The organism is Streptomyces sp. NBC_01089 (genome assembly GCF_045162975.1).
Classification (GTDB): domain Bacteria; phylum Actinomycetota; class Actinomycetes; order Streptomycetales; family Streptomycetaceae; genus Streptomyces.
This window is the reverse complement of sequence record NZ_CP108660.1, coordinates 228695-286230: the sequence shown is the minus strand read 5'-3', so window position 1 is coordinate 286230 and position 57536 is coordinate 228695. Positions and strand designations below refer to the sequence as shown.

Annotated in this window: 51 protein-coding genes (2 of these 51 running past the window's edge); 24 read left to right on the top strand and 27 right to left on the bottom strand. The window is 71.0% G+C overall.

The window, feature by feature from the left end; all coding sequences use genetic code 11:
• The 3 genes from OG510_RS01285 to OG510_RS01275 all read left to right on the top strand — a co-directional run.
• Positions 1–214 carry the final stretch of a hypothetical protein gene (locus tag OG510_RS01285; RefSeq protein ID WP_406134761.1) on the top strand. It extends 398 nt beyond the left edge of the window, so the window shows 214 of its 612 coding nt (coding positions 399–612); the start codon falls outside the window, past its left edge; its stop codon occupies positions 212–214.
• Positions 215–336: 122 nt separating this feature from the next.
• The gene (locus OG510_RS01280) at positions 337–1605 is read left to right on the top strand and encodes a VWA domain-containing protein (RefSeq protein ID WP_406134760.1); all 1269 of its coding nucleotides are present in this window, start codon (positions 337–339) and stop codon (positions 1603–1605) included.
• Positions 1605–2492, top strand: coding sequence for a hypothetical protein (locus tag OG510_RS01275; protein WP_406134759.1), 888 nt, complete (start codon positions 1605–1607; stop codon positions 2490–2492). The genes OG510_RS01280 and OG510_RS01275 overlap by 1 nt, the downstream gene beginning before the upstream one ends.
• A gap of 110 nt (positions 2493–2602) precedes the next feature.
• Here OG510_RS01275 and OG510_RS01270 read toward each other — a convergent pair whose 3' ends face one another.
• Positions 2603–3007, bottom strand: a complete 405-nt coding sequence (locus OG510_RS01270) for an ACT domain-containing protein (RefSeq protein WP_406134758.1) — start codon at positions 3005–3007, stop codon at positions 2603–2605.
• 59 nt (positions 3008–3066) lie between these two features.
• Positions 3067–3705: an HD domain-containing protein gene (locus tag OG510_RS01265; protein ID WP_406134757.1), complete on the bottom strand. Its 639-nt coding sequence runs from the start codon at positions 3703–3705 to the stop codon at positions 3067–3069.
• Between the two features lie 128 nt (positions 3706–3833).
• Between OG510_RS01265 and OG510_RS01260 the strand changes: the two genes are divergently transcribed.
• Complete coding sequence (locus OG510_RS01260) at positions 3834–4838, top strand: GlxA family transcriptional regulator (protein WP_406134756.1); 1005 nt, start codon at positions 3834–3836, stop codon at positions 4836–4838.
• A gap of 16 nt (positions 4839–4854) precedes the next feature.
• Here the strand turns inward: OG510_RS01260 and OG510_RS01255 are convergent.
• The 4 genes from OG510_RS01255 to OG510_RS01240 all read right to left on the bottom strand — a co-directional run bounded on the left by OG510_RS01255 (position 4855) and on the right by OG510_RS01240 (position 8809).
• Positions 4855–5714 (bottom strand): IS5 family transposase gene (locus OG510_RS01255; RefSeq protein ID WP_371628189.1). Its coding sequence is split into 2 segments (ribosomal slippage): positions 4855–5354 and positions 5354–5714, totalling 861 coding nucleotides; the frame shifts between segments, so codons are not numbered across the junction.
• A gap of 37 nt (positions 5715–5751) precedes the next feature.
• Positions 5752–6225 carry a VOC family protein gene (locus OG510_RS01250; protein WP_406134755.1) on the bottom strand — a complete coding sequence of 158 codons (474 nt, stop codon included), beginning with the start codon at positions 6223–6225 and terminating at the stop codon, positions 5752–5754.
• Between the two features lie 80 nt (positions 6226–6305).
• Positions 6306–7730 (bottom strand): MFS transporter, encoded by a 1425-nt coding sequence (locus tag OG510_RS01245; RefSeq protein WP_406134754.1) that lies wholly within the window; start codon positions 7728–7730, stop codon positions 6306–6308.
• 305 nt (positions 7731–8035) lie between these two features.
• Positions 8036–8809 (bottom strand): GntR family transcriptional regulator, encoded by a 774-nt coding sequence (locus OG510_RS01240; RefSeq protein WP_406134753.1) that lies wholly within the window; start codon positions 8807–8809, stop codon positions 8036–8038.
• A 548-nt stretch (positions 8810–9357) separates the two neighbouring features.
• Between OG510_RS01240 and OG510_RS01235 the strand changes: the two genes are divergently transcribed.
• From OG510_RS01235 to OG510_RS01220, 4 genes are all read left to right on the top strand, one after another.
• A complete protein-coding gene (locus tag OG510_RS01235) occupies positions 9358–9846 on the top strand; it encodes a hypothetical protein (RefSeq protein WP_164265167.1) in 489 nt (162 codons plus the stop codon).
• A gap of 302 nt (positions 9847–10148) precedes the next feature.
• On the top strand, positions 10149–10817 hold the full coding sequence (locus OG510_RS01230) for an SGNH/GDSL hydrolase family protein (protein ID WP_406134752.1): 669 nt from the start codon (positions 10149–10151) through the stop codon (positions 10815–10817).
• Positions 10818–10972: 155 nt separating this feature from the next.
• Complete coding sequence (locus OG510_RS01225; RefSeq protein ID WP_406134751.1) at positions 10973–12607, top strand: APC family permease; 1635 nt, start codon at positions 10973–10975, stop codon at positions 12605–12607.
• Between the two features lie 86 nt (positions 12608–12693).
• A complete protein-coding gene (locus OG510_RS01220; protein WP_406134750.1) occupies positions 12694–14979 on the top strand; it encodes an FUSC family protein in 2286 nt (761 codons plus the stop codon).
• A gap of 62 nt (positions 14980–15041) precedes the next feature.
• Here OG510_RS01220 and OG510_RS01215 read toward each other — a convergent pair whose 3' ends face one another.
• The 3 genes from OG510_RS01215 to OG510_RS01205 form a co-directional block, all read right to left on the bottom strand.
• Complete coding sequence (locus tag OG510_RS01215; protein WP_406134749.1) at positions 15042–15800, bottom strand: PIG-L family deacetylase; 759 nt, start codon at positions 15798–15800, stop codon at positions 15042–15044.
• Positions 15801–16022: 222 nt separating this feature from the next.
• Entirely contained in the window at positions 16023–17024 is a 1002-nt protein-coding gene (locus OG510_RS01210; RefSeq protein WP_406134748.1) for a formylglycine-generating enzyme family protein, read from the bottom strand.
• On the bottom strand, positions 17021–18319 hold the full coding sequence (locus tag OG510_RS01205) for an ROK family transcriptional regulator (protein ID WP_406134747.1): 1299 nt from the start codon (positions 18317–18319) through the stop codon (positions 17021–17023). Before OG510_RS01205 ends, OG510_RS01210 begins: the two co-directional genes overlap by 4 nt.
• 298 nt (positions 18320–18617) lie before the next feature.
• On the opposite strand from OG510_RS01205, the gene OG510_RS01200 reads away from it, so the two are divergent.
• The 7 genes from OG510_RS01200 to OG510_RS01170 all read left to right on the top strand — a co-directional run bounded on the left by OG510_RS01200 (position 18618) and on the right by OG510_RS01170 (position 25911).
• Entirely contained in the window at positions 18618–20105 is a 1488-nt protein-coding gene (locus tag OG510_RS01200) for a sulfatase-like hydrolase/transferase (protein ID WP_406134746.1), read from the top strand.
• The gene (locus OG510_RS01195) at positions 20102–21034 is read left to right on the top strand and encodes an ABC transporter permease (RefSeq protein WP_406134745.1); all 933 of its coding nucleotides are present in this window, start codon (positions 20102–20104) and stop codon (positions 21032–21034) included. The genes OG510_RS01200 and OG510_RS01195 overlap by 4 nt, the downstream gene beginning before the upstream one ends.
• A gap of 2 nt (positions 21035–21036) precedes the next feature.
• Positions 21037–21819 carry an ABC transporter ATP-binding protein gene (locus tag OG510_RS01190; RefSeq protein WP_406134744.1) on the top strand — a complete coding sequence of 261 codons (783 nt, stop codon included), beginning with the start codon at positions 21037–21039 and terminating at the stop codon, positions 21817–21819.
• Positions 21816–22841, top strand: coding sequence for an aliphatic sulfonate ABC transporter substrate-binding protein (locus OG510_RS01185; RefSeq protein WP_406134743.1), 1026 nt, complete (start codon positions 21816–21818; stop codon positions 22839–22841). The genes OG510_RS01190 and OG510_RS01185 overlap by 4 nt, the downstream gene beginning before the upstream one ends.
• Positions 22842–22891: 50 nt before the next feature.
• Positions 22892–25210 carry a DUF4838 domain-containing protein gene (locus OG510_RS01180; protein ID WP_406134742.1) on the top strand — a complete coding sequence of 773 codons (2319 nt, stop codon included), beginning with the start codon at positions 22892–22894 and terminating at the stop codon, positions 25208–25210.
• Between the two features lie 83 nt (positions 25211–25293).
• Positions 25294–25560 (top strand): hypothetical protein, encoded by a 267-nt coding sequence (locus OG510_RS01175; protein ID WP_406134741.1) that lies wholly within the window; start codon positions 25294–25296, stop codon positions 25558–25560.
• Positions 25561–25635: 75 nt separating this feature from the next.
• A complete protein-coding gene (locus OG510_RS01170; RefSeq protein ID WP_406134740.1) occupies positions 25636–25911 on the top strand; it encodes a DUF2087 domain-containing protein in 276 nt (91 codons plus the stop codon).
• A gap of 19 nt (positions 25912–25930) precedes the next feature.
• Here OG510_RS01170 and OG510_RS01165 read toward each other — a convergent pair whose 3' ends face one another.
• Positions 25931–29158 carry a GH92 family glycosyl hydrolase gene (locus OG510_RS01165; RefSeq protein ID WP_406134739.1) on the bottom strand — a complete coding sequence of 1076 codons (3228 nt, stop codon included), beginning with the start codon at positions 29156–29158 and terminating at the stop codon, positions 25931–25933.
• A 318-nt stretch (positions 29159–29476) separates the two neighbouring features.
• On the opposite strand from OG510_RS01165, the gene OG510_RS01160 reads away from it, so the two are divergent.
• Positions 29477–29686 carry a hypothetical protein gene (locus OG510_RS01160; protein ID WP_406134738.1) on the top strand — a complete coding sequence of 70 codons (210 nt, stop codon included), beginning with the start codon at positions 29477–29479 and terminating at the stop codon, positions 29684–29686.
• A gap of 6 nt (positions 29687–29692) precedes the next feature.
• On the opposite strand, the gene OG510_RS01155 is transcribed toward OG510_RS01160, so the two are convergent.
• Positions 29693–30763, bottom strand: coding sequence for a 3-oxoacyl-[acyl-carrier-protein] synthase III C-terminal domain-containing protein (locus tag OG510_RS01155; RefSeq protein ID WP_406134737.1), 1071 nt, complete (start codon positions 30761–30763; stop codon positions 29693–29695).
• A gap of 136 nt (positions 30764–30899) precedes the next feature.
• The gene (locus OG510_RS01150) at positions 30900–31754 is read right to left on the bottom strand and encodes a helix-turn-helix domain-containing protein (protein ID WP_406134736.1); all 855 of its coding nucleotides are present in this window, start codon (positions 31752–31754) and stop codon (positions 30900–30902) included.
• Positions 31755–31906: 152 nt separating this feature from the next.
• Here OG510_RS01150 and OG510_RS01145 point away from each other — a divergent pair, with 152 nt between their 5' ends.
• On the top strand, positions 31907–32602 hold the full coding sequence (locus tag OG510_RS01145; protein WP_406134735.1) for an SDR family NAD(P)-dependent oxidoreductase: 696 nt from the start codon (positions 31907–31909) through the stop codon (positions 32600–32602).
• A 161-nt stretch (positions 32603–32763) separates the two neighbouring features.
• On the opposite strand, the gene OG510_RS01140 is transcribed toward OG510_RS01145, so the two are convergent.
• Complete coding sequence (locus OG510_RS01140) at positions 32764–33090, bottom strand: (2Fe-2S)-binding protein (RefSeq protein ID WP_406134734.1); 327 nt, start codon at positions 33088–33090, stop codon at positions 32764–32766.
• Between the two features lie 444 nt (positions 33091–33534).
• Here OG510_RS01140 and OG510_RS01135 point away from each other — a divergent pair, with 444 nt between their 5' ends.
• Positions 33535–35664 (top strand): phosphocholine-specific phospholipase C, encoded by a 2130-nt coding sequence (locus OG510_RS01135; protein ID WP_406134733.1) that lies wholly within the window; start codon positions 33535–33537, stop codon positions 35662–35664.
• 59 nt (positions 35665–35723) lie between these two features.
• Here OG510_RS01135 and OG510_RS01130 read toward each other — a convergent pair whose 3' ends face one another.
• The 4 genes from OG510_RS01130 to OG510_RS01115 form a co-directional block, all read right to left on the bottom strand.
• Positions 35724–37763, bottom strand: a complete 2040-nt coding sequence (locus OG510_RS01130; RefSeq protein WP_406142268.1) for an ATP-binding protein — start codon at positions 37761–37763, stop codon at positions 35724–35726.
• Between the two features lie 279 nt (positions 37764–38042).
• Positions 38043–38807 carry a glucose 1-dehydrogenase gene (locus OG510_RS01125; RefSeq protein WP_406134731.1) on the bottom strand — a complete coding sequence of 255 codons (765 nt, stop codon included), beginning with the start codon at positions 38805–38807 and terminating at the stop codon, positions 38043–38045.
• Positions 38804–39469 carry a TetR/AcrR family transcriptional regulator gene (locus tag OG510_RS01120; protein ID WP_406134730.1) on the bottom strand — a complete coding sequence of 222 codons (666 nt, stop codon included), beginning with the start codon at positions 39467–39469 and terminating at the stop codon, positions 38804–38806. The genes OG510_RS01125 and OG510_RS01120 overlap by 4 nt, the downstream gene beginning before the upstream one ends.
• Positions 39470–39570: 101 nt before the next feature.
• Positions 39571–40320 carry a YqjF family protein gene (locus OG510_RS01115; RefSeq protein ID WP_406134729.1) on the bottom strand — a complete coding sequence of 250 codons (750 nt, stop codon included), beginning with the start codon at positions 40318–40320 and terminating at the stop codon, positions 39571–39573.
• Between the two features lie 173 nt (positions 40321–40493).
• Here OG510_RS01115 and OG510_RS01110 point away from each other — a divergent pair, with 173 nt between their 5' ends.
• A complete protein-coding gene (locus OG510_RS01110; RefSeq protein ID WP_406134728.1) occupies positions 40494–41354 on the top strand; it encodes a D-alanyl-D-alanine carboxypeptidase family protein in 861 nt (286 codons plus the stop codon).
• Between the two features lie 110 nt (positions 41355–41464).
• Here OG510_RS01110 and OG510_RS01105 read toward each other — a convergent pair whose 3' ends face one another.
• Complete coding sequence (locus OG510_RS01105) at positions 41465–42610, bottom strand: serine hydrolase domain-containing protein (protein WP_406134727.1); 1146 nt, start codon at positions 42608–42610, stop codon at positions 41465–41467.
• 224 nt (positions 42611–42834) lie between these two features.
• Between OG510_RS01105 and OG510_RS01100 the strand changes: the two genes are divergently transcribed.
• Both OG510_RS01100 and OG510_RS01095 read left to right on the top strand, forming a co-directional pair.
• Entirely contained in the window at positions 42835–43755 is a 921-nt protein-coding gene (locus tag OG510_RS01100; protein ID WP_406134726.1) for a zinc-binding alcohol dehydrogenase family protein, read from the top strand.
• Positions 43752–44594: a GNAT family N-acetyltransferase gene (locus OG510_RS01095; RefSeq protein WP_406134724.1), complete on the top strand. Its 843-nt coding sequence runs from the start codon at positions 43752–43754 to the stop codon at positions 44592–44594. Before OG510_RS01100 ends, OG510_RS01095 begins: the two co-directional genes overlap by 4 nt.
• Positions 44595–44682: 88 nt before the next feature.
• Here OG510_RS01095 and OG510_RS01090 read toward each other — a convergent pair whose 3' ends face one another.
• The 6 genes from OG510_RS01090 to OG510_RS01065 all read right to left on the bottom strand — a co-directional run bounded on the left by OG510_RS01090 (position 44683) and on the right by OG510_RS01065 (position 51222).
• Entirely contained in the window at positions 44683–45993 is a 1311-nt protein-coding gene (locus OG510_RS01090; protein WP_406134723.1) for an alpha-glucosidase/alpha-galactosidase, read from the bottom strand.
• Positions 45990–46949 (bottom strand): carbohydrate kinase family protein, encoded by a 960-nt coding sequence (locus tag OG510_RS01085; protein WP_406134722.1) that lies wholly within the window; start codon positions 46947–46949, stop codon positions 45990–45992. Before OG510_RS01085 ends, OG510_RS01090 begins: the two co-directional genes overlap by 4 nt.
• Positions 46950–47016: 67 nt before the next feature.
• Positions 47017–47913, bottom strand: coding sequence for a carbohydrate ABC transporter permease (locus OG510_RS01080; protein WP_406134721.1), 897 nt, complete (start codon positions 47911–47913; stop codon positions 47017–47019).
• Positions 47910–48863, bottom strand: coding sequence for a carbohydrate ABC transporter permease (locus OG510_RS01075; protein ID WP_406134720.1), 954 nt, complete (start codon positions 48861–48863; stop codon positions 47910–47912). The genes OG510_RS01080 and OG510_RS01075 overlap by 4 nt, the downstream gene beginning before the upstream one ends.
• Positions 48864–48876: 13 nt before the next feature.
• Entirely contained in the window at positions 48877–50208 is a 1332-nt protein-coding gene (locus OG510_RS01070; protein ID WP_406134719.1) for an ABC transporter substrate-binding protein, read from the bottom strand.
• Positions 50209–50379: 171 nt separating this feature from the next.
• Complete coding sequence (locus OG510_RS01065; protein ID WP_406134718.1) at positions 50380–51222, bottom strand: endo alpha-1,4 polygalactosaminidase; 843 nt, start codon at positions 51220–51222, stop codon at positions 50380–50382.
• 254 nt (positions 51223–51476) lie between these two features.
• Between OG510_RS01065 and OG510_RS01060 the strand changes: the two genes are divergently transcribed.
• A complete protein-coding gene (locus OG510_RS01060) occupies positions 51477–52235 on the top strand; it encodes a DeoR/GlpR family DNA-binding transcription regulator (RefSeq protein ID WP_406134717.1) in 759 nt (252 codons plus the stop codon).
• 91 nt (positions 52236–52326) lie between these two features.
• Here the strand turns inward: OG510_RS01060 and OG510_RS01055 are convergent, their stop codons facing one another.
• On the bottom strand, positions 52327–52716 hold the full coding sequence (locus tag OG510_RS01055) for a hypothetical protein (RefSeq protein ID WP_406134716.1): 390 nt from the start codon (positions 52714–52716) through the stop codon (positions 52327–52329).
• 157 nt (positions 52717–52873) lie between these two features.
• The gene (locus tag OG510_RS01050) at positions 52874–53899 is read right to left on the bottom strand and encodes a cytochrome c oxidase assembly protein (RefSeq protein WP_406134715.1); all 1026 of its coding nucleotides are present in this window, start codon (positions 53897–53899) and stop codon (positions 52874–52876) included.
• A 298-nt stretch (positions 53900–54197) separates the two neighbouring features.
• Between OG510_RS01050 and OG510_RS01045 the strand changes: the two genes are divergently transcribed.
• Positions 54198–55427: an FUSC family protein gene (locus tag OG510_RS01045; protein WP_406134714.1), complete on the top strand. Its 1230-nt coding sequence runs from the start codon at positions 54198–54200 to the stop codon at positions 55425–55427.
• A 258-nt stretch (positions 55428–55685) separates the two neighbouring features.
• The gene (locus tag OG510_RS01040) at positions 55686–56126 is read left to right on the top strand and encodes a protein-tyrosine phosphatase family protein (protein WP_406134713.1); all 441 of its coding nucleotides are present in this window, start codon (positions 55686–55688) and stop codon (positions 56124–56126) included.
• Between the two features lie 20 nt (positions 56127–56146).
• Here the strand turns inward: OG510_RS01040 and OG510_RS01035 are convergent, their stop codons facing one another.
• Positions 56147–57536, bottom strand: partial view of an FGGY-family carbohydrate kinase gene (locus OG510_RS01035; RefSeq protein ID WP_406134712.1) — the 3' portion only. It continues 80 nt past the right edge of the window; the window shows 1390 of its 1470 coding nt (coding positions 81–1470); its start codon lies beyond the right edge, outside the window — the gene reads right to left on this strand; its stop codon occupies positions 56147–56149.

The window sequence follows — 57536 nt, the reverse complement described above, 5'->3', positions numbered from 1 at the left end:
CAACACCGTATGGAAGATCAGTGTGGACGCGGCGGTGGCGTCGGCGGTCGTCGCGATGCTGGCCGCCGTCCACGCGCCGTGGTGGACCGCCGGATACGTGCTGGTGGCCGCGGTCTGCTGGTCCCGGGTCGCGCTCGCCTACCACTCCGTCGCGCAGACGCTCGCCGGTGCCTCACTCGGCGCGGCCACGGCCGCCGTGCTCGTCCTGGCTTGACCGCCCCGTACCGGTGTCCCGCGGCCTCGCCCGGACCCGGTTCCGGCCGGTCCGGGCAGCCCGAACTCCCCGCCCCGGGAACCGTTTTGGAGATATGGGGGCAGGCTCCGTACGATCCGGTGATGATCATGAGAAAACGGCTGGCGGCCGGGGTGTGCACCCTCCTGGCTGCCCTGGTCGTCGGAACCTTCCCCACCGGCGCCTCCGCGGCCGATGAACCGTCCGGCAAGCCATCGCCCAAGGTCGAGTTGGTGCTCGACGTCAGTGGCTCGATGCGGACGCGGGACATCGACGGCGGCTCGCGGATGACAGCGGCCAAGCAGGCGTTCAACGAAGTACTCGACGGTGTGCCCGAGCAGGTGCAACTGGGTATACGCACGCTGGGTGCCAACTACCCCGGTGACGACCGCAGGACCGGGTGCAAGGACACCCGTCAGCTCTACCCGGTCGGCCAGCTCGACCGTACCGAGGCGAAGACCGCGGTCGCCACGCTCGCGCCCACCGGCTGGACCCCCATCGGCCCCGCACTCCAGGCGGCGGCCCGGGACCTCAAGGGCGGCGAAGCCACCCGCCGTATCGTCCTCATCAGCGACGGGGAGGACACCTGCGCGCCGCTCGACCCGTGCGTCGTGGCACGCGACATCGCGGCCCAGGGCATCCACCTCGTCATCGACACACTGGGCCTGGTGCCCGACGCCAAGACCCGCAAGCAGCTGACCTGTATCGCCGAGGCCACCGGCGGCACCTACACCTCCGTACGCCACACCAATGAACTCACCGGGCGCGTCACGCAGTTGGTGGACCGCGCCGCCGACCCGGTCACCACACCGGTGGCCACCGAGGGCACGGACAGCTGCACGAACGCCCCGCAGCTCAAGGCCGGTCTCTACAGCGACCGGGAGAAGTTCGCCGAGCACCGCTGGTACCGGGTGGACGTCCGCCCCGGCCAGGAACTGCGCGCATCCGTCAGCGTCGCGGCCGACCGTGCCGTCAACAACGACTACGGCGTGCTGCTGCGGGCACTGACCGTCCACGGGCGGGAGATCGTCCGCGGACAGGAGTCGGGCACCGGGCGCACCGATGCCATCTCCACGGGCCTGCGCTATCCGAAGCCGTCCGTCGACTCGGACGACGCACAGACCGCGGCGGAGACCGTCTGCCTCCAGGTCAGCAACTCCTTCTCGGCGCCGCCCTCGGTCAAGACCACACCCGGTCTGCCCGTCGAACTGAACATCGCCGTGGTGGACGCGCCCGAGGACGCCGCCGACGTGGCCGCCTTCGGGCTCGGCCGCGGCTGGTGGCTGCTCGGCGTCCTCGTCCTCACCGGCCTGGTCTCGGGCGTGCTGTGGGGCTGGATTTCACGCTTGCGCTTCGCCGGGAGGACCAACTGATGCGGATCAACCGGATACTCCCGCTCACCGTCCTGGCCGGCCTGGCCCTCCTCGGCGGGGCCGGCGCCGCCGGAGCCGACACCCGGACACCGTCGCCGTCCGCGTCCGCGTCCTCGTCGGCGGACGGCAGCGGCGCACCGTCCCAGGCCGGCACCGACTTCCGTACGGCGACCGCCGTCAAGCAGGACCAGCACGCCACCGCGAGCGCCTCGACGGGCGACTATCTGTACTGGGTCTTTCCCGCCGACGCGGGCCAGTCGGCCACGGTCGACGCCACGGTGAAACTGCCGGAAGCCTCCGCACGGCACGGCGCATCGACCTGGCAGCTCGACGTCTACGACGGGCTGCGCAGGCGGCAGTCGTGCCGTTACGGAAGCCAGACCCGGGTGGCGGCCGCGGACGCCGCGTCCGTCACCCTGACCTGCCATCTGCGTGCGGTCAGGTCCTGGGCGGAGCCCTGGGCGAACGACCCGCTGCCGGGCAGCTACTACATCAGGCTGACGGTCCTCGACCTTCCGCAGGAGGACCTGGGGCTGCCGGTGCAGGCCGATGTGGTGGCCAAGGCATCCGACAGTGGTGGAGCCCACGCGGTGGACGGCTCGCTGGCGTCCCCGCTGACAGCGGTCACGGCGCCGGACCCCTCGGACACTCCGGACGCTGACGCGTCCGCTTCCGGCTCGGACACCTCGTCCGGCTCGGACACCTCCGACTCCGCGGCGCCCGCCGGTACCGCCGCCGAACCGGAGGACGGCTGGTCGTCGGGCTGGTGGTCCGACCGCTGGATCTGGACCGTGGGCGGCGGAGTCCTGGGCGCGCTCGCAGGCGTCGCCGGCTACTCGATGGCGCGCGGCCCCGGCCGCTCCTACCGGCGCCCGCCGGGCATCTGAGACCAGTTGCCCCCTGCCCGGCGCCGTCTGCGCCGGGCAGGGGAGCGGCCGCGGGTGCGTCAGGCGGAGCGGCTGCGGCGGTCAGGCGGGGGAACGGCTGAAGCGGTGCGTCAGGCGGAGCGCCCGGCCAGCTCCGTGAGCAGCGTGACCGCTTCGTCGGCCAGCTCCAGCGGCACGAAGAGGTGGTCGTGGTGGAAACCGGCCACCACATTGCAGCTCAGCCCGTGCCCGGCGAGCTCCCCGGCCACCGCGGCGGTCAGCCCCACGGCCTCCAGCGCCGAGTGGACACGCAGAGTGATCCACGCCGCCGTGTAGTCGTACGCCAGCCCGGCCGCGTCGGCCTCCTCCCGCGGGACGACCAGGGTGCGGCCCTCCCGCTCGAGGACCGTGACCACGGGGGTCACACCGGGGGGAACCGGCGCCGACGGCGGGACCGTCGCGAAGACGTAGCACCCCGCGTTGAGTTCCGGACGCATCCCGCTCAGCAGTTTCCGCAGGTCTCTCTCACCGCTCATGCGGGCCAGATTACGGGTGGGTGCAGGCCGTGCCGGACGCCGGGACGGCGGGCCAGGCGCTACTCGGGCCAGGCGGAGTTCAGGATGATGTCCACGAAGTCCTCCCGGGTGAAGCCCGGTACGAAATGGGCGAGCACATCGTCGTTCATGGTGCCGAACGTGGTGTCGGGGCGGTCCTTCATCCCGTCCGTGAAGGCCCGCAGGATGCGCTGCTTGAAGTCGGGCCTGTGGTGGGCACCGGTGACCGCCGCGATCTGCCCGGCGGTGATCTCGTCCAGGCCGAGACCGAGCACATCCGTCTCCACACCCGCGGTGACCAGCGCGATCTCCGGTTCGAGATGCTCGGGGATCCCCGGGGTGGTGTGCAGGGCGATGGACAGCCACACCGCACGGGCCTCCGCCTCGCTCCGGCCGTGCTCCAGGAGGAAGTCCCGGGCGAGATCGGCCCCGTCGACCTCGAATCGCTGGTCGGTACGGCGGTAGCGCTCGGTCAGCCCCAGGTCGTGGAACATCGCCCCCACATAGAGCAGTTCCGGATCGGGGGAGAGCCCGCGCCGCATCCCCTTGAGGGAGCCGAAGAGGAACACCCGCCGTGAGTGGTCGAAGAGCAGCGGCCCGGCGGCCTCCCGGACCAGCTCGGTGGCCTCGCGGGCCAGCGCGGTGTCGGGAACGGCGATTCCCGCGATCGTCTCGGTCATGGTGGTCTCCATCGGTCTCGGCCGGTTGCGTCGGTACCTATAGCGTGGGGTCGGCCCGGGGCGCCGCGCTCCCCGTGACCGGCCACACTCCGCACGAATCCGGACGCACACCCTCCCGAGGAGCCCCCATGACCATCGTCGGGAGCCACCGCCCGCACCGGGTGGGCGTCGTCGTCTTCGACGGGGTGAAACTCCTCGACGTCGCCGGGCCCAGCGAGGTCTTCAGCGAGGCGAACCGGCTGGGAGCCGGCTACGCGCTGGAGCTGTGCGCGGTGGGCGGCGCCGAAGTGCTCTCGTCCACGGGGATGCGGATCCCCGTGGACGCCGACGCCGCCCGGAGCGGCCTGGGCTACGACACCCTGCTGGTCATGGGCGGGGACGCGCTCCCGACGTACCCGATCAGCCACCCGCTGCGTGACGCGGTCGCCGCGCTGGCCGCCCGTTCCGGCCGGGTCTGCTCGATCTGTACGGGGGCCTTCATCCTGGCCGAGGCCGGCCTGTTGGACGGACACCGCGCCACCACGCACTGGCGCCACACCGAGCTGCTCCGCAGCGCCTATCCCGCGATCGATGTCGAGCCCGACGCCATCTTCGTCAGGGACGGTACGACGTTCAGCTCGGCCGGTGTCACGGCCGGGATCGATCTGGCGCTGGCGCTGCTGGAGGACGACCACGGGGAGGACATGGCGCGGCAGGTCGCCCGGTCGCTGGTTGTGTTCCTGCAGCGGCCCGGCGACCAGTCGCAGTTCTCACCGGCACTCCAGGGACCCCGGCCGCAGACGTCGGCGCTGCGTGCGGTCTTCGACGCGGTGCTGGCCGATCCGGCCGCCGGACACTCCATCGCGGAACTGGCGGCGCGGGCGGCCCTGAGCCCGCGCCATCTGACCAGGCTCTTCCGCGAGGAACTCGGCACCACGCCCGCGCGCTACGTCGAGTCGGTGCGCTTCGACACCGCGAAACGCGCGCTGGACGCAGGGCACACGGTGGGCGAGGCGGCGGGGCGGGCCGGATACCGCAGTGCGGAGACACTGCGGAGGGCGTTCGTCTCGCGTCTCGGGGTGTCTCCGCGGACCTACCAGCAGCGCTTCAGATCGGCGCAGCGGCGCGACGCGGTGCCGCCGGGCAGCTCCTAGGGTGTGTCTTCAAAGGTCAGATCCATAACAGGATTGAGGCGATGGTGACGGTGGCCTGGAACGACTCGTGGGTCTTGTCGTAGCGGGTGGCCAGGCCGCGCCATTGTTTGAGCCGGTTGAAGCAGCGCTCGACGACGTTGCGGAGTCGGTAGACCTCCCTGTTGAAACGCGGTGGTCGGCCGCCACGTGAGCCTCGGCGTAGGCGGCCGCTGGCCTGGTCGATGCGTTCGGGAATCGTGTGGCGGATGCCGCGCTTTCGCAGGTAGGCGCGGATCTTACGGGAGCTGTAGCCCTTGTCCGCGATGACGTGGTCGGGCCGGGTGCGTGGCCGGCCTGGACCGATGCGGGGAACGCAGATGGCGTCCAGGACCTCCTCGAAGCGAGTGCAGTCGTTGACGTTCCCGCCGGTCAGAACGAAGGCGAGTGGGCGGCCGTGTCCGTCGCAGACCAAGTGGAGCTTGGTGCTCAGTCCGCCTCGGGATCTACCGAGGGCGTGATCACCCGCTTCGTCCCCCTCGGTGACCCCTTTTTGCCGCCGGCGGCGTGCTGATGGGCCCGCACGATCGTGGAATCGACCGACACCAGCCAGTCGATGTCCCCGGCCGCATCTTTCTCCGCCTGCAGAGCCCGCAGCATGCGAGAGAACGTGCCATCCAGTGCCCACCTGCGGAAACGCGTGTAGAGCGTCTGCCAGGAGCCGTAGCGTTCCGGCACATCCCGCCAGGCCGACCCCGTGCGCAACTTCCACACAATCCCGTTCAGCACCACGCGGTCATCCGACCGCGGCCGCCCCGCCGTCCCCGAACTCGGCAACAACCGCGACAGGACAGCCCACTCAGCATCCGACAGCTCATGACGACGCACCACAACCGACATGATCCCTCAACACCTAAAACAGCTTTGAAGACACGGCCTAGGCCCCGTCGGCTGCGGCGCGGATCGCGGCCAGGTCGAGCTTCTTCATCCCGAACACGGCCTTCATCGCCCGCTCGCCGCGGGACGGATCCGGGTCGTTGAGGATTTCCTGCATCCCGCTGGGCGCGACCTGCCAGGACACGCCGTACTTGTCCTTGAGCCAGCCGCACGGGCCTTCCTGGCCGCCCTCGCTCAGCTTGGCCCAGTAGTAGTCGATCTCTTCCTGGTCGGCGCAGTCGACCATCAGCGAGATGGCCTCGTTGAAGGTGAACTGGGGGCCGCCGTTGATGGCGATGTACTCCTGGCCGTCCAGGACGAATTCGACGGTCAGCACCGTGCCGGCGGGCCGGGGTCCGGCCGGTGTGTAGTACGTGACGTTCTTGATCTCCGAGCGGGGGAACACCGACACATAGAACTCGGCGGCCTCCTTGCTCTCGGTGTCGAACCAGAGATTCGGGGTGATCCGGGGCATGAGGTTCTCCTGCGGTCGTCGTCGTACCGGCTTCTGCCTCTGTTCAGACTCTCGCGCGGACCGGAACTCATCGCCGGGTCTCAGACCCGTCCGTGCGACTCCACCGGCAGCCAGATGAGGACGAGAGCGCCCGCGGCGAGGACCAGCCCGGCCAGCACCAGCATGCTGGTGCTGAGCGAGTCGGTGAATGCGGTGATCACGGCCCGGTGCAGCTCGGGCCCGGTCCTGCTCTCGGCGGCGGCCACGGTGGTGGGCGCGTCGGGGCCCCGCAGTACGGCGGGCAGCCGGGCGGTGAAACCCGCGGTGATCAGGGTGCCGGTGAGGGCCACTCCGAGCGCGCTGCCCAGCTCGCGGGTCAGGCTCTGCAACCCCGAGCCGAGCCCCGCCCGGTCCGGCGGCAGGGCCGACATCAGCGTCTCCGAGAGCAGTGGCGTGGCCAGCCCGCACCCGGCCGCGGTCAGCCCCGCCCCCAGCGCGTACACCGGATAGGGGGTGTCGGGGCCGACCTGCGAGACGGTGCACAGGCCGCCCGCCAGGACGAGCAGCCCGAGGCTGATGACCGTACGGCTCTGCAGCAGGCGCCGGAGCGCCGTCGCGCACCGGGGGGCCAGCAGCAGGGCGGCGGCCATGGGCAGCAGGCGGACCCCGGCGCCGAGCGCGGAGTAGCCCTTCACGTACTGGAGGTACTGACCATTCAGATAGAACAGGCCGAACATCCCGAGGAAGACGGCGACCATGCCCACGGCGCCCGCCCGCACGGCCGGGCCCGCCAGCAGCCGCGGATCGAGGAGCGGGTGCTCCTCGTGCAGTTCATGGACGGTCCACAGCGTCAGCAGCAGGACCGCGGCGGCGAAGGCGCCCAGGACCTGAGCGCCGGCCCAGCCCTGTTCGGGTCCGGAGACGATGCCGAAGAGCAGGGCCAGGAAACCGAGGGTCAGCAGCAGAGCGCTGACCGGGCCGACCGGACGGGTGAGCCGGGGCGGTGCGGGGGCGACAAGTGCTGCCAGCAGCAGGGCCACGACGGCCAGCGGGGCGGCGTACAGGAACAGCGACCGCCAGGATCCGCTCTGGATCGCCGCGCCGCCGCCGACGTTCCCGAGCACGGCGGCCAGTCCCGTCATGGCTGCCCACAGGGCGATGAGATGCGAGCGACGGCCGTCGGGAGCGCCGGTGACCATGAGGGCCAGGGTGGTGGGCAGGACGGCGGCGGCCCCCACACCGCTGAGCATCCGTCCGGCGATCAGTACGCCCACGTCGGGTGCCGCCGCGGCCAGGACACAGCCGAGGGTGAACAGGGCCAGGCCGGTGAGGAGCACGCCCTTGCGGCCCATCCGGTCGGCGACCGCGCCCGCGGGCACGACCAGGCAGGCGAAGACCGCCACATAGCCGTCGACCACCCAGAGAACGGCGGCCGCGGACGGGTGCAGTGAGCCGGCCGACAGCGAGGGAATCGCCAGGTTGACCGCCGAGACCATGCCCACCACCAGGGTGACGCACAGGCACATGACGACGACGGTGGCGCGCGATCCGGCCGTGCGACGGCCGGGTGTACGAGTGGCGGGGAGCCGGAACTGGGGCCGGACAGGCTCGGGAACGGCCGGGCGACGGGGCAAAGGACCCTCCTGGTCGGCGGGCGCGACAAGCACCCGCGGCGGAGCGGACAGCTGAGAGCGGGGCTGACAGGGACAGCGGAGCGGACGGCCGGGAGTGGGGCCGGCAGGGGACAGCGGAGCGGGCAGGTGAAAGCGGCAGCCCGGGCGGCGTCCGGGCGGCTGGTACGGAACGGAGGGCGGGGTAGGCGCGGGGCGGGTCAGCCGGTGGCCGGACCCGTGCGGTGCAGATCGGCCTGGAGCGTGAGCCTGTCGCCGCGTACGGAGAGGAACTCCAGGTCCACCGGCCGCCCGTCCGCGAGCCTGCTGAGGCGTTCCACCGCGAACAGGGCGGTCCCCACGGGCGCCCCCAGGATCCGGGCGGTGTGCGGATCGGCGTTCACGGCCTGGACCGTCACCTCGGCGGCGCCCAGCCGCTGCCCGCAGGACTGCTCGATCAGCGCGAACACGTCCTGGTTCTCCAGGTCGAGGTCGAGCAGCGGCAGTCCGATGTCGGCCGGCAGATAGGTGAGGTCCAGGGAGAGTGGCATCCCGTCCAGCCGGCGCAGCCGTTCGAGCCGGACCACCGGTTCGCCGTCCGGCACGGACAGCCGGCGGGCGACCTGCGCCGGCGGGACGACCGTGCCGCGGGCCCTGACCTCGTTGTCGACCGTCCCGTGGGACTTCAGCGTCTCGGCCAGCCCGGCCAGCCGTTCCAGCGGATGGGAGTGCTTGCGGTTGAGCAGGACCGTTCCCACACCCCGCCGGCGCTCGACGAGGCCCTCGTCCCGCAGGATCAGCAGGGCCTGGCGGACCGTGTTGCGTGAGACGGCGAAATCCTTCGACAGCAGGCGCTCGTCGGGCAGGAAACCCGTGGGGTACAGGCCGGCGGCGGCCTGCTGGCGCAGCACCTCGGCGACATTGCGGGCCCGGTCGGCGCGCCGGGCGGGGGAGGGCGCGGAAGAGGCCGCCGGGGTGTCCGTCGTGGGTTCCATGGACGCCGCTCCCGTTCTCCCGTATGCCGTGGCCGGGCCCGGTGGTGCCGTTCACCACCGGTCGCCCAAGCTACGTCCAGAATATTTCGCCCTTGTTACGCCACCTGCTTTGACCTGCGGTGATGCCTGGACCTGGGGGAATGGGCGGCGGCCGTCGGGATCCGCCACCGGACGGCGGTCGCGCGCGGCGCTCCCGGGCCGTTCCGGACCGCCTCGGCCCTCTTTCCCGCCCTCTCCCGACTGCACCGGGCCGCTCCGGGTCGCTGTGGACCGCCCGGCCGGGAAGGTGATCGCTGGTGCCGGCGGAATTGTGGCTTGTTCTGGTTCCACGGAGTGGCAGGGGCCGTTAAGAATCAAGGCCGTGTCTCTTGTAATCACTTGCCGCTCGCGCATCAATGAACAACGGCATCCGACGGACCGTCAGATGAACGCAATTCTCTCCGGTAAATGATCGCGACAGCTGCGGGAAATCGGCGATCACCCGGAGGTGAAAAGGGACGGGTATCGGTGCGCCTGAAAGGCCAACCAATCGGAAGGAAGAAGGACTTATGAGGCACGGAAGCAGAAGCAGCAGAGCCGCCCTGCGCGCGGCGGTCGCTGTGGGAGCGGCGGCGGTGGTGGGCCTCGGCTTCACCTCATCGGCGTCCGCGGTGACGCCGCAGACGGCGACAGCGACCTACGACTGCGGTGTCTGGGGCGGCGGTTCGGCCACGCTGACCGCCACCCAGAGCGGTACGGCGGCGACGATCACGCTGACCTCAGCCGTGACCACCCCCGTCCACGTCGACCAGGACTCCATGGCCGCGACCCTCACCCTCGCGAAGAACGGCAGCGGCACCACCGTGTTCTCCGGCACGAAGAACCCGGACCTCCCGGCCGGGTCATCCGTCACCATCGGCCCGCTGACCGGGACGGTCGCCGCGGGCGACAGCCTCGACTCGTACACCGGCGGTACCGCGCTGTCGATGACCATCTTCGGCGTGGCGGTCAGCTGCAACGCCACGACCGCGCAGTCGCCCGGGCCGTTCGTCTTCTGAGACAGGTGATCAGCGCCTGAGCGTATGAGCAGGCCCATGGGGAGCCCTCCGGATCCCGCGAAGCCTGCCATTCCGCACCGCGCTCGGTGCGTCCGGGAATTCTTCTACGGCGCTCTCCTGTTCATGTTCTCCCCGCTTCTTGATTCTCTTCCTGCGTTCGGCCAGGGCGAATTACTCTCCCTGATTTCTGTGGCAGGGCTCGATCGGCGGGCGGCTGCGGTAGTACGTTTCTGTGGACCCCGTTCCGTCCGGGGCCGGTCCGCTGTATCCGCCTGTATCCGCCGCTTTCACACGGAGTCCCTGTGCCTCTTCAGCTGCCCAGCCGCGCGACCGTCCTCTTCCAGGGCGACAGCATCACCGACGCGGACCGCGTGGTACATCCCACGGACGAACTCGGCCACGGCTACGCCGGATTGAGCGCCGGACTGCTGCGGTCGGCCCACCCCGACAGCGATTTCACCTTCATCAACCGTGGCATCGGCGGAGACCGCGTCGCGGACCTGCGCGCCCGCTGGCACGAGGACGCTGTCGCGCTCGCCCCCGATCTGCTGTCCGTGCTGGTCGGGGTCAATGACACCTGGCGCCGGTACGACGAGGGCCGCGTCACGACCACCGAGGCGTACGAGGACGACTACCGCCACATCCTGACGCGGATCAAGGAGACCAGCGGAGCCCGGCTCCTCCTCATCGAACCCTTCCTGGTCCCGGTGTACGCCGAGCAATGGGCCTGGCGGGAGGACCTGGACCCCCGGATCCACGTGGTGCGCAGGCTCGCCGAGGAGTTCGACGCCGCGCTCCTGGCGGCCGACGGCCTGCTCAACGCGGCCGCCAGGAGCGCGGGCGGCGCCGCCCATATCGCCGGGGACGGTGTGCACCCCACGCCGTTCGGCCACCGTGTGCTGGCCCGCGCCTGGGTGGACCTGGTCACGGGCGGAGCGGAGACTGCGGCGGACGGCGCCCCGGCCCGCTGACCGCCCGGCCGCCCGGGCCTGCCGACTGCCCCTGCCCGCCGGCTGTTCGCCGCGCCGATCGCACCGTGCGGCAGGGCCGACTGCGCCCGTGGCCGCGCCCCCGCGTGGCACGCTGGGCACCCTCAGGTCACGCAGCAGGCGAGGAGACGTGTCACGTGCCGCAGAACCAGCCACCGGAGACACATCCCCTCCCCGCCGCACTCGCCCAGGAACACCGCCTCCGCAAGGACCTCGGGTTCTGGGGCCTGACGGCCATCGGGTTCTCCAACATCCTCGGTTCCGGCTGGCTGTTCGCCGCCCTCTACGCCGCCCAGACAGCGGGCCCGGCCGCACTGCTCTCCTGGATCGCCGCAGGTGTGCTGTGCGCCCTGGTCGCGCTGGTGATGGTGGAACTCGGGGCGACGCGCCCGGAAGGCGGCGGAACCGTACGCTGGCCGCTGTACGCCAGCGGGCGGCTGGTCGGGACCGTGATCGGCTGGTCCGTCCTGCTGTCGGTCGGCGGGACGGCAGCGGAGATCAGCGCCATCATGCAGTACGCGGCGCACTATCTGCCCGGTCTCTACGCCGGAGGCAGACTCACCGCGACCGGCCTCGGCGTGGCCGCCGCGCTGAGCGTGCTGCTGACCGCGCTCAACTGGTTCGCGGTGCGCGTGTTCGCACGGCTGAACAACCTGGTGTCCCTGCTCAAGGTCGTCATCCCCGTCGTCACCGTCATCGCCCTCTTCCTCTCGGGCACCCACTCCGGCCGCCTCACCGACCACGGAGGCTTCGCACCGTACGGCTACGCGGCCTGCCTCACCGCGCTCGCGGGCGGCGGCATCGTCTACTCCGTCAACGGTTTCCAGGCGCCCCTCGACTTCTCCGGTGAGGCCCGCAACCCGCGCAGGACCGTACCCGCCGCCGTGCTCACCGGGATCGGACTCGCCGTCCTGGTCTACCTCGCGCTCCAGCTGGCGTTCCTCTTCACCGTCCCCGACTCCCTGCTCGGCCACGGCTGGCACGGCGTCAACTTCGAGTCACCGTTCGGCCAGCTCGCGCTCGTACTCAATCTGCACTGGCTCGCGACTCTGCTCTACGCGGACGCCGTGCTCTCACCGGGCGGCTCGGCGTACGTCGGAGTGGCCATCGACGCCCGCCACACCTACGCGCTGGCCAAGAACGGCCTGCTGCCCCGCTTCTTCATGCGGATCGACCCACGCTCCGGGATGGCGCACCGGGCGCTGCTGCTCAATCTCGCGGTCATCATCATCTTCATGCTGCCGTTCGGCGGCTGGCAGGACATCGTCAGCGTCATGGGTGACATGTATCTGCTCATCTACGCGGCATCGGCGGTCGCCGTCGCGGTGTTCCGGGCGCACGACCGGGAGCGCGGAGTGCCACGGGCGGACGGCCAGGTGCCCGGGGTGCGCTGGATCGCGCCGGTCAGTTTCATGGTGGCCGGTGAGTTCGTCTTCTGGTCGGGCTGGCACGATCTGCGGCTCGCGCTGCCGCTGGTCCTCGCCGGCGTCCCGCTGTTCCTGGTGCTGCGGCGTGGAGCCGACGGGCCTTCGCCGCGCGACGAGCTGCGGCACGGGGCCTGGCTGGTCTGCTATCTGGCCGCGCTGACCCTGCTGTCCTGGCTGGGCACCTTCGGCGGATCGGGGCGGCTGCCGGCCCCGTACGACTCGGTGGCGGTGGCCGCCGTCTCGCTGGCGGTCTTCGGGTGGGCGGTCCGCTCCGGCGCCGGCCATCTCAGGGAACGCCCGGGCGCCGGGGGCGGATCCGGGCTGCCCGATCCCAGCAGCCCCTGACCTGGCCGGATCCAGGAGAACCAGGCCGTGCGATGCTGGGGGCGTAACCGGGCCTGGGCCGGAGAACAGGGGAGTACGGCAGCGAGATGGCAGCAACACGGCGGACACGGACCGGAACCGGAACATGGGACCGCTACGCGGCATCCGACCCGGGATTCCTGCGACTGATGGCGGGGCTGCGGACCGTCGCGTCGATCGGGCTCGCGCTCATCGTGCTCTCGCTGATTCACACACCTGTCCCGCTCCTGGTCGCCGGGGCGATGGCGGCCATGGTCTCCACCTTCGCGATCAGGGAGAAGGACGTACGCGGTCAGGCCATCACGCTCGGCCTCGGCCTCCCCGTCGCGCTCACCTCGATGTCCCTGGGGGCGCTGCTCAACAGCCGCATCATCGCCGGTGACGCCTTCTTCGTCCTGCTGATCTTCGCCGCCGTCTACTCGCGGCGCTTCGGCGACCGGGGCACCGCGCTCGGCCTGATCGGCTTCCAGGTCTACTTCGTCTCGCTGTTCGTGCACGCCACGGTCGCCACCCTGCCCCAGCTGTATCTGACGCTGACCGTCGCCTTCGCGAGCAGCGCCGTCGTACGGTTCGCCGTCGTACCGGAGACGCCCGAGCGGACTCTCGGCCGGCTGCGCGAAGCGTTCAGGGCGCGGCTCGCCCAGCTGGTGGCCACCCAGACAGAGCTGCTGGACGCCACCCCGGCGCAGCTCGACAAGATCCTCGACGATCTGCGTACGCGTACCGCACGGCTGCACCAGACCGCGCTGATGATCCAGGGCCAGCTGGAGTCAGGCACCCGGGACACCGCGTCGGCCGCGCTGGTCCAACGCAGGATCGCGGACGCGGAGATCGCCGCCGAGCGCCTGGGGATGCTGCTGCTCAACGCCCGCAGCGCGGAACGCGCGGACACCCTCACCCTGCATCTGCCGAACGCACCGTTCCCGGCCGCCGCGAGCGCCGCGCAGCCAGGCGACGAAGCCCCGGGCATCGGCGGGACGGAAGAGGTCACCGCCCTGCTGCGCCGGGACCTGAACGCGCTGCATCTGGTGGTGACCCGGCTGGCGCCCGACGAGCGCGGCACCGCCCTGGCCCATCTGCGCAACAGGCTGCTCGGCTACCGGGACGAGGAGAACCTGCCGCGGGCCTCGCTCGCCGTACAGGACGTGTTCCGCGGGCTCGGTGAGGCAGCGCGCTCCGTGCTCGGGCTGCGCCTGGCGCTGGACGGACCGCAGGACGAGTCGGACGACACCCCGGAGACGACCCGCTCCCGCGAGGAGTTCGAGGCCGAGGACGTGGCCATCACCCGCGCGGAGGAGACCGAGGAGGACCGTACCGGGCTCCAGCGGCGCACCACACGGACGGCGTTCCAGGTGTCGGTCGGCTCGACGCTGGCCATCGTCGGCGGCGAGTTCCTGTCCAGCCAGCGCTGGTACTGGGCGGTGCTGACCTGCTGGGTGGTCTTCCTCAACACCGCGTCCACCGGCGAGATCCTCGTCAAGGGCTACCGGAGGCTGCTCGGCACGGTCTTCGGCGTCATCGCCGGTGTCGGTCTCGCCGGGCTGGTCGGCAACCACACCTGGACCGCGTTCGCCCTGGTCCTGCTCTTCATCTTCGGGATGTTCTTCACCGCGCCCCTGTCGTACGCGCTGATGTCCTTCTTCGTGACGGCGATGCTGGGCCTGCTCTACACCCTCCTCAACACCTACAGCCTCTCCGTGCTGGTGCTGCGGATCGAGGAGACGGCACTGGGCGCCGCCTGCGGTGTCATCGCGGCCGTGCTGGTGCTTCCCGTGCACACCGACCGCCGTACCGACGAGGAACTCGGCACGGTGCTGGCCCGGCTGCGCGACGTCGCGTCGTCGGCGGTGTCCCAGCTCAGTGGCGGCCCGCCGGCCGACCTGCTGGACCTGGCGCGCGATCTGGACACCGCCCTGGACGACCTGCGCCGCTCCACTCAGCCGCTGACGCACCCGATCACCCCGCTGCGGGTACGGCGGCAGACCGCCCGCTATCTGGTGGCGGTGCTGGAGACGTGCGCGTACCACGCGCGTTCGCTCGCCGCGACGGCCGAGCTGGTGCCGTACAGCAAGACCATCGCGGCCGACCCCCGGCTGGAGCGGTCCGGGGTGCGGATCGCGCACAACATCGACGTGATCGCCGCACGGCTGGCCGACGAGAACGCCGACGGGGAGGTCGAATCGGGCGCCAGCATCGCCGCCATGCTGGAGAGCAGCTCATCGGAGGTGCTGCGCTCGGGCACGGTCACCTTCCGTGTGCTGCGCCATCTGCAGCGCCTCGACGAAGGGGTCGTCGGCCTCGCCCGCACCCTCGACGTCCCCATCGCGTCCCGCGAGGAGCGCAAGGCGGCCTGACAACGGGCGGGGCGCAACCGGGCCGGGCGGCGGGGTTGTTGCAGGGTGGCCCGGGCTGCTGGTCAGGTGGTCAGTTCGGTCTGAGCGGATGCCGCAGGAGTGGGGGTGTGCCGGATGTACCACTCGGTGGCGAACAGTCGCTCCCGTGCGTCCGGCGGAAGGCCGGCGATCACCCCCGGCAGGGCTCCACGCTCCACCTCTGAGCGATGCGCCAGTACGGCAGCGATCTTCTGGTCCATCCAAGGACCGACATCGACGGTTGCGGTGACCTGCTCGTCCGGAACGCTGAACGCCGCCTTGCGCGCTCCGATCACCTCGCTCAGCGCCGGCACGGCCGATCGAGGGTGCGTGGCCAGGTAGAGGGCACGCGGCTGCCAGGGGGCACCGGCATCGGGGTAGAGCTGTCCGAGACCGGACGCCTGGGCAGCGATCATGGTCACCCGATGGGTGTGCACGTGATCCGGGTGACCGGGCAGCCCGCCGTAGGCGTCGTGGGTGACCATGATGTCCGGGCGGAACTCCCGGATATGTGCCACCAGTCTCCGCACCGCTTCATCGAGTGGCACATCGCAGAAACGCACGCGCCCAGGGGCCGACTGCGGCGCTCGCGCATCGGCATAGCCGAGCATCCGCGGCTTCCCGGCTCCGAGGATCCGCAGTGCCTCGGCCAGCTCCGCGGCTCGTGAGGTGTCCGTGGCCCAGGTCGCCGTGACGACCGCGGTACGGGCACCCGCAGCCGCGTGACGGGCGAGCACGCCGCCCGCCGACAACGACTCGTCGTCCGGGTGGGCGAAAACCGCAAGCAGGCTCGGTACGTGCATGAACGGACCACCTTCCGGCACTGAGGAGCCTGATCGTACGTCGCCTGGGGCGGGGCGCGGCGGCCCTTGGCCCATCCTGGGTGGCTGCTTCACGGAGACGGAACCCCTGGCGGTCGGATGCGCCCCACCGGTGAGCAGGACCAGCCGAATCCGCCCCAACTGACTCGCACGGCTGGACAAGCGTCAAGCTCACTGACTCGCGTGGCTGGACTGACGTCAAGCTCACAGCGCGCAGCGGAACCCGCCGTGCCCCGTCGTGCTGTCGGGCGTGTTCGAGGTGCGGGCCGCCACCCGGTAGCGGTTGCAGTACGAACGGTGGCAGAGGTACGAACCACCGCGCAGCACCCGGTTCTCTCCGGTGGGCGGCCCCGTCGGGTCGGTACGGGTCTCCGGGCGGTCGGCGCTGTGCCAGTCGGCGCTGTAACGGTCGGCGCACCACTCCCAGACATTGCCCGAAGTGTTGTACAGCCCATAGCCGTTGGGCGCGTACGCGGTGGCCGGGGCCGTGCCGCCCGGGCCGCTCGCGCGGGGGTCGCGTGCGGGGAAGTCGCCCTGCCAGATGTTGCAGCGGTGCCTGCCCCGGGGCGTCAGTTCGTCGCCCCACGGATAGCGGGCTCCGGCCAGGCCGCCGCGGGCCGCCTTCTCCCACTCGGCCTCGGTGGGCAGCCGTTTGCCCGCCCAGCGGGCGTAGGCGTTCGCGTCGTTCCAGGACATATGGACCACCGGGTGGCCCCGGCGGTCCCCGACCGACGAGCCGGGGCCCTCGGGGTTGCGCCAGTACGCGCCGGTCACCCCCCGCCACCAGGGCGCCCCCGGGACGGTGCCCGGCAGCACGGAGCGGCGCGCCTGCGGGGGTATGAAGGAGGCGAACACATAGGACCAGCCGATGAGTTCGGCCTCGGTACGGTAGCCGGTGGCCTTCACGAAGGCGGCGAAGCTGCCGTTGGTGACGCAGGCCGCGTCGATGTGGAACGCGCCGACGGTCACCTCCCTGACGGGCCCCTCGCCGTCGCCCGGGAACGCGTCGGAGTCTTCGCCGCCCATCAGGAACGGCCCGGCCGGGACGGGCACCATGCCGCGCAGGACATCGGCGGGACGGCGCTCGGGGACGGCGAAGTCCGCCGGAGGAGCGAGCAGGGGAGCCGGCGGGGGAGAGGTGAGGGGGTCGGACAGGGATGTCGTGCCCGAGGCCGTTCCCCGCGCGGGTCCGCAGCACGCACTCATCGGACGGTCTCCCTGTCGTCGGCGCCGGTTGCGGCGACCTCCGCCCGGGACCGGCCGGGCCCCGGCTCATTCTGCCCGGTCGCCTCCCGCGCGGCCGCGCCGGGGACCGGCCGGTCCAGCAGCTCGTCCAGGTCCTGGCCCGTGGTGTGCAGCAGCAGCGCCACACCGCCGAGCGCCGCAGCGTCGGCGCCGAGCGCCGAACCGCAGACGGTGATGGTGCGGGGAGCGGACGGCAGGGACAGAACCGCGAGCTGCTCCCTGATCGGGGCCAGTACCAGTGCGTCGAGCGCGGCCGGTTCGCCGTACACCACGATGCACTCGGGGTCGACCTGGGCGGCGAGGGCCGCGAGGACCCGGCCCGCGGTCGTCGCCGCGTCCCGCAGCACGGCCGCCACCTCGGGCTGCCCCTCGGCGGCCAGCGCGATCAGCCCGGCCGCGTCCCCGGCCGCCACACCGCGCTCCGCGCAGGCGGCCAGCAGCGCAGGGATCCGGATGACGCCCTCCAGACACCCCCGGCCGCCGCAGTGACAGAGCGGCCCGTCGGGATCGCAGCTGGTGTGGCCGATCTCGCCGGCCGCGCCATGAGCGCCGTGCACCAGGTCGCCGTTCACGACGAGCCCGCCGCCGACCCCGTGCGACCAGGCGAGGAAGACCGTGTTGTCACGGCCCCTGGCCGCACCCCAGGTGACCTCCGCCAGCGCGGCGAGCCGTGAGTTGTTCTCCGTGGCGACCGGAACACCGAAGTGACTGCCGAGCGCCGTGGCCACGTGCTGGGCGAACGGCGTCTTGCGGTCCGGGTCGCCGGACGCCGGGTTCTGGACGAAACCGGGCAGACCGAGCCCGATTCCCTCGACGGGCGCGAGGCTGATCCCCTCCCGGCGTACCAGTTCCTCGACGGCCGCGACCGCCTGCGCGGCCCGTTCGGCGGGGCCGCTGTCCAGGGGGAGCGGGGCGCTGTACCGGCCGACCACCTCATGGGCGCAGTTGGCGATGATCACGTGGATCCGGTTGCGCTGGAGGTCGATACCGATCAGCTCGGCGCCCTGTGCGTTGAGCGAGATCTCCAGGGCCGGCCTGCCGCGGCCACGGGGCAGCTCGGAGTCCGCGGCGGGCTGCTCCACGATCGCCTTGCGCGCCAGCAGGTCCGAGACGATCGCGAACAGGGTCGTACGGGAGAGCCCGATCCTCGCCTTGAGTTCGCCGCGGCTGAGGGCGCCGGAGCGGCGCAGCTCGCCGAGGACGGCGGCTTCATTGGCCCTGCGCAGGCGCTGCAGGGCATCGGTCGGTTCTCCCATGACCGCATGGTCCGCCGGTCGGACAGTTTCTGTCAACGCGGCGGAAGAATTCACACGCAGTTTATTCCCGAGGGTTGACGTAAAAATCCCGGCGTCCCTACAGTTCCGGTCACTTGCCTGCCGTCAGACCTCCGTTTCCCACCACGGCCCACCGCAGACCACGCTCCGGCACTCCACAGACCGGCACTTGGCCAGACCCGCAGACGCACACCGCAGACGCACCGCACCCCGCACACGCAACCGCACGCGCACCCCGCACACGCGTCACGAACGACTCCACCGGAAGGGCGGCCAGCCCATGGCTCCGCGCAACGTCCTGTTCCTGATGACCGACCAACACCGGGTCGACACCCTCGGCTGTTACGGCAACCCGCTGGTCAAGACCCCGGCCCTGGACTCCCTGGCCGCCGACGGCACCCGGTTCGACCGCTTCTACACACCCACCGCGATCTGCACACCGGCCCGTGCCTCCCTGGCCACCGGCCTCCACCCGTTCCGTCACGGGATGCTGAACAACCCCGAGCGCAACGGCGGAAGCAAGGACGAACTGGACGACGAGAGCCCCATGCTGTGGCGCCAGTTGATGGACCACGGCTACCAGGTCGGCCACGCGGGCAAGTGGCACATCGGCCGCGAGCGCGGCCCCGAGTTCTACGGGATGGACGGCGAGCACCTGCCCGGTGCGCTCAACCCCGTCCACCACCCCTCGTACGAGAAGTGGCTGGAGGACAACGGCTTTCCGCCCTTCGCCGTCACCGAGCCCGTCTTCGGCCGGGCCGCCAACGGGACCGGCCGCGGCCACCTCATCGCAGGCCGCCTCCAGCAGCCGCCCGAGGCCACCATCGAGGCGTTCCTCACGGACCGGACGCTCGGCCTCCTCGACCGGTACGCGGCCGACTGGAAGGCGACCGGCCGGCCGTTCATGCTCTCCTGCCACTGGTACGGCCCGCACCTGCCGTATCTGATCCCCGACCACTTCTACGACATGTACGACCCCGACGACGTCCCGCTGCCCGCCTCCATGGCGGAGACGTTCGCGGGCAAGCCCGAAGTGCAACGCCAGTACAGCGCGTACTGGTCGTCCGACGGGTTCGACGCCGCCGCCTGGCGCAAGCTCATCGCCGTCTACTGGGGCTACGTCACCATGATTGACCACCAGGTCGGCAGGCTCCTGGCGGCGCTGGACGCGCACGGTCTGCGCGACGGAACGGCCGTCTTCTTCACCGCCGACCACGGCGAGTTCACCGGCGCCCACCGGCTCAACGACAAGGGCCCCGCGATGTACGAGGACATCTACCGCATCCCCGCGATCGCCCGGGTGCCCGGCGCCCCCGCCCAGGTCTGTGACGCCTTCGCCAACCTCATCGACCTCAACCCGACCATCCTCGAACTGGCCGGGGCGCCGCGGCCCGGCCAGTGCGACGGACAGAGCCTGCTGCCGCTGCTGCACGGCGAACCCGCCGGGGACACCCGCGACGAGATCGTCGCCGAATTCCACGGCCACCACTTCCCGTACGCGCAGCGCATGCTCCGCGACCGGCGGTACAAGCTCGTCCACAACCCGGAGAGCGTCCACGAGCTGTACGACCTGGAGACCGACCCGCACGAACTGCACAACGTGTACGAGGCACCGGCGTACGCGGACGTCCGCCGTGACCTGACCGTCCGCCTCTACCGCGAGCTGCTGCGGCGCGGCGATCCCGCCTACAGCTGGATGAGTTACATGGCCGACATCGGCGGCGACCGCGCACCCGATGTCGACGGCGTCGCGGAGGAAGTCGCATGAAGGAGAAACTGCTCCCCGGATCCGGTGCTCCCGGTTCCGCCGACTCTCCCGGTTCCCCCGACTCTCCCGGTACTCCGGGCACCGCCGGTGCCTCCGGCGCACCCCGTGCCCCCGGCGTACAGGCCGCGCATGACCCGAGCAGGGCCGGGCGGGCGGAGCGCGGGCGGGGGCCACGGGGTGCGAGCCGGGTCACCTCCGTACTGCTCGGGACCGGCTCCGCCGCACTGGGGCTCATCGTCTGGGTCGTCCTCGCCAACAGCGGTATCGACGGCTTCCCCGGACCCGCCGCCGTGGCCCGGCGGGCGGGGCAGCTCATCGCGGACGGGACCCTGTTCTCGGACGCCGGCGCGAGCCTGGAACGCGTCCTCATCGGCTATGTCATCGGCGTCGTACTCGCCGTACCCGTGGGCTTCCTGATGGGCTGGTACCCGGTCGTCCGCAGGCTGATCGAGCCGTGGCTGCAGTTCTTCCGGATGGTGCCACCGCTCGCGATCATCCCGCTGGCCATCGTCCTGATGGGCATCGGCGAAACCCCGAAGATCTTTGTGATCTTCCTGGCGTCGTTCCTCTCCTGCGTCGTCTCCACCTTCCAGGGCGTCGTCGCCGTCGACGTCACCCTGGTCAACGCGGCGCGGGTACTCGGGGCCCGCGACCACCAGGTCTTCGCCGGCATCGTGGTGCCCGCATCGGCCCCCTTCATCCTGGTCGGCATGCGGATCGGGCTCGGCGCGTCCTGGGCCACCGTCGTCGCCGCCGAACTCATCGCCGCACAGGGCGGACTGGGCTTCCGTATGCAGCAGGCGCAGCTCTACTACGACCTGCCCACCATCTTCGTCCAGCTCATCGCCATCGGAGCGATCGGACTCGTCATGGACCGGCTGCTGCTCCTCGCCGAGCGCAGGCTCACCCACTGGCAGGAACGGAGGTAACCATGCCCACCATCAACTTCTCCGAAGTCAGCAGGAACTTCGCGGTGAAGGACGGCGACTTCCTCGCCCTGGACCGGGTGAGCCTGGACATCGAGGACGGTGAGTTCGTCACCGTCGTCGGACCGTCCGGGTGCGGCAAGTCCACCCTGATGAACATCGCGGCCGGACTCACCGAAGCGACCGGCGGCCAGGTCACCGTCGACGGCGCGCCCGTCCGCGGACCCGCCCCCGAACGCGGCGTCATCTTCCAGCAGTACGCGCTCTTCCCGTGGATGACCGTCACGGCCAACGTCGAGTACGGCCTCAAGGTCGCGGGAGTGGGGAAGGCCGAACGGCGGCGCAGGGCCCGCGAGGTCATCGAACTCGTCGGCCTCACCGACTTCGCCGGGGCGCTCCCCAAGACCCTCTCCGGCGGCATGAAACAGCGCTGCGCCATCGCCCGCGCGTACGCCGTCGATCCGAAGGTCCTCCTCATGGACGAGCCGTTCGGCGCCCTCGACTCGCTGACCCGGGTCCGGATGCAGGAGTCACTGCTCGACACCTGGAGCCGTGACCGGCGGACCGTCATGTTCATCACGCACGACGTCGACGAGGCCGTCTATCTGGGCAACCGCGTCGTCGTCATGGCCGCGCGCCCCGGACGGATCCAGACCGTCATCCCCGTCACGCTGCCCTACCCCCGCACGGAAGAACAGCGGCTCTCGCCCGCATTCGCCGAACTCCGTGCCCAGGTGTGGCACGCCGTGCACCATCAGCCGGCCCCACTCGAAGGACTCGCCCCGTGAAGAGGAAACGCGCCGTCGGGCGCCGCACCGCCGGCCTGTTCACCGCTCTGCTGCTCGTCGCCGCCGCGTCCGGCTGCGGCAAGGGTGCACCGGCGGCGTCGGGCCACGGAAACAACATCACCTTCGGCTACATCGCGGACTACAGCGGATCCGCCGCGCTCGCCGTCGCCAGGAAACAGGGACTCTGGAAGAAGGCGGGCCTCACACCCCACCTGAAGGTCTTCACCAACGGCCCGCTCCAGGTACAGGCCCTCGGCTCGGGCGACCTGGACTTCGGGTACCTCGGCCCGGGAGCCCTCTGGCTGCCCGCGTCCGGCCGGGCCTCCATCATCTCCGTCAACATGCTCGGGCTCGCCGACCGGGTCATCGCCAGGCCGGGCTCCGGCATCACCGAACCGGCGGACCTCAAGGGCAAGAAGGTCGCCGTAGCCGAGGGCACATCGGGCGACATGATCCTCAATCTGGCGCTCCGCAAGGCGGGGCTGAAGCCCACCGACGTCCAGAAGGTCGTGATGGACGCCTCCACCGTCGTCACGGCCTTCTCGTCCGGCCAGGTCGACGCCGCCGCCACCTGGTACCCGCTCATCGACACGATGAAGAAGAAGGTGCCGGGCCTCAAGGAGATCAGCAGGACCCAGGACTACTACCCCGAGCTGACCTTCCCCAATGTCTTCGTCACTCAGCCCAAGCTTGCGTCCGGCAACCCGGCGCTCGTCAAGAAGGTGACCGGAGTCCTCCGGCAGGCCGACGACTGGATAGCCCGGCATCCGGCCGAGTCGGAATCGGTCGCCGCCGACTTCCTCGGGCTCCCCGCGGCGCAGCTCAAGGGCTCCACGGACCACGTGAAGATCCTCTCCTCAGCCGAGCTGACGAAGCTCAGCGGGAACGGCACGGTCGACGGCTGGTTCGACCGGCTCTCGGAGCTCTTCGTGCAGATGAAGGAACTGCCCAAGGCGGAGAAGGCCAAGGACTACTACCTCAGCGACCTGTACGCATCGGCCGGAAAGGCGGACCGCACATGAACAGCGGACGGGACATGAGCAGCGGACAGGACTTGAGCACCGGAGGGGACATGCGCAGCGCACAGGACACGCGCACCGGAAACGGCCTCGGCACCGGTACCCGCAGAGCAGCGGACGGGGTACGTCGGCGCGGCTTCCTCGCGGGAGCCGCCGGGCTCGCGGGCGCCACCGTACTGGCACCGGCCACCGCAGCTCCCGCGGCGGCGGCCACCGGGAAAGCGGCCGGGCCGGGTACGGCGGCGCCCGCCCTGCCCGTCGTCTCCGGTGGCCGCGCCCAAGCCACCGTGCTGTGGTGGGGCGAGGGCAGCGCACCCTTCGCCGCCACCGAACTCCGCGACTACATCCAGCGGATCACCGGCGTCCGGCTGCCGCTCCGCGCCGCGACGCCTCCCGCCGCGGGCTCCCTGCCCGACGCCGTCACCGGTCTCGTGGCCGTGCGCGCGGGCACCGGCCGCACCACCACCGTCCCCCCGGCCCGGCTCACCGAAGCGGCCCAGGAGCTGGACGGTGCGCCCGAGGACTCCTTCACTCTCATCGGCGACCACCGCGACGTCCTGCTGACCGGCGTGGGCGACCGCGCAACGCTCTACGCCGTGTACGCGCTGCTCGAACGGCTGGGCGTACGCTTCTTCGCCCCGGCCTTCCCCGCGTACGAAGGCCACAGCGAACACATCCCCACCGCCCGCACCCTGGCACTTCCCGCCGTCCGCCTCACCGACCGGCCCGGCTGGGAACTGCGGCGGCAGTACGCGGAGGAGGGCTTCAGCCACACCGCCGAGAGCCTGCCCCCGCTGCTCGACTGGATGGCCAAGAACTGCCTCAACACCTATGTCCACCCGGCCGATTACCTGGGCCTCGGCGTCACCACGTACGACAGCGTACGGACCGTCGTGCGCCGCGAGGCCACCAGGCGCGGCATCCGGATCGAGACCGGCGGCCACGGCTACGACAGCTTTCTGCCCCCGGAGAAGTACCCGCAGTACTACACATCCGGCGGCCCGCTCTTCGACATCTACAACCCCGAGGCCCTCGACGCCTACATCGCCGCGGTCGTCGCCTTCCTGCGGGAGCGCCCGGAGATCACGGTCTTCGACTGCTGGCCGCCGGACGTCGGCACATTCCAGAAGGAGATCCTCGACCGGTACGGCAAAGCGGCGAACGCCGAGTCGGTGGTCGTCAACAAGCTGGCCCTGACCCTCCGTACGGAGCTGCCGGGCGTACGCGTCGAGCGCATCGCCTACAACTCCACCATCGAACCACCCGACCCGGACTACGCGTCCGACCCCGCGGTCATCGTCGACTTCGCCCCGTACAGCCGCACCTACGACGGACCCCTCGACGATCCCGCGGTGACCGCCAACGCGCCCTTCGCGAAGGCGCTCACCGCCTGGCGGAACGGTTTCCGCGGCTCGCTCGCCATGTACGAGTACTACCGGCGCTACCGCTGGCGCAGCCGGCCCGCGCATCCCCTCGCCACCATCGCGGGCGATGTCTCCTTCGAGTCGCATCTCGGCCTGAACGGCATCGGGATGTACAGCGAACCCGGCGACTGGATCACCTACGAGCACGTCCAGAGCCTGTTCGCGGCGCTCGCCTGGGACAACGGGCTGGACGCCGCCGGGTACACCGACGGCTACCTCCAGGCACGCTTCGGCGCCCGGGCCGCCGAAACCATGCGTGAGTACTACGACCTCACGCGCACCGACCCGGACACCGTGGGAGCGGCCGCACTGCTCGACCGGTACAGCCGGGCGGGTACGGTGCTGCGGAGCGCCGCGGGCCAGGCGGGCACCGCAGCGGCACGCGCCGTGATCGGCCGGCTGGGCCTGGGCCTCGACGTGGCCCGCGCCGATCTGCGGATCGGACTCGCCCCGGACGGCTCGGGCGAGCTGACCGAAGCCCGGGAAACCTACCGGACCCTGCTGCTCCAGAACCGGTTCAACGGGGTCGTGCTGCCGAACGTCCAGACCTGGTGGCGGCGGTACGGCACGGACACGTCGATGCCCTACGACGACGCGGACGTCCGCCGGGAGGTCGTGGACAACTACGCCTCCCCGGCAGCCGGGTTCGGTGCTCCCGGGCTGCTGTCCCTGGAGCGCGGGGGAGCGGCGGCCAGGCTCACGGTGGTGGGCCAGGACGTCGACTTCACCGGCCACACGGTGTGGTGGACGGCGTCGGGCCCCGACGGCATCCGGCTGACCCCGCAGAGCGGCACCTTGCGCGTGAGCGGGACCAGGAGCGCCTCGCACCGGGTCACGGTGAGCGCCACGGCGGCCGCCGCCGCGGGAAGCGGGCGGATCACCCTGGAGTTCCGGCTCGCGGACGGCACCCGGCTGACACCGGCCCACGTGGACCTCACCGTCGAGTGAGCCCCGGGTGAGAGCCGGGCGGGAGAGGAGGCCGCACCGCCACACAGGGTGGGCTGTCAGTGGTGGCTGAGATGCTGAACCACATGAACGGACAGACCTGGCGCCGGGTGTACGGCGCGGACCACGACGACCCCGACCCGGGCCCGCGGCCCGGCCACGACTACCGGGAACTGGTGGGCGGACCGCTCGACGGCCTGCTGCTCGACGTCACCGGATGGCCGGGCCCACGCCTCGCGGAGGGCGCGGCCCTCGCCACGGAGATCGGCTCCCACGGCCCCGGCGGCCACGCGCGCTACGGCCCGCGGACCGCCGGGGCACTCCTGTGGGACTGGCAGGGCGACACCCCGTGAAGAGGCACTTCCCTGCGGGCCGGTCGCCGGAAAAGGCGTTGCCCGTGACCCTGATGGTGCGCGAGGCTGCCGGGCATGTCCGACACCACAACCGGCGGTTCGCACGGGGTCATGGCGCTCTTCTCCCGTGGCCGTCTCACCGCGATCCCCCGCAAGGCAGCACGCCGGGAACAGCTGCTCGCCCACCTGGCGGAGACCCTGTTCGAGCGGGACCGTGAATACACCGAGCCCCAGGTCAACGACGCGCTGCGCACCGTCCACGACGACTGCGCCGCGCTCCGCCGTTACCTCGTCGAGTCGGGCCTGCTGACCCGTTCCAGGGACGGCAGCGGTTACCGGCGGGGCCGGTAACCGCTGCGTTCCGGGTCGGTCAGCCGAGCCCGACCGCGAACACATGCAGCTGCGCGTTCTTCGGCAGCGTCACGCTCTTGATCTGCTTCCCGGCCGGGACCTGGAAGGGCGCGGTGGCGTAGACGCTCGCCGCGCCGCCGGTGCCGCCCGACTGGTTGCGGTGCGCCGCGCGCGCCACGAGCGTGTTCCCGAAGACGGGATCCGAACCGCCGCCCGGCAGCGTCCAGTCACCGAACGAGAGACCGGCCGTTGCGGTGCTGCCGTCGGTGAAGGTCACCTTCGCGCTGTCCTGGTGATCCCCGTTGGTGGCCGACCCCACGAACAGCAGCCGCTTCGCGTCCTTGGCGCCGGCGGCCAGATCGAGCGTCTGGCCCGCCGCCACCACGTTGTCCGGGCGTCCCTGCGGAGCCGCGGGCCACACGAACGATGTGCCCGACGCCTCGATCCGGGCTCCGCCCTTGAGACCCGCGGCGGCAAGCGCCTGGCGCGAGTAGCTGTTGCCCGCGCCGTCGAAGTCGGCCTGCCCGTGGTCCGCGTCGTCGGACAGGCCGGTGTTGTCGTACGCGGCAGCAGGACTGCCGTCCGCCGCCACCAGGACGATCGCGGACAGCCGTACGGAATTGCCCTTCCCGGATCCGCGTACCGTGAGCGGAACCTCGTAATAGCCCTCGGGCGTCTTCGGCCCCGCTGAGACCCTCAGGTCCACGCTCCCGGAGCCGGTGGCCCGATCCAGCTTGAGCTGCTTCGTGGCCGCGGAGACCTTCAGACCCTTCGGCGGGGCTGCGGTGACGGTCAGACCACGGTCCCCGCCGGCGAGGCGCTGTGCGTCGACAGTGACCTCGGCACCGTCGCCGCCCGGCGCCGCTGTCACCTGGTTGGGTGTCGCGTTCGCCAGGAAGGACCGCTCGCCCGTGCGGTACGACGGGGGCGCGGCCGCCGCCGACGTCGCCCAGTGGGTGTCGGGCTTCCCGGACAGCGTGAAGTCCAGCCGGCCGCCACCGGAAACGGCGGACTTGGGCAGGTAGGTGCGCTCCCAGTCGCGTCCGTCGAGCTTCAGATCGTGGACGTACGGAGTGTCCGTCGATGCCTTCGGAGCACGGATGTCCAGGTCACGGGCCTTGCCGGGCAGATCGAGCACCGCGCGTTCGAACAGCGGGCTGTGCACGGCCAGATCGGATGTGCCCGGCGTGGCCGGGTACACCCCGAGCGCGGCCCATACGTACCAGGAGGACTGAGCGCCCAGATCGTCATTGCCCGGCTCGCCGTCCGGGGTGGGGCTGAACAGGGTGGTGGCCACATCCCGAACGGCCTTCTGCGCCTTCCACGGCTGACCGAGGTAGTCGTAGACCCACGGCACCCCGAAGTCGATCTCGTTGCCCGCCCACATATACGGCTCGTTGGGGCCCGCGTTGAGCTTCGAGAAGAACGTGTCCAGCCGCTGGGACGCCGCGTCACGGCCGCCCATCGCGGTGATCAGGCCCGCGGTGTTCTGCGGCACGAGCCAGTTGTACTGGGCGGCGTTGCCCTCGTCGAAACCGTCCTGGCCGAACTTGCCCTCCGGCGGCGGCTGGAAGCCAGGACCGTCGGGGAAACGGCCGTCCTCACCACGCGGCTGGAGGTAATCCGTCGCAGGGTTGAGGATGTTCTGCCAGTTCTGACTGCGGAGGGTGAACGTCCGGGCGGTCTTCCTGTCCCCGGCCGCGGTCGCGAGCTGCGCGATGGAGAAGTCGTCGATCGCCCACTCCAGCGTCACCGAGCCGCCGACGCGCTGATGGTCGCCGCGGGCGGCGTCGTTGTTCGGCGCGTAGCCGCGCTCCACGTAGTTGGCGATGTCCGGGCGCTCCTGGTAGGCGCCCGGCGTGCTGTCCACGGTCGTCGCACCCTTGACCAGGTACTTGAGCGCTGTCTTGAGGTCGAAGTCCCGGGCGCCGTACGCGTACAGATTGGCGATCAGCGCCACCGAGTTGTCGCCGGTCATCTGCCCCGTGTAGCCGTTGGCGAACGGCCAGCGCGGCCACCAGCCGCCCTGGGTGGCGTCGTTGACCAGGGACTGCGCCATGTCGCTCGCCTCCTTGGGCCAGAGCATGGCCTGGAGCGGGGCGAGCGAGCGGTAGGTGTCCCAGTCCGAGAAGTTCGCGTACTGCGTACGGCCCTTGGGCAGTTCCCGCACCTTGTTGTCGAAGCCGATGTAGCGTCCGTCCACGTCATTGAACGTGTTCGGATGCATCAGCGAGTGGTACAGCGAGGTGTAGAACGTCTTCAGCTGCCCGGTGTCCCGGCCCGCGACGCGGACCTTGCGCAGCGCCGACGTCCACCGGTCGCGCGTCTGCTCGCGCAGGCTGTCGAGGCTCCAGCCGGGGACCTCGGACGCCATGTTGGCCTTGGCGCCGTCCACCGAGACGTACGACATGGAGATCTTGGCGCGCACGGTGCTGGTCCCGGCGGTGCCGAAGGTCAGATAGGCGCCGGCCTTCGGCGCGTCCACCGTGTCACTGCCCTTGGACACCGTCTTGCCGTCCCAGGTGCCGTGGGCGGTGAAGGGGCGGTCGAAGGTGATGGCGTAGTGGACGGTGTACTCGTTGCCCTTCCCGCAGAAGTTCCCCGTGGTGGCGGAGCCGGTGACCTGCCGGTCGCCGACGACACGCATATCGGCCCGCTTGTCGCCCGCGAGGCTCGCGCCGCCCTTGACCAGCACCTGCGCCGTATCAGCGCCCTTGGGGAAGGTGAAGGCGGCGAGACCGGTCCGGGTGGAGGCCGTCAGCTCGGCGCGCACCTTGGAGTCGGCGAGAGTGACCGCGTAGTAGCCCGGCTCGGCCTTCTCGTCGGTGTGCGAGAAGTGCTCGGTCCTGTCCCACGGGGCCGGGCCGACATCGCCCGTGACCGGCAGGATCGGCACATCCCCGAAGGCGGTGCAGCCGACCGACGCGTGATCGACGCTGAACCCCCGCAGGGCGTCGCTGTGGTACTGGTACCCGGCGTACGAGCCGACCGTGTCGGGGGAGAACTGCATCATGCCGAACGGGGTGGCGGGACCGGGGAAGTTGTTGATCTCGCCCACCGTGGAGCCGCCGCTCCCGGTGCCGATCAGCGGGTCCACATAGTCCGCCGGGTCGTCGACGAGCTGTGCTCCCGGTGGGGCGGAGCCGTTGGACAACGTTGTCAAAGCGGCTGAAGCCGGAGCTGCTGTTCCGGCGAAGAGCAGCGCCGCGACCGCGGCGACTGCGCCGCGAGTCTTCCAACGTCTCACGTGTACCTCCTGGGAAAGGGGTGCGGGCCGGGCCCACCACACACTCAGGTAGCTGACCGTGCCCGGTCAAGAGGGCGGGGGAGACGAACACCGCCGCATCAGGACCGCGTCCGCACCGCTGCCCAGGGGGTACGACGCCCCGTCAGCCACCGACCGAGCCTGAGAGTCGGCTGTGCGGGACGACGGCGTAGGCCGATTGTGCACGGGGCGGAAACAGGGGGCGGGCCCGCAGCTCCGGGGCAAGGAACGAGAGGGCTGCCGCACCGGCGGCGGTTGTGGCGGAGCGGAGGGTTCGCCGACCGGAGCGACCCGGACGCCGTGGTGATCGCCCCCGGATATCTCGACGGCCGCTGGACCACACGGTCCTGGACCGGTCAGGGGCTGCGGGACAAGGTGGGAGCGGGGCATCTGCCGCTGCCCCGCCTGCTTCAGGCGTTGGTGAACGCCGGACTCGTGCTGGAGGAGTTCGCCGAGCACGGCGCGCCCACCCCGGTCGTCCTGGATGTCAGGGCGCGTAAGCCCCTGTGAGCGCCGTCAGTCGCCGGCCGCGCCCGACCAGGAACAGCGCAGGGCCGCGGTGACGAACCCGGGTCCGAAGGCCACCGCGACGCCCGACTCGCCCGCCGCGGGCGGCGCCGAGTGCAACTTGTCGAGGACGGCCAGCACGCTGATCCCGCCCAGATTCCCCATCTCGGCCAGCACGGCCCGCGAATGCCGGGTGTGCTCCTCGGTGAGCCCGAGGCTCTTCGCGACATCGGTGATGATGCTGGGGCTCCCCGGATGGATGACGGCCCAGTCCGGCACCTTGTGGTCCAGCCAGTCGAGCACGTACGGCATCGAATCCAGCGCGCCCTTCTGCCCCGCCTTCGTACTGTCGAAGTGGAGCCCGGTGGTGTCGAGTTTCCCGCTGTACAGATCCTCCGTATCGGGCAGCAGCAGTTCGAAGGTGTTCGCGCTCACCGGATCCTCGATACGGATCCCCGGTGTGCCGGGAGCGGTCGTGGAGACGACGCAGGCGCCCGCGGAGTCCCCGAACAGCGCTTTGTAGATCATGGACTGCATCGTGGTGTCGTGGTGGTTGTAGACGGAGCTGATCACCTCGGACACCACTACGAGGACCTTCGAACCCGGTTCCAGGGCGGCCAGTTGCACCGCCCTGACGAGCGCCTGTATACCGCCGGCGCAGGCCACGGTGGTCATGGCGATGCGCCGGGTGCGCATCGGAAGTCCGAGCGCGTTGCTGAGCAGTACATCGTGGCCCGGAATGCCCCAGGTGGTGGCGTGCGAGGTGACGATGGCGCCGATCTCCGACGGCTGAACGCCCGCCCGCGCCATGGCCTGTCGCGCGGCCTGCTCGCCCATCCGTACCGAGTGGCCGAAGCCGGAGCCGACCCGCTCCGTGATGTCCGCGTCCCCCGAGATGGCCGGTGAGTCGAGGGGGGACACGAAGTACCGCTTGTCCACCTGGAGGTTGCCGATCACCCGCTCGTACACCTTCAGCCGCGGGTCGTCCGGGTGGTTCCGTGCGATGTCGTCGATGATTTCGCGGGTGCTGACCTCGTGCTGAGGCAGAACGATCGCGGGACGGCTGACGTAGGCGGGCATGGGTAGCTCCCATTAATGCTCGATTACATGTACGAACAACGTACGCCAGTGCGATACATCTTTCACGAAAGTTACGCGGTCTGATCACCTGTGAAGTGATGGGGTGGCCTGGTGTGATCCTCCATCAGCGCCGCTTTCAACCAATTGAAGTGTGCGCCGCCCGCAGATCGGCGTTTCTGCGGTGCTCGCCGGGCGGCCCGGGCTGGAAGGAGAGCAGGATCAGCCGGGAGCCCACCGACGTGACCGGCTCGGCCGCGCAGACGCTCACCATGCCGTCACCCAACTGTGGGTGACGTATGGGACGTTGGGCGCCGTCCGGAAAGGGCAGCGCCAGGAAGGGAGTTGCCTCGTACAGCGGGCCCGCCACCGGATCGCGCAGCACGCACTCCTCGATGCGCGCCAAGTCCTTGTTGTCCGGGCGCTCCTGGGTGGCCCGCCGCAACTGGCCGAAGACGAAAGGCGCCCAGCTGCGCTCCCAGTCCAGCAGTACGGTATGGCGTTCCGGGCTGACCGCCATGAACATCAGCGCGTTCTGCGGAGCCTCCCCGCCCGGAAACAGCTCCCTGTACTCCTGGTTGCACGTGATCAGATTCCAGGCCGAGTCGACCAGATAGGCCATGACGCCGTGGATCAGCTCGACGGCCTTCCACGCGCCGGGGACTTCCATCCCCGACGTGTTGTGGAGCGGGGCGGGGACTTCACGCCGGGTCAGCCAGTACAGCGTCGTCCACTCCTGCTCCGTCATCCTCAGTAACCGGGCGAGATCGCCGAGATACGTCGGATTGGGCCGGTGCTCCGGCCCGTTGATGAGCCGCCCGTAGGTGCCACGGGCCCGGTGTGTGAGGGTGTCGATCTGTTCCTGGCTCAGGCCGTTGACCGGCCGCCCGGCTCCGCTCCGCTCCGTATAGCCCACCGATTCGGGCGCGATCGCTGCCCGGCGGCTCTCCAGCAGCGTGCGCAGCGCTGCCGCATCCTGGGTCGAGAGTGTCACATTTCCCCCGTAACTGCCCGCCTGTCGGCGGGTCCACAATTATCTGCAGTTCTTTTGCGTGGAAAGACCGCCCGGTGACCGCGAGACTCTGTCCTGTCGCAGGTGAACAATGCAGAGTGTCTGCTGCATTCGCGAAAGGTAGGGGACTTGCAATGCCATCCCAGCGGTCCGTGCTCATCGTTGATGGTCACAGTGAGGTAAGCCAGGGGATCACGACGGCGCTGCAAGAGTGCGGTGACAGCGTCGCCGCGATGTACTCCGGCCCGCAGGCACCCGTCGGCCCTGACCTCACCGTGGCGTGTGATGTGACGGACGAGTCGCAGATCGACGGGGCGCTCGCCCTCGTGGAGGAGCGGCACGGGCCCGTCGGTATCGTCATCGCCTCCATCGACCTGTCGTGCGATCTGATGCTGAGGGACGACCGGTTCGTCTCCGTCGCCGACAACCGGATCATCGGCACCTTCCGGCTGATCCGCAGGGTCGTACCCGCCCTCAGGGAGAGCGGGCAGGGACGCATCATCTTCCTCTGCACCTCCGCCCAGGACGGCCTCTCCGCCCGGCAGTTCGGCAGTACGTCCGAGGCGGCGCTGCGCGGATTCGTCAGCCGGATGGCCCGCGACGAGGCATTTCACGGCATCACCTGCAACGTCGTCACTCTCAACTCACCCCTGGGTCAGCGTGTTTCGGTCCGCGGCGGCGAGCACCCGGCATCCTCCTGGCGGACACGGGTCGACGCGTCCCTGGTGGCCGCGGCGGCCAAGAACGTCAAACTCCTCGCCTCGCCCGACGCCGACGGGGTCAATGGCGAATACATCGGAGTGGAAAGCCGTCTGCTCATGGTCTCCTGACTTCCTTCCGACCCGGCGCCGTCTCTGCGAACGGCGCCGGCATTCCGGCCCGGCGCTCGCCGGTGAGCCGGGAAACCGCAGCGGCGCCACCGTGTTCAGGTCACGGTGGCGCCGCTGTCCGGGGAGAGCGCCCGGGCGATCTGCTGTGACGGGGATTCGCGTCAGGCGCTCTGGGGGGTAACGGTTCGAAGGGCCTCGGCCGATATGTCCTCGTGATCGCCCTGCTGAAGATTCACGAAGATCATTCCGTATCGTATGACGCACCGGACGGGCTGCGGCGCGCCACGTGGTCGTCGCAGACACCGGTATGCCTCGAGTTCTCCGTCGGAGGCGTTGCGGCAGACGACGACGGGCTCGCCCAGGATGGTCACCATAAGGGAATCGCCTGGCTCGGGCAGTGCGCTGAGCAAGTCGATGAGATGCCATCCAGACCTGTGGGCCACGGCCATCTCACGCCGGAACCTCCGGTCATCCGGGGGGGTTGTCATGGTCGAGACGCTATGGGCGTGGATATGTCGTTGTCGAGATCTCAGAGGCGCCGAGCAGGGTGAACGAATAGTTTCGGACACAGCTTGGGCAAAAACCGATGGTCTGGATCGGGCGTCTCGCCGCGCACCCGCTGATTTCGAAAAAGTCCTGGCGAACCCAGATTTTTCCGCCCGGAATTCCACGACGCCCCGTCAGTGATTCCGCCCCGCTGCCGTCGTTCACGACGGATATCGCAGCGGCGGCCGCAGGCTTCGCGCGGCCCGATCGCACCCGGCCGGCCCGCATTCCCGCAGGGCAGCGGTCTGTCCGCGGCCACCGGCGGAACACAGAGTTGGCCCGTCGATCACCCGGTGTCCTCCCGAGGGATACCCAGGAGGGGATACGGCGCTGAATGATCGGACGTGTTCGAAAGCTTCTTGTTGCCAACAGAAGGTTGCAGCCACATGGCCACGTTCGATCGTCGGCGTTTCCTCCAGGCAGGCGGCGCGACCGCCGCATCGGCCGCCGCGCTCTCCGTCTTCCCGCCGGCGATAGGCAAGGCCATGGCCATGCCCGCCCTTTCCCGCACCCGGTCCATCAAGGACGTCGACCATGTGGTGATCCTGATGCAGGAGAACCGCTCGTTCGACCACTACTTCGGCGGTCTCCGCGGTGTACGCGGCTTCGCCGATCCGCGCCCGGCGCTGCTGCCCGACGGCAGACCCGTGTGGAACCAACCGGCCGCAGGCACGCACACCGCGCGCTACGACGCGCGCGGCCTGCCGGACACCGCGACCGAGGTACTGCCCTGGTACATCGACCCCAGGAACACCACGGAGTACCAGGCGGGCACCGACCACGGCTGGAGCAGCGGGCACCTCTCCTGGAACCAGGGCCGCCACGACCAGTGGGTGAACCAGAAGCAGGACACCCTGACCATGGGCCATCTCAAACGGCAGGACCTGAGCTACCACTACGCCCTGGCCGAGGCGTTCACCATCTGCGACTCCTACTTCTGCTCGGTGCACGCCGACACCGCGCCGAACCGGATCTACCTGTGGAGCGGGACCTGCGACCCGCGCAATGTGTACGGACGCCGCCCCAACGGCCCCGGCCTGAGCGAGCGCAACGAGACCAACGGCTACACCTGGACCACGTACCCGGAACGGCTCGAGGCCGCGAAGGTCAGCTGGAAGCTGTACCAGGGCGGCACGGGCGAGCCGGGCAGCCCCACGGACAACTACACCGACAACTCACTGATGTTCTTCGAGCAGTACCAGGTGGCCGAGGGCGCCACCGGACCCCTGGTCGAGAAGGGGGCGTCGGACCACACCCTCAAGGAGCTGCGGGACGACGTGGAGCACGGCACCCTGCCGCAGGTGTCCTGGATCGTGCCGCCCTACAAGTACTCCGAGCACCCGTCCGCCTCGCCGACCGACGGCGCCGCGTACATCAACCTGGTCCTCGAAGCGCTCACCTCCAACCCCGAGGTGTGGGGCCGTACCGTATTCATCGTCAACTACGACGAGAACGACGGCCTCTTCGACCATGTCGTCCCGCCCATGCCGCCGGTCACCAGCGCCGCGGGCGCCCAGGGCATGGTCTCCCGCGATCTGGTGCGCAGCCTCGGCGACGAGATCCTCGACCTCGGCAGATACCCGGGGGAGATGAGCCCGCTGGTCCCCGGCGCCGACCCGGGCGGTCTCCAGCCGATCGGCCTGGGCCCGAGGGTGCCGATGCTGGTCATCTCGCCCTGGTCGCGCGGCGGCTGGGTCTGTTCGGAGACCTTCGACCATACGTCGGTCCTGCGGTTCCTGGAAGCCAGGTTCGGGATCCACGAGCCGAACATCAGCGCCTGGCGCCGCTCCGTCTGCGGCGACCTCACCTCGGCGCTCGACTTCTCCGGCGCCGACCCCGCGCCCGTCTCCCTGCAGGTCCCCGCGCCGATCGTCTCCTCGGGTAAGCCGTACCAGGTGCCGCTGCCCCAGCGGATGCCCGAGCAGGAACCGGGCGTCCGCCGCGCCCGCGCCCTGCCGTACGACGTGCAGGTCAACGAGGGCGACGCGCACCGGGGCAGGTTCCAGCTGGAGTTCGCCAACCACGGCCGGGCCGGTGCGGCGTTCTACGTCCACGACCGCAAGCAGCCGCAGGCGGCGCCGCGCCGGTACACCGTCTCCGCCCGGGACACCCTGAGCGACCACTGGCTTACGGCCGCCACCGGCGGCGCGTACCAGCTGGCCGCCTACGGCCCCAACGGCACGCTCTGTGAGTTCGCCGGGTCGTCCGACGACGCCCTGCGTGCCACGTTCACGCACCAGGGCGGCGAGCGGGTCCGGATCAGGATCGCCAACCGCGGCCGTACCGCGCGTACGGTCCGGGTGGCCGACGCCTACGGCCGGGGGAGCGGCACATCGCACCGGCTGCGTGCCGGTGCCTCCACCGAGGTCACCCTGTCGGTCCGTGAGCACTCCGGCTGGTACGACATCTCGGTCACCGAAGCGGGACACCAGGACGGCGGATTCCGCCGGCGCTGGTCGGGACACCTCGAGAACGGCCGCCCCAGCACCAGTGACCCGGGCCCGCACCGAGGCTGACCGGCCGGCGGCCCGGGCGTCCGGGGTGGCCGGCCGGGGGGGCGGTCACCCCGGACGGGTCACCCCGGGGTGTTCCCCTGGAGTGCGCGGACCAGGCCCGTCTCGGCGTCCCCCGTCAGGCTGCGGTGGTAGGCCCGCTCATAGGCCGGATCCCCGGCCGCCTCGCGGGCCGTGCGCTCCCAGACCTCACGGATCTCGCCCAGCTCCGGGGTGCCGCGACGCGGGTGGCCGATCATGAGCCAGTAGACATGGCCCGTGCCCGACGTACGCGCGGCCTCCACGCCGTCGCCCCGCGCGGCGATCGCCCCGGCGAGCAGATCGAGGCCGAGGGCGATGCCGAGACTGTCGTGCAGCTGGTGCTTGCCCGACAGCATCGAGCGCGCGTGGCTCTCCGCCTCCTGCGGTCTGCCCTGCAGCAGATGTATCAGGGCGAGCTGATGGTCGGCGTAGGAACGGGCCCAGTACTCGCCGTAGCGCAGGCTCAGCTGCTGCAGGTCCGTGGCGTCCTCGTACGCCTCGTCCAGGCGGCCCAGGGCGGACAGCGCGAAGACCCTTATCACCCGGCACCGCAGCTGTGACGGGGCGTCCAGCGGATCGCCCGGCAGGCTGCGCAGCGCGTGGTCGCTGACGTCGTGCGCGGTCTGCGGGCGCCCCATCATCAGGTAGTTGAAGCTGACGGCGTGGGCGGCGGAGAGCATCGACTCCGTGTCGCGGTCGTGCCAGGCTGCGACGCTGCACCGCTCGCCGAGGCCGCGGGCGCTCTCGTGGTCGCCCTGCAGCGTGAGGGTGATGCCCAGGGCCCACAGGGCGCGGGTACGGTGCGGGCCCCTGCTGGTCTCCAGGGCGAGAGCCCGCTCCAGGAAGTCGCGGGCCCGCTGCAGATGACCACAGCAGCTCCAGAAGAGCCCGGTGCACCCGGCCATCTCCACGGCCCGCTCCGGATCCTCGCCGATGAGGTGGTCGAGCGCGGCACAGAGATCGGCGTCCGCTTCGGCGATCCTGCGGTACCAGTCGACCTGCCGCGGGCCCAGCCATCCGCTGTGGGCGCTGCTCGCCAGTGCGGCGAAGTGCGCTCCGTGCCGGGCTGCGAGCGCCCGTTGCTCGCCGAGTTCACCGAGCCACATCGCGCCGTACTCGCGCAGGGTGTCGAGCATCCGGTACCGGGCGCCGTCCCGCTGCAGCACCGACTGGGCGGCCAGCCGCTCCAGCAGAGCCGGAATGTCCGCGGCGGTGAGCGGCCCGCCCGAGCACACGGCCTGGGCGTCGGCCGTGTCGACGGCGCCGGGAAAGACGGAGAGCCGCGCCCACAGCAGCCGTTCGGCGGGAGCGCACAGTTCATGGCTCCAGCCGATGGCGGTACGCAGCGCCCGGTGCCGCTGCGGCCACACCGGGGCGTCGGGGGTGCTGAGGAAGTCGAGCCGGGAGCTGAGCCGTTCGGCGATCAGGTCGATGCTGTTCTCCGCCAGCCGGGCGCACGCCAGCTCGACGGCCAGCGGAATGCCCTCCAGACGGCGGCAGATGTCCCCGGCTGTCGCCGCGGCGTCCGGTGAGTCGAGCGAGAGGCCCGGCGCGGCCACGGACGCCCGGTCCCGGAAGAGCCGCAGGGCGTCCTCGCCGTCACCTTCGGCGCCGAGGGGCGGCACCTCGAGCAGGTACTCCCCGGGAACCCCGAGCGGCTCCCGGCTGGTGGCCAGCACGGCAAGGCCCGGAGCCGCGCCGAGCAGCGCGCCCACGAGATGGCTGCTCGCGGCGAGCACCCGCTCGCAGCAGTCGAGCACCAGCAGCAGATTGCGGTCGGCCAGCCGTCCGCACAGTGCCTCCACCGGGCGGGCCAGATCGTGGTCGAGGAGGCCCACGGCGTCGGAGACCGTGCCGATCAGCAGCCGGTCGTCGTAGAGGTGGGACAGGTCGGCCCACCACACTCCGTCGGCGTACCGCCCGCCGGCCCGCTCGGCGGCGCGCAGCGCCAGCCGGCTCTTGCCGACGCCGCCACCGCCCGTCAGAGTGACCAGCCGGTGCTTCTCGAGTGCCCGTGCGGCACCACGCAGTTCGCCGGTCCTGCCGACGAAACTGGTCGTGACGACGGGAAGGTTTCCCACCACGCGTACATCTTGGACCCGGGGCGATCCCTGGCCGATACGCGCGACGAGGAACGGCCAGAATTGGCCGATTGTGAATCGTGAACAATCAGATGATGAAACGGAGTTGGCCTGATCTGTCGCCATCGGCTCCCGGTTTGCACCGACCACCGGCGCAGTGGACTATGCCCTTCCGCGCCGGGGAACCATTGCGCCCAGGTCTGCCGCCCGTTCGGGCCGTCCCGCCGGCGGGCGTCAGGGGTCCGCGCCGGCGGGACGGCGGCTCATGCCGTCGTCAGCTCACTGGCCCATGACGTACTTGACGGTCGGCCCGGTGGTCCAGCCGCCGTCCACCGCGAGCTCGGCCCCGGTGACGTACGACGCCGCGTCGGAGAGCAGGAACACCACGGCGCCCGCGATCTCCGGCGGCTCGCCGACCCGGCCCATCGGGGTGTTCGGGTAGTTCCCCTCACCCTTCTGGATGCCGATCGAAGCGGTCATCGGGGTGTATGTCATCCCGGGGTGCACCGAGTTGATGCGGATCCGCTCGGTGCCCAGCTCCACCGCCCCGATCTTCGTCAGGCCGCGTACGCCCCACTTGGACGCGCCGTAGCCGCCGGTGCGCGCCAGGCCCATCAGGCCCGCGGCCGACGAGATGTTGACGATCGAGCCGCTGCCCCTCTCCTTCATCGCGGGGATGACGGACTTCATGCCGATGAAGACCCCGGTGAGGTTGATGTCGAGCACCCGGCGGAAGTTCTCCACCGACTCGGTCTCCAGATAGGCGCCGGTGGATATACCGGCGTTGTTGACCAGCCCGTCCACCCCGCCGAACTCGGAGACCGCGAACGCGACGACCCGCGCCCAGTCGTCCTCGGACGTGACGTCGTGGTGCAGGAAGCGCGCCTGCGCGCCGAGTCCGGACGCGGTGGCCGCGCCCTCCTCGTCCAGGACGTCGGTGATCACCACCCGGGCTCCGGCGGCGACCGCCTGGCGGGCGGCCTCGGCGCCCAGTCCGCGGGCGCCGCCGGTGATGATGACGGTCTTGCCTGTGAGGTCGTTCATGACTCATTCCTTCGTTCTGCGTGGGCATCGGCTCCGTCCGGAGCCGTATGCGGTACGGGGGCCGTCAGCAGGGCGGCCGTCATCGAGACGAGGTCGGCGAGGAACAACCGCTCGCCGGTGAGGGGCTCGGCACCGGACAGGTACTGGCGGGCGCGGTCCGCCATCGCGGCGCCGATCAGCGTCAGGGCCAGATCCACCCGCTCCAGCCGGACCGGCTCGGGCAGCGTGTCCAGGCAGTCGGTCAGCAGGCCGATGAGCTGCCAGTAGACGGTGCCTTCGAGCGTCGGGTGCGGCACCCGGGTGCGTACTCCGCTCTCGTGGCTCAGCTGTGCGGAAACCCGCAGACAGCGCTGCCCGCGCTCGGTGCGCAGCTCGGTCGCCTCCGCGGTGACCAGGGCGGTGAGCAGCCCGTCGAGATCCTGCCCGCCGTCGCCCAGCAGCTCCGTCAGGACGGCTTCGGTACGCCGCTGGCGCCCCGCCATCACGGTGTCGAGCAGCCCGGCGCGTGAACCGAAGTGATACTGCACGGCCGATGGATTGCTCTGCCCCGCCAGCCGGATGATGTCGCGCAGCTGTGCGCCGTCGACGCCCTGTGCGGCGAAGATCTCCTCAGCCGCGCGGATCAGCTTCTCCCGGGTCTCGGGCCCTGATGTCCTCGCCATGCGTTCATTCTAATACTGGCCATTATTAATGGCGAACGACCAGGTCAGTGCATATGCCACGGATGTTCTGGGGTCTCTCGGGCGACGGGCGGGGCGGTGTTTCAGCCGGCGCGCCGGGGGCGCCCGAAGCGCACCGGGACGCCCGGCGAGTAGAGCACGCTGACGGGCTCGCCCGCCGGTGCGGGAAGCCCTGCTGCTGCGACGAGGTTCTCGGCGTACCCGGTCAGTTCCGCCCGGTACAGGGGCCAGCGGGGGTGGGTGTTCGGCAGGTAGAGCGGTCGGCCGAGCAGGCTCGTGTGCAGCCCCCACCGCGCGGTGACGAAGTGTTCGAGCTCGCTGGGCTCGCGGATCCGCTCGCCGACCCGGATCGCGATCCGGCTGTGCGCGTCCCGTGGCCCCGGCAGGCGACGGCGGCTCGTGTACGTGAGGGTGTCCCCGTCCCGGTCCACCGTCATCCGGGACCACACATAGGGCAGCCGGAAGACCGTCCGGCCGACGGTCACCGGAATGAGGCGGGAGGCGTCGAGCGAGCGGAACACCACACCACGGCGCCCCTGCCCGTCCACCGAGTACAGCCGCACATTGGTCTCGGGGAAGGTGCCCAGATACGGCAGGCCGGGCAGCCGCAGCCAGCCGATCCGGTGCATCCGGAAGGCGACGAGCCCCACATAGGTCACCCCGTCGATGACGTCGGGAAACGTGCCCGGCGGGAGCAGTGGTGCGACATCCGCGGGGTCGGCCGCCCAGTGCAGAAAGGCCAGATCCAGCCAGGACTGGGTGAGGAGCGGCCTGGGCTCCTCGCGGGGCGGGTCGGCCGTGACGGGCTCGGGGGCGTTCGGACCTGACTGCACGCCGCCAGCATGGCAGACGGGCAGAGTGCGGCGCCCGGAAAACTTCTCGCGCCCCTTACGCATCCTTTACGGCCTTTCAGACGTCTCATGTGCGAGCGGGACTCTCAAGAGACCGAACTGAAGCGGCATTTGGAGTATTTATCTTGAACATCGGTATTCAGGGCATTCGGCGCATGTCTGTGGTCGTCGTGACGGCAGGCGCTGTGTCGACGGCCGGGGCATTCGGCGCTTCGGCCCAGGCCGCCGCCCCCAAAGCGCCCGCGATCGTCGCCAAGGGCGGCTTCGTGATGAACAACGGCACGGCGAAGACGCTCTTCACCAAGGCCGCGGACACCCGCCGTTCGACGGGCTCCACCACCAAGATCATGACGATCCGGGTGGTGCTGGGGCAGAAGAACCTCAACCTGGACTCCAAGGTCACGGTCCAGAAGGCGTACAGCGACTACATCGTCTCCAAGAACGCGTCGTCGGCCCGGCTGATCGTCGGCGACAAGGTCACGGTCCGGCAGCTGCTGTACGGCCTGATGCTCCCGTCCGGCTGCGACGCGGCGTACGCGCTGGCCGACAAGTACGGCAGCGGCTCCACCCGGGCCGCGCGCGTCAAGTCGTTCATCGGGAAGATGAACTCCACCGCGAAGACGCTCGGGCTGAAGAACACCCACTTCGACTCGTTCGACGGCATCGGGAGCGGCGCCAACTACTCCACCCCGCGCGACCTGACGAAGCTCGCCAGTAACGCGATGAAGTACTCCACTTTCCGTACGGTCGTGAAGACGAAGTCGACCAAGCAGAAGGTCACGACGAAGAGCGGCGGTTACCGCTACATGTCGTGGACCAACACCAACAAGCTGCTCAGCAGTTACTCCGGCACCATCGGCCTCAAGACCGGGTCCGGCCCCGAGGCCAAGTACTGCCTGGTCTTCGCGGCCACCCGCAGCGGCAAGACCGTCATCGGCACGGTCCTCGCGTCCTCGTCGGAGGCGAACCGCACCGCTGACGCGAAGAAGCTGATGGACTACGGCTTCAAGAAGTAGCCCAGCCCTGCACATCAAGCACACCGCGCACCTCACGTACACCGCGCACCTGGGGCCTGCGCGTGGCCGGTCCGGCCACGCGCAGGCCCTGCTCGGTACGGGGGCCCGGCTCAGGCACCGGCCGCGTACCGCCAGAAGTCGCGCATCAGCGGGTTCGGGGTCGGCCCCGTCATCGCCACCTGGCTGAGCAGGACGGCCACCGTGCCGGTGGACGGGACGATGTGCGCCGCGGTCCCGGTGCCGCCGACCCAGCCGTACCGGCCCGGCACATTCCACGGATCGGCCTCCGTGACATCGACCGAACCGCCGAAGCCCCACCCCTGTCCCTCCAGGAAGAGCGTGCCGGCGGCGCGCTGCCCTGGTGTCAGATGGTCGGTGGTCATCAGCCGCACCGAATCGGGCGACAGCAGCCGCCACCCGTTCGCGGTCCCTTCGGCGAGCAGCATCCGGCCGAAGGCGTGCCAGTCGTCGGCGGTCGAGACCAGCCCGCCGGCCCCGGACGGGAACGCGGGCAGACTGCCCCACTCCTCGCCGTCGGCCGCGACCGGTTCCAGGCCGTCCTGAGTGGGCTGGTAGAGGTGGGCGAGCCGGTGCCGCTCGGCCGCCGGTACCGCGAAGCCCGTGTCGGTCATGCCGAGCGGCCCGAAGAGCCGCTCGGCGAGAAAATCGGGGAACGAGCGGCCGGAGGCCCTGGCGACGAGCACCCCGAGAATGTCGGAACAGGTGTTGTACAGCCAGGCGTCCCCCGGCTGATTCAGCAGCGGAATACGGGACAGCGTCGCCATCCACTCGTCCGGCGCCGGGACCGGATCCGGCTGCGGAGGCCCCTGCCGCAGTTCGCTGAAGAGCAGTCCGACCGCGGGCAGCGAGAAGTCGGACGGGAACCCGTACCCGGCGCGGAAGGTGAGCAGGTCCCGCACCGTGATCGCCCGGACCGCGGGCACGACATCGTCGACCGGGCTCTGCGGCGTACGCACGACGGAGGGCGCAGCCAGCTCGGGCAGCCGGTGCCCCACGGGCTCGTCGAGGGCGATACGGCCTTCGTCGACCAGCATCATCACGGCGGCCGCGGTGATGGGCTTGGTGATCGAGGCGATGCGGAAGACCGAGTCCCTGGCCATCGGTGACGTACCCCCGGTGTCCGAGAAGCCGGCCGTCGCGACCTCGACCCGGTCGCCCCGCGCCACCAGGGCCACCGCGCCGGGGATGGTCCCCGCGTCGACGTACGTCGTGAGAAGTGTCTGCAAGCTGGTCATCGGTCCACCTTCGTGAGCGAGCGGTCATGGAGAGGACCCTCATCACAGTGAAAACTCATCGGCCGGTCCTGGACCGATGAGCGGAACCGGAGCAGAGCCGGGAGAAGAACCGGGAGAAGAACCGGGCGCGGAAGCGGGAATACGTGCAGGCAGAATGGGCTTTTCGCTGGAGGAATACCGGGCTGTGCTCAGCGCCGGTGCCCTGATCCGGAGTGAGGGAGTTCATGCCCAAGGCGTACGTATTCACCCGTAACGGCGGTCCCGATGCGGAGGCTCAGGCCGAGCTCGACATGCCGGTTCCGGGCCCCGGAGAGCTGCTCGTCGCCGTCCGGGCGGCCGGGGTGAATCCGGTGGACTGGAAACTCCGTACGGGATACCGCAGGCCCGGCAGCGAGGAGCCCACGTTCCCCGAGGTCTTCGGCAGCGAGGCCGCCGGGACCGTCGTGGCGACCGGTCCGGGCGTCGAAGGGTTCGAACCGGGGCAGGCCGTCTTCGGCAACCCGGTGACCGGCGGCTACGCCGAGTACACCCTGATGCCCGTCACCGTCACGGCGCACAAGCCCGACGCGCTGCCGTTCACCGAAGCCGCCGCGCTGCCGGTCGCGGGGGCCACCGCGTACGACGGCATTCAGCAGCTCGACCCGGCGCCCGGCTCGACGCTGCTGGTCAACGGCGCCGGCGGCGGTGTGGGCGTGGCCGCCGTACAGATCGCACGGCACAGGGGTGTACGGGTCATCGGCACCGCGAGCGCCGAGAAGAAGGAGTTCGTGGAGGAGCTCGGCGCTGTGCACGTCGCATCGGGGCCCGGCGTGGCCGACCGGGTACGGGCGGCGGCCCCGGACGGCGTCGACGCCGTCTTCGACCTCGTCGGCGGGGACGCGCTGGAGGAGGTGGCCGCACTGGTCGGGGACCGGACGAGGCTCATCAGCGCGGGTGGCAAGGAACTGGTGGTGGAGCTGGGCGGTGCTGCGGTCGTACGCGCCCGCAACGCGGCCGTGCTCGACGCGGTGGCACGTCTCGCTATCGACGGTGCCCTGCGGGCCTGTGTCACCCGGACCTACCCGCTCGACCGTGCGGCCGAAGCCCTGCGCGCCGTCGAGGGCGGGCACACCCGCGGCAAGATCGTGATCGAGGTGCCCGCATGAGCATCCCGCACCCGACTGCCGTAGGGCCCGCGGCTTCCGCAGAGCAACCGGCTCCCGCCGGGCATCCGACCCCCGCCGGACACCCTCTGGACGACCCGGTCGGCGCCGCGCTGCTGGGCCCGCACGCCCGCTTCGCGATCTCCCGGGGCCGAGTGCTCTGCTACCCGGCCGCCGTCGCGCCCTGGTTCGCCATGCCCGAGAGCCCGGACGCCGCGGACTGGGCCGATGTCGCCGCACTGGCCGGCCCCGGCGGTGCCGTCACCCTCACCGCGTTCCGCGAGCCGCCCCCGGACGACTGGGAGGTCGTCTTCCACGCGCCGGGCGTCCAGCTCGTCGACGACGGTGTGGCCGCCGCACACGACCCGGAGGCGGTACGGCTCGGACCCGACGACGTGCCCGAGATGCTCGCCCTGGTCGAACGCACCCGTCCCGGCCCCTTCCTGCCGCGCACGGTCGAACTCGGCAGCTACCTCGGCATCCGCCACGAGGGCAGACTCGTCGCGATGGCAGGTGAGCGGATGCGCCCACCGGGCTGGAGCGAGATCAGCGCGGTCTGCACGGACGCGTCGGTGCGCGGACAGGGTCTCGGCACCCGGCTGGTGCACGCCGTCGCGCAGGAGATCAGGGACCGTGGCGAGACACCGTTCCTGCACGCCGCGGAGTCCAACACCAACGCCATCCGGCTGTACGAGTCCCTCGGGTTCCGGCTCCGCCGCCGCACGGAGTTCCTCTCGGCACTCGTGCCGGAGCACTTCGCCGCTGAAGCCAAGGCCGGAGCCGAGGCCGAGGCCGGAGCCGAGTCGGAGTCGACGGACGCGCGGACCACGGCGCTGTACTGAAGGCCGCGGCGACCTGCCGTACCGCCTTGCGGCCGCCGGCGGAGACCCACTCTCCACCGGCGGCCGCTGACCAGCCGCCCAGCCGCCGTCAGTTGCCCAGCACGGCGCGCAGCGACGGCTGCAGCGCCTCGCCGTGAGCACGCACCATGTCGTCGCACAGATCCCAGATCCGCTCGACGGGCAGCGCGGCCGCGGTCGCCGGGTCGGTCATCGCGGCCTGCCGGATGTGGCGCGGCTCGTCGTACAGCGCGGCGCGGACGACGAGGTCGTTCATGCTCAGGTAGGTGCGGTTGAGCGCGGCGCACTGGGCCGGGAGCGCGCCGATACGGGTGGGCTGCACACCCAACGCGTCGACCAGGCACGGCACTTCGACCGTCCCGGACGCGGGGAGGTTGTCGATGAGCCCGCGGTTGGGCACATTGCCGTAGACGGTCCGGGGCGTGCCCGTGACGATGCTGTGGATGACCTGCGGGGCGTACTCCATGGTTCCCTCGACCGGCAGCGGGGACCCGGACGCGAGGGCGGCCCGCGTCTTCTCGTACTCCGCGACGTTCTCGTCGACGATGCCCAGATAGGCGCCCACCGGGAGCCGCAGCCGCTCGATCTCCTCGGCGTGGTGCAGATACCAGGGCACGTACTCGGCGGAGTGCTCGCTGGTCTCCGTCGGGTAGTGGCCGAGCCGCCGGTACATGTCGACCCGGACCCGGCGGCGCAGCTGCGGGTCGTCCGCCACCAGGGCGTCCAGCCGGGGGTAGAGGTCCGTACCGCCCTGCTCGAAACGCAGCACCCACGCCTGGTGGTTGACGCCTGCGGCAAGGTAGTTGACGTCCTCGTACGCGACCCCGAGCAGTTCCGAGAGGTCCCGCATGGTCCAGTACACCGAGTGGCACAGACCCACGACACGGGTCAGCCCGGTGGCCTGGCTGAGGTACTGGACGTTCATCGCCATCGGGTTGGTGTAGTTGAGCAGCCACGCGTCGGGGCAGAGCTCGGAGATGTCGTCGCCCAGCGACTTGAGGAGCGGGAAGGTGCGCAGCGCGCGGAAGATGCCGCCGATGCCCAGTGTGTCGCCGATGGTCTGGCGCAGGCCGTAGCGCGCGGGCACGTCGAAGTCGGTGCGGGTCGCCTCGCCCATACCGACCTGGACGATGTTGATGACGAAGTCGGCGCCTTCCAGGGCGGCCCGCCGGTCCGCGTGGGCCGTGATCCGGGCTGCCGCGCCCCGTTCGGCCGCGATGTGGCGGGCCGCGCCGTCGGCGGTGGCCAGCCGCTCGGCGTCGATGTCGTGCAGCGCGATATGTGCGTCCGTCAGCTCGGGGAAGGCGAAGAGGTCCGCCAGCAGCCCCTGGGTGAAGACGACGCTCCCGGCGCCGATGAATGCGATCTTGGTGGTGGTCATGAGTGGTTCTCTCCGTTGTGGGTGGCGGCTGCGACGGCTTCGTCCCAGGTGGGCTGTGCGGCGGTGCCGCCGTGCGCCCGGGTGGACAGCGCGCCGCAGACCGCGGCGAGTTCGAGGGCCCGCGCGGTCGGCAGACCGGCCAGGACGGCGGCGACGAAACCGGCGTCGAAACTGTCGCCCGCGCCGACGGTGTCCTTCGGGCGGACCGGGAACGCGCCCGTGCGCGTCAGGCTGTTGCCGTCGTGGGCGAGCGCCCCTTCGGCCCCGTCCTTCACCACCACCAGCGGGCCGACGGCGGCCAGCAGGGCGGCCGCCGCGTCCAGCGGTCCGGCCGGTGAGCCGGCCAGCGCACGGGCTTCCCGGGCGTTCGGCAGCAGGACGTCGGTGACCGCGAGCACCTCGTCAAGAGCGCCAGGTCGCCGCCACTGTCCTGACGGGTCGTCATTGGTGTCGAGTGAGGTGGTCGCACCATGGCCGCGCGCGGTGCGCAGCAGGCCGGGCAGCGCACCGGCCAGCTTCGGCATCAGGAAGTACGACGCCGCGTGCACATGGCGGCAGTCGGCGAGCAGTGCGCCGGGGACGTCGTCGCCGCTGGTCGCGGCCAGGGTGCCGGGTGCGGTGAGGATGGCACGGTCGGCGCCGTCGGTCACCACGGCGGTGAGCGGGGTGGACAGGTCCGGATCGACCACCAGAGCGTCGGTGTTGACGCCCCGGTCGGTCAGCGCGGCCCGTACGAAGCGACCTGCGTCGTCGTCCCCGACGCGTCCGGCGAAGGCGACACCGAGGCCGAGCCTGGCGGCGCCGCACGCCATGATGGCGCCGGAACCGCCGAGGGTGAGGACACCCGTGTCGACGAGTTGCTCGCGCTGCCCGAAGGCGAGGGGCGCGCGGAGGGGGCCGAGGACGATGTCGGGGTTGGCGTCCCCGATGACGAGCAGATCGAAAGTGTGCGGCATACGGCTTCCTGGAGTCGCGGGGAGAAGAGGACGGGGGGAGGTGAACACAGGTGCGGCGATGGGGTGTTCAGCCCTTGAGACCGCTCGACGTGATGGACTGGACGAAGGTCTTCTGCGCCGCCAGAAAGGCCAGCAGCACCGGCAGTACCGTGATCACGTTTCCCGCCATCACCGCGGCCCACTGTGTGTGGTGCTGGCCCTGGAAGGTCGTCAGGCCCAGCTGCAGGGTGTAGTGGGTGTCGTGGTTGATGGCGATCAGCGGCCAGGTCAGATCGTTCCAGGTGGAGAGGAACGTCAGCACGGCCACGGTGCTGAGTGCGGGCCGTGACAGCGGCAGCACGATGAGGAAGAGGACCCGCAGCCGCGAACAGCCGTCGATCCACGCGGCCTCCTCCAGCTCCCTGGGCAGCGACAGGAAGAACTGCCGCAGCAGGAACACCGCGAACGGCGTGACCAGCGACGGGACCACCAGGGCGCCCAGTGTGTCGATCAGTCCGAGGCGCTTCATCACCAGGAACGTGGGGATCATCGTCAGCTGGAACGGGATCGCCATCGTGGCCAGCATCAGCCCGAGCAGCAGCCGGGAGCCCGCGAACCGCATCCGGGCGAACGCGTAACCGCCCAGTGAGCCGAACAGCAGATTGGACGCGACCGCCACCACGGACACGATCAGCGAATTGGCGAACCAGCGCGGGAACATGGCGTTGCCCAGCACATAGCGGTAGCCGCCCAGATGGATTCCGGATGGCCACAGCGCGGGCGGGAACCTGTTGATCTCCGCGTTGCTCATCACGGAGCTGAGCAGCAGCCAGATCATCGGCACCGCGAACAGCAGGGCGAGCGGGGCGAGCAGCAGATGCCAGGCACTGAACGGCAGCCGCAGCCCTGTCCGCCGGCGCGGAGGCGGTACCGGCACCGCCTCCGTCCGGTTCGTACGCGGGGGCAGGGGGGTGGTCACGGTCATCGGACGGCTCCTTCGATGGCGGGTTGGCGCCGCCGGACCACACGCATCCCGCCGGCGATCACGAGCAGGGCCAGCGCCAGGACATACGCGGCCGCCGCTCCGTAGCCCGCGGTGAAGTTCTTGAACGCCTGCTCCCAGATGAAGTAGACGATCACCGTGGTGGAGCCGAGCGGCCCGCCCTTCGTCGTCACGTACACCAGGTCGAAGACCTGCAGGGCGTTGATGGTCTGCCACAGCAGCAGGAACACATTGACCGGGGTCAGCGCCGGCAGGACGACATGGCGCAGCAGTTGCAGCCGGCCGGCGCCGTCAAGGCGCGCGGCCTCGATGAGCGAGGGTGGCACATCCTGCAGCGCGGCGAGATACACCACGACACAGAAGCCCGTGCCGCTCCACAGCGAGATCGCCACCAGGATCAGCAGCGCCTGCCCCGGATCGCTGAGGAACCCCTGCGGGGAGACCCCGATGGCGTGCAGGACCGAGTTGGCGACACCGAACTGCGGGTCGAGGATGAACGAGAACAGCACGCCCTGCGCCGTCGCCGAGATGACGAACGGCACGAAGATCAGCGTCCGGTACAGGCCGACCAGTCTGATGCGGCGGTTGAGTACGAGGGCCAGGGCCAGCCCGAGGAGCATGGACAGCGGCACGTACAGCCCCGTGTACTCCAAGGTGTTCCACACGGCCTGGCTGAAGTGCGGGTCCTTGGTGAGCGCCCGGTAGTTGTCCAGGCCGACCCAGCGGCTGGGCGTCACCAGGTCGTCGGCCTGGAACGACAGCAGCACCGACCAGACGACCGGGACGACGCTCAGCCCCAGGATGACGAGGACCGCGGGGGAGATGAACGCCCAGGCGGTGGCCGATTCACCGCGGCGCCTGCGGCGCAGGGCGCGCAGCTGCCGTTCGTGGCCGGGGTCGGAGAGAGTGAGCGGGGTGGGCAGACCAGGCATGGCGTGAGCCTCCTCAACGCGGTATGAGCAGGGCGGCGTTGGCGTCGTCCGCACAGCGGCGCAGGGCCTTGGCGGGGGTGCTCCGGCCGAGCAGCACGGCGACGATGGCCTCTCCCAGCGCCTGGGAGATCTGTGGGTACGCGGGGTGGGCGGGCCGCACCCGGGCGGACTCCAGCGCCTTGGTGAACACCGCGAGCCCCTCGGTCTTCGCAGCCTTGGCCCGCCAGCGCGGCAGGCTCTGGGTGCGCCGGCTCAGCGGCAGGCTGCCCGCCCGGATGTCCCAGCGCACGTCCTGCGCCGGCTCCATCAGCCAGCTCACCAGGGTGCGTGCCGCCTCGACACGGGCTGAGCCGTTGTCGAAGACCGTCCAGGTGTCGGGGCCCGAGATGGTGACGGGCCGGCGGCTGTAGCTCGGCAGCGGCACCACCTGGTGGTCGACGCCCGCCTGGACGATGTCGGGCAGCTGCCACGGACCGGTGAGGACCATGCCCATCCGGCCCGACTCGAACACCTGGTACATCTGCTCGCTGCCCGGCTTCGGGTCGATGTAGACGCTCCGGTCACGGGCGAGCCCCGCCACCGTCTCCAGCGCCCGCACCCCCGCCTCGGCGAATCCGATACTGCGCCCGTCGGCCGCGATCACCTCGCCGCCCAGGTCCCACACCAGCGGCCAGAGCCGCCACACCGTGTCCTCGTCGCCCACCCCTGGCCAGCCGGTGCCGAAGACACCCCGCCGCGCATCGGTCAGGCGCTTGGCGGTCTCCTGGAACTCCCGCCACGTCCAGCCGGGTTCGGGCAGCGGCACACCGGCGTCGCGGAACAGCTTCCTGTTGCACACCACGGCGAGCGAGTCGAGCAGCGCGGGCGCGGCCCTTACCCGGCCGTTCACCGTGACGGCTTCGCGCGCCGGGGCCCAGAACTGGCTCCAGGGGACCGGCCCCGCGTGGACGGTGCCGGTCAGATCCACGACCTGCGGGCTGCGGGCCACCCCTGCCAGGTCCGAGCCGAAGACATAGGCCACATCCGGGTACGAGCCGGAGGCCAGCGCCGCCGTCACCTTCTGGAGCATCGAGTCGGCCAGCACACCCCCGCCCGAGTCGACGCGGATGTGCGGGTGGGCGCGCTGGAAATCGGCCACCAGCGATTCGATGGCGACACGGCCGGTGTCGGTCTGGCCGTGCCACAGCTCGACCGTGACCCGTCCGCCCGCTGCGGCACCGTCATCGGTGTCCGCGCCGCAGCCGGGCAGCGCCACCGCGGCCGAGGCTGCGCACGCCAGGCCGGTGCCACGCCGCAGTACGGTCCGGCGCGAGGGACCGAAAGGGCGGTGATGGCCGACAGCCATCCGGACCTCCAGGGGAATCAGGGCACGACGCGGCTGCGCACGGAGGCGCGTGGGTCGTACCGGATGGGGTGCGCGCGCCGGGCGTACGGGAGAGGACCCGCGCGGCGCGGAAAAGGGCGGGGCGACCCCGGTGCGCCCTGTTCACGGGGGGCGCACCGGGAACGCGGGGTGTCAGCAGGTCTTGCGGACGTAGCCCCTGCTGCCGCTGGGGGAGACGTCCAGATCGCGCTCGACGACGCTCAGCCGGTCACCCCAGCCCGAGCACGCCTTCGACAGGCCCTTGTCGGTGTACTCGATGACGATCACATTGCTGCCGAACGCGTCGGTGTAGTCGCCGCATTCGTCCCAGGTGCCGCACTCCTCGGCGATGGCGAAGTCCAGGCCGGTCTTGGCACGCGCACCGGACAGCTGCGAGGTGTTCTTCTGCGCGATGGCCAGGCCGCGGTCGTGGGTGTGCTGGGAGAGCAGGGTGATGTACGCCTCGGCGTTCGCGGCGGTGAGCAGCTTCGACGAGCGGGTGTAGCTGTCGTAGTTGTCGGGCTCGACCGCCTGGAAGCCCTTGTCGGCGCAGCCGTCGATCCAGCCGTCGACCTTCTCGGCCACCCGCCGGCGCTTGTCGGCCGTCCTGAGGTCGAGCAGCGCCTCGCCCCAGTTCTTGTCGTAGACGACGTCGCCGTTGGCGTCACGCAGCAGGAGATCGGAGTCCCAGTCCTTTTCGGCACCCGGCTGGGCCTGGAAGGCGTTGACGTAGCAGATGTTGTACAGACCCGCGGCCGGAGCGGCCTCGTGGTCACGGCTGACCACCTTCACCCCCGACGGTGGCGCGTACGCCCCGCCGATCTGGTAGTCGAACCCGGCATGCACCGGTGGCAGAGCGGGGGAGGCGGCCGCCGACGCGCCGGCCGGCGCGAGCAGCGGGACGGCGGCCGCCGCGGTCACCGCCGCGACAGCGGCCACGCGGCGCGCCGCGGACAGGGACAGCAGACGGGGCCGTGCGGGAGTGATGGTCATCATCGAGCTCCAGATGAGGGAGGGTACGTCCCCGCCTCGGACGCTGACAGCGATCCTGGCGACTTTGTCCGGGCTTGCGGCTCATGAGCCGCCCACCGGCTAGGCGTACCTCTGGCGCCGAATGCTCGAACTCGGCGTTGAACGCAGTAAATCGAGCAGGAATCAGCATGTCAAGAGCGCGAACATGAGCAGTGCTGCGCATATTCGCGCACCCTGGAGCATGGGTTACCTCATCCGCGCAGCGCTATGCTCACTTCATGCTGAGAACTGAGCGCCATGCGCGGATACTTGAGCATGTGTCCGCGAAGGGCAGCGTCGACGTCGGGGAGCTGACCGGCCTGCTCGGTGTCTCGGGGGCGACCGTCCGGCGCGACCTCCAGCATCTGGGCGCGCTGAATCTGCTGCGCCGTACCCATGGCGGGGCCGCCGTCGGCAGCATCGGTCTTGAAGTACCCGTGCAGTACCGCGCGGAGCGCAGCAGGCCCGAGAAGCGGGCCATCGCCACGGCAGCGGCCGCGCTGGTTCCGGAGGGGGCGGTCGTTGGCATGACGGGAGGGACCACCGCCACCGAGATCGCCCGGCTCCTCGCCGAGCGGGGCCCGGTCACCATCGTCACCAACGCCGTGAACATCGCCGCCGAACTGGTCCTGCACAAGCACGTCACGCTGGTCGTCATCGGCGGCAACGCCAGGACCGAGAGCTATGAACTCGTCGGCCCCATCGCGGAGAAGACGCTCGCCGACTACCACATGGACATGACCTTCCTCGGGGTGGACGGCATCAGCGCGGTGCGCGGCTGCACGACGTACGACCAGCTGGAAGCGGCGACGGACCGGGCGTTCGCGACGAACAGCAGCCGGACCGTGGTCGTCGCCGACCACTCGAAGATCGGGCGGACCACCTTCGCGAAGATCTGCCCGCTGGCCGCCGTCCACCATCTGGTCACGGACCGGGAAGCGCCGGAAGGTGAGTGCGCGCGGATCTCCGACGCGGGGGTCGCCGTGACCATCGCCTGAGGCGCCGAGGGTGCCCGTGCCGCGTCGTCCCGGCGGCCCGGTCCACGGACAGCGTCCCGGCGTCCCCGCCGCGCGTCCCAGGCCCTCAGCCTCAGCCGGCGTCGTCCCCCGTGGACCTGGGCGCGGGCGGCTGGTCCCGCTCGCGGTCGGACTGACCGGCCAGCTCTCCCTGGACGAAGGGATCGACCTCGGGGTCGTAGTACCCGGCGTGATCGGCGAGCGCATCCGTGATGCGCTCCCACTCCTCGATCTCCGCCTCCGCACGGGCCCGCTCGGGACCGTCGCCGGGCGAACTCCGCTCGGCCGCCTCCCGGGCCGCCTCCCGGGCCGCCTCCAGGGCCGCCTTCGCCTGGTGGTGAGTCATACCCCTGGCGCGCTGCTGCACCCCGTGCCAGCCCGCCCGCTGCTCGTCCGTGGGCGGCAGCGCGTCGTCCGCGTCACTGCCGCCGGGTCGCGTCCCGCGGTCTTGATCAGGACTCATCCGGTTGCCCCACATCCCTCTTGACCTGCTGATCGGTGGCGCCCGCTGATACCGGCGACGGTGGCCCGCACCGCGTCGCCAACCCCCGTCGCGTACCCCAGTATGCGACGCCGCACCGACGGCGCGGAGCAGGGTGGCCGCAGGCGGCGCTGCCGGATTACGGGCGGCCCTGGCGCATACGGTCACCCACGATGCCGCCGTCGGACTCCCACCACGGACGGACCCGCTCCGGCTCGGCCGGGACCTCCGGCCCGGTGGACGCGACCGCCGGCGACGCCGCGGAGCCGCCGGGCCCGGCCGGAGTCGCGCGGGGAGCGGCAGGGATCAGCTCCGCGTCCAGCCGGCGGTCGAGCGCCACCGTCCTGGCCCGCTCGGAGCGGACCCACTGCACGAAGATCACCAGCAGGAAGGGCACCCCGACCAGTTCGGCGAGCGTGATCATCGCGCCGCCGCCGATCTGCTGGTCCCGCTGGACGTCGGGCGCCCAGGAGGGGGAGTGCTGGCTGTACCAGGTGCCCGCGATCAGGGTGCCGCTGGTCATGACCACGATGCCGGGGACCGCGTCGATGAGCCCGTCGAAGAAGACCATCGCGGCCCGCACCGGATGGCTGCACCAGCTCGGGAGCAGCGCCTCCTCGGTGAGGACCGGCAGCACGAAGAGACACCCGACCAGCAGGAGTTGCGCGTACATGAGCTGGTGCAGCGCGCCGTGGCGCAGCGCGGTCTCGAAGTACGGCGTGAAGTACACGCACAGCTCGGACACCAGGACCAGCAGCGAACTGACCAACGGGAAGGCCAGCAGCCTGGCGAACCTGCCGGTCACCGCGCGCCGCAGCCGGGCCGCCGCCCGCCCCGGCAGCGCACGGCAGGCCAGCGACAGCGGGTCGCCCAGAGCCAGGCCGAGCGGGGCGATCAGGTCCAGCAGGATGTTCTGTACGGCGGCCGGCCAGAACAGCACCTCGTCGTAGACAGCGAGCGCCGACATCGTGGCGACCACGATCGTGCCGAGACCCAGCAGGGCGAAGACGGCGGTACGGCCGGCCGACCACCGTTCGCCGCGGCGCCGCAGCCGCACCACACCCCAGCCGTAGAGCCCGCCCAGGACCAGGACCAGCAGCAGGGCCGGACCGTCGAGCTGCCACATGGCCGGAAACCGGGAAAAGGTCAGATCCGGCAGGTTCATTCCAGACATCCTTACCTCTCGCACCCGCCCGCGAGGACCGCCATGGGGGCCGTACCACGGTAGTCCCGTGGCATCCGGCGCCTCCGGTCGGGGCGCCCGTGCGGCACACCACCGCCGGTGGTCCGTACGCGGCGTTCCCGACGATGATTCCCGCTCCCGCCGACGGCGTCGCCGCGACACCCCGGTGCGCCTGTCGGCGCGTCGGCCCCGAGCGCCGTCACACTGGCCGCTGTCGTGTGCGGACGGACGCGACGCCACCGGGGACACGGAGGCACCACCGCGCAGAGAGGAACCCGGCATGCCTGATGTGTCCGCACCCGTGGTCAATCTGGTCCGGCGGACCGTGGAGCCCGTCGGGGTGCAGACCCTCCGCTCCACGGCGGCCGCGGTCATCGCGTACGTGGTCGCGCTGGTGGCCCTGCCGCAGCACGCGCCGCTCACCGCGCCCCTGACGGCCCTGCTCGTGGTCCAGGTCACGCTCTACGCGACGCTCACCACCGGGGTCAGACGGGTGAACGCCGTCGTCGTCGGCGTGCTGCTCGCCAGCGGCTTCAGCACCCTCGTGGGACTCACCTGGTGGAGCCTGGGCCTGACGATCTTCACCGCGCTGATCGTGGGACGCTTCGTGCGCGTGTACGAGTTCGTGCCCGAGGTCGCCATCAGCTCCATGCTGGTCCTCGGCGTCTCCCAGGTGGCCGCGACCGCCTGGGACCGGATCCTGGAGACGCTGATCGGCGCGGGTGTGGGACTGCTCTTCAACCTGCTGCTGGCGCCGCCGGTATGGGTCCAGTCCGCCGGAAGCTCCATCGAGGAGATGGCGGAGTCGATGGGCGGGATGCTCCGCGACATCGGCGCGGAGGCGGAGGGCCACACCCCGGTCGAGCAGGCCGCCGCACGGCTGCACGCGGCACGCAGGCTCGACCACGACATCGTCGAGGTGGACGCGTCACTCCGGCAGGCCGAGGAGAGCCTGCTGCTCAACCCCCGGGTGCGCCAGGGCCTGCTGTCGCGAGTCGTGCTGCGCACCGGTCTTGACACCCTGGAGATCTGCGCCGTGGTCCTGCGGGTCCTGACCCGGACCATGACGGACCTGGCGAAGGAGCGGACCGACGAGCCGCTCTTCCCCGACGATGTGGCCGCGGCTCTGCAGGAGCTGATGGCGGACCTCGCCGACGCCATCGAGAGCTTCGCCGTACTGATCACCACGCCGGTAGCGAAGAGCGCGCAGGACGCCGAGTCCCGGCTGACGGACGCGCTGGCGGACGCCGGTGTGACCCGCGACCGCGTCGCCCACCTCCTCCTGGAGAACGTGCAGCAGCACCCGCGCCAGTGGCAGCTGCACGGCGCGCTGCTCGCGGAGATCGACCGCATCCTGGACGAACTGGACGTGGAGAAACGCGCCGAGCGGCTCACCGAGGAACTGGACCTCCGCTCCGAGCAGCTGGGCGAACGCCACCCGCAGCTCGCGTCCGCCGTGCGCCGGCTGCGGGGCACCGCGGTGGTCCGCAGGATGCGGGCCGAGATCTGAGCGGACGGGGCAGCGGGAGAGGCCGGACAGGGGCAGCCGCTGGGCCACCAGTTCCCGCTGGACGAAGTCGACCAGCAGCTCCCGCATCACCGTCGTCGTCATCGCGGTCTGCGCACACCCGACGGGGCCGCCGGCACCCGCCGACCTGATCGGCCCGGACAGGCTCCGGGCGGTGCGAGGATGACCGGGAGCGGAGCCGCCGCGCGGCGGCCCGGGCCGAGTCGAGCCGACTCGTCCGATCCGATCCGTGGAGGTGTCGTGCCGGAGCCGGTCGAGAGCTGGGACCCGTCGGCGGCGGGCGTACTGCGGCTGCCGTCCGGCCGCCTGGTACGGGGCCGCGGCCTGAGCAAGCCGCTCCCCGCGGGCCCCGTGCCCACGTTCGCCCTGTATCTGCTGGGCCGCGCGCCCGGCGCCGTCGAATGGGAGTCACGGTGGGTCCGCTGGCCCGACTTCCGGCTGCCGGCCGACCGGGCCGCCGCGGCGGACGCCCTGCGCGACGCATGGGAGCGCGCGGCCCAGGAGCGCGTCGAGGTCGCCTGCGCGGGCGGCCGCGGCCGCACCGGCACGGCGCTGGCCTGTCTTGCCGTACTGGACGGGGTACCGGCCGCCGACGCCGTCGGATACGTCCGCGAGCACTACGACCGGCACGCGGTGGAGACCCCTTGGCAGCGCCGCTTCGTCGGACGCTTCCCGCAGTAGGAGCGGTCACCCGCCGGGGCTCACCCGGCGCCGAGCCACCCGCGTGCGCGCAGTTCGGCGACGAACCGCCCGTACGACGCGTCGAGTTCGGCCCGTTCCCGCTCCACCGGGTCGACCGTCCGCCCCGCGCCCACCATCGCCGCCACAGCGGCCGAGAGGTCCGGATGCAGGGTCCCGGACGCCGCCAGCAGGGCCGCGCCGAAAGCTGTCTCGGCGCGTTCGGCCACGCTCAGGGGCCTGTTGAGCACCGTCGCCCGGATCCGGCTCCACACCGCGCTGCGGCTGCCACCGCCCGCCGCGTACAGCGGACCCCGCACCTCGATCCCCAGTGCCTGCACCCGTTCCACGGCCAGCCGCTCCAGGAAGGCCACCCCCTCCAGCGCCGCCCGGTGCTCGTCCGCCTCGTCGCGCGGTGTCCCGCTACGGAAGCCGTGTGCCGCGCCGGAGACGAACGGGAACCGCTCGCCCTCGCGGCGCAGCGGATACGCCAGACAGCCGGCCGGACCCCGTTCCCCCGCCGCCGCGTCCAGCGCCGGCAGCCGGGCGGCGTCCACCGCGGCGACGGCCTCACCGCCCGTGTTCGACGCGCCGCCCGGCAGCCACCAGCCGTCCGGATGGCGGTGGCTGTACAGGGCGCCCGCCGGGTCGGTGACCAGCTCGCGGGTCACGCCCTTCAGTACGTACGTCGTCCCCAGCACGCCCACGAACCGGCCGGGTTCGACCGCGCCGGTGGCGATCTGGCCCGCGCAGCCGTCCGTCATCCCGAGCCGGACCTCGCAGCCGGCGGGCAGCCCGGTCTCGGCCGCAGCCCGCGCCGAAACCGTGCCGCTCCGGGTGCCGGGGGCCTGCACCGTGGGCAGCAGCCGCGACGGTACGTCGAACGCGTCGAAGACCTCGGTGGCCCACTCGCCCGCGCGCGGGTCGTAGCCGGACTTCAGCGCATGGCTCCAGTCGGTGGCCACCGGATGCCCGGTGAGCCTCAGACCCAGCAGGTCCGGGGTGTGCAGCACCAGCTGGCCCGGGAGGGCACGGGACGCGTACCCGACCAGCTTGCCCAGCGCGGCCGTCGGCCCGACGGTCAGCCCCAGCGCCCGCCAGCGCGCCGCGCCCAGCTCCTGGGCCCGCGCGTTGACACCGGCCGCGCTCCGGTCGTCGTACATCAGGGCCGGGCCGGCCGGCTCCCCGTCCGGGCCGGCCAGCACCAGGGTCCCGGAGGTGGCGGACACGGCGACAGCGGTCACCTCCCGCCCGCCGCCCGGCAGTTCGGCGGTCGCCTGCCGCAGGGCCGCCGCCGTCGCCGGCCACCAGGACCTGGCGTCCTGCTCGCTGCGGCCGCCCGTACCGCGCTCCGGCGGCGCGATCGGCACCCGGGCCGCGGCGAGGACCCGGCCCCGGGCGTCTGCGCACACC

Coding starts and splice junctions, on each gene's coding strand:
- OG510_RS01280 (WP_406134760.1), top strand. CDS start 337: ATGATCATGAGAAAACGGCTGGCGGCCGGGGTGTGCACCCTCCTGGCT.
- OG510_RS01275 (WP_406134759.1), top strand. CDS start 1,605: ATGCGGATCAACCGGATACTCCCGCTCACCGTCCTGGCCGGCCTGGCC.
- OG510_RS01270 (WP_406134758.1), bottom strand. CDS start 3,007: ATGAGCGGTGAGAGAGACCTGCGGAAACTGCTGAGCGGGATGCGTCCG.
- OG510_RS01265 (WP_406134757.1), bottom strand. CDS start 3,705: ATGACCGAGACGATCGCGGGAATCGCCGTTCCCGACACCGCGCTGGCC.
- OG510_RS01260 (WP_406134756.1), top strand. CDS start 3,834: ATGACCATCGTCGGGAGCCACCGCCCGCACCGGGTGGGCGTCGTCGTC.
- OG510_RS01250 (WP_406134755.1), bottom strand. CDS start 6,225: ATGCCCCGGATCACCCCGAATCTCTGGTTCGACACCGAGAGCAAGGAG.
- OG510_RS01245 (WP_406134754.1), bottom strand. CDS start 7,730: ATGTGCCTGTGCGTCACCCTGGTGGTGGGCATGGTCTCGGCGGTCAAC.
- OG510_RS01240 (WP_406134753.1), bottom strand. CDS start 8,809: ATGGAACCCACGACGGACACCCCGGCGGCCTCTTCCGCGCCCTCCCCC.
- OG510_RS01235 (WP_164265167.1), top strand. CDS start 9,358: ATGAGGCACGGAAGCAGAAGCAGCAGAGCCGCCCTGCGCGCGGCGGTC.
- OG510_RS01220 (WP_406134750.1), top strand. CDS start 12,694: ATGGCAGCAACACGGCGGACACGGACCGGAACCGGAACATGGGACCGC.
- OG510_RS01215 (WP_406134749.1), bottom strand. CDS start 15,800: ATGCACGTACCGAGCCTGCTTGCGGTTTTCGCCCACCCGGACGACGAG.
- OG510_RS01210 (WP_406134748.1), bottom strand. CDS start 17,024: ATGAGTGCGTGCTGCGGACCCGCGCGGGGAACGGCCTCGGGCACGACA.
- OG510_RS01205 (WP_406134747.1), bottom strand. CDS start 18,319: ATGGGAGAACCGACCGATGCCCTGCAGCGCCTGCGCAGGGCCAATGAA.
- OG510_RS01200 (WP_406134746.1), top strand. CDS start 18,618: ATGGCTCCGCGCAACGTCCTGTTCCTGATGACCGACCAACACCGGGTC.
- OG510_RS01195 (WP_406134745.1), top strand. CDS start 20,102: ATGAAGGAGAAACTGCTCCCCGGATCCGGTGCTCCCGGTTCCGCCGAC.
- OG510_RS01190 (WP_406134744.1), top strand. CDS start 21,037: ATGCCCACCATCAACTTCTCCGAAGTCAGCAGGAACTTCGCGGTGAAG.
- OG510_RS01180 (WP_406134742.1), top strand. CDS start 22,892: ATGCGCAGCGCACAGGACACGCGCACCGGAAACGGCCTCGGCACCGGT.
- OG510_RS01175 (WP_406134741.1), top strand. CDS start 25,294: ATGAACGGACAGACCTGGCGCCGGGTGTACGGCGCGGACCACGACGAC.
- OG510_RS01170 (WP_406134740.1), top strand. CDS start 25,636: ATGTCCGACACCACAACCGGCGGTTCGCACGGGGTCATGGCGCTCTTC.
- OG510_RS01155 (WP_406134737.1), bottom strand. CDS start 30,763: ATGCCCGCCTACGTCAGCCGTCCCGCGATCGTTCTGCCTCAGCACGAG.
- OG510_RS01145 (WP_406134735.1), top strand. CDS start 31,907: ATGCCATCCCAGCGGTCCGTGCTCATCGTTGATGGTCACAGTGAGGTA.
- OG510_RS01140 (WP_406134734.1), bottom strand. CDS start 33,090: ATGACAACCCCCCCGGATGACCGGAGGTTCCGGCGTGAGATGGCCGTG.
- OG510_RS01135 (WP_406134733.1), top strand. CDS start 33,535: ATGGCCACGTTCGATCGTCGGCGTTTCCTCCAGGCAGGCGGCGCGACC.
- OG510_RS01125 (WP_406134731.1), bottom strand. CDS start 38,807: ATGAACGACCTCACAGGCAAGACCGTCATCATCACCGGCGGCGCCCGC.
- OG510_RS01120 (WP_406134730.1), bottom strand. CDS start 39,469: ATGGCGAGGACATCAGGGCCCGAGACCCGGGAGAAGCTGATCCGCGCG.
- OG510_RS01110 (WP_406134728.1), top strand. CDS start 40,494: ATGTCTGTGGTCGTCGTGACGGCAGGCGCTGTGTCGACGGCCGGGGCA.
- OG510_RS01105 (WP_406134727.1), bottom strand. CDS start 42,610: ATGACCAGCTTGCAGACACTTCTCACGACGTACGTCGACGCGGGGACC.
- OG510_RS01100 (WP_406134726.1), top strand. CDS start 42,835: ATGCCCAAGGCGTACGTATTCACCCGTAACGGCGGTCCCGATGCGGAG.
- OG510_RS01095 (WP_406134724.1), top strand. CDS start 43,752: ATGAGCATCCCGCACCCGACTGCCGTAGGGCCCGCGGCTTCCGCAGAG.
- OG510_RS01090 (WP_406134723.1), bottom strand. CDS start 45,993: ATGACCACCACCAAGATCGCATTCATCGGCGCCGGGAGCGTCGTCTTC.
- OG510_RS01085 (WP_406134722.1), bottom strand. CDS start 46,949: ATGCCGCACACTTTCGATCTGCTCGTCATCGGGGACGCCAACCCCGAC.
- OG510_RS01080 (WP_406134721.1), bottom strand. CDS start 47,913: ATGACCGTGACCACCCCCCTGCCCCCGCGTACGAACCGGACGGAGGCG.
- OG510_RS01075 (WP_406134720.1), bottom strand. CDS start 48,863: ATGCCTGGTCTGCCCACCCCGCTCACTCTCTCCGACCCCGGCCACGAA.
- OG510_RS01070 (WP_406134719.1), bottom strand. CDS start 50,208: ATGGCTGTCGGCCATCACCGCCCTTTCGGTCCCTCGCGCCGGACCGTA.
- OG510_RS01065 (WP_406134718.1), bottom strand. CDS start 51,222: ATGATGACCATCACTCCCGCACGGCCCCGTCTGCTGTCCCTGTCCGCG.
- OG510_RS01060 (WP_406134717.1), top strand. CDS start 51,477: ATGCTGAGAACTGAGCGCCATGCGCGGATACTTGAGCATGTGTCCGCG.
- OG510_RS01055 (WP_406134716.1), bottom strand. CDS start 52,716: ATGAGTCCTGATCAAGACCGCGGGACGCGACCCGGCGGCAGTGACGCG.
- OG510_RS01050 (WP_406134715.1), bottom strand. CDS start 53,899: ATGAACCTGCCGGATCTGACCTTTTCCCGGTTTCCGGCCATGTGGCAG.
- OG510_RS01045 (WP_406134714.1), top strand. CDS start 54,198: ATGCCTGATGTGTCCGCACCCGTGGTCAATCTGGTCCGGCGGACCGTG.